Annotated in this window: 50 protein-coding genes and 1 pseudogene (2 of these 51 cut by a window edge); 25 read left to right on the top strand and 26 right to left on the bottom strand. The window is 73.3% G+C overall.

Annotated elements, in window-relative coordinates:
• The 4 genes from DB32_RS00945 to DB32_RS00930 form a co-directional block, all read right to left on the bottom strand.
• Positions 1 to 62, bottom strand: the beginning of a protein-coding gene (locus DB32_RS00945; RefSeq protein ID WP_157068566.1) for a sensor histidine kinase. Its footprint begins 1,375 nt before the window's first position; the window shows 62 of its 1,437 coding nt (coding positions 1-62); its start codon is at positions 60 to 62; its stop codon lies beyond the left edge, outside the window.
• Positions 59 to 745, bottom strand: a complete 687-nt coding sequence (locus DB32_RS00940; protein WP_053230521.1) for a response regulator transcription factor — start codon at positions 743 to 745, stop codon at positions 59 to 61. The genes DB32_RS00945 and DB32_RS00940 overlap by 4 nt, the downstream gene beginning before the upstream one ends.
• A 12-nt stretch (positions 746 to 757) precedes the next feature.
• The gene (locus DB32_RS00935; RefSeq protein ID WP_053230520.1) at positions 758 to 1,555 is read right to left on the bottom strand and encodes a class I SAM-dependent methyltransferase; all 798 of its coding nucleotides are present in this window, start codon (positions 1,553 to 1,555) and stop codon (positions 758 to 760) included.
• 221 nt (positions 1,556 to 1,776) lie between these two features.
• Entirely contained in the window at positions 1,777 to 2,337 is a 561-nt protein-coding gene (locus tag DB32_RS00930) for a hypothetical protein (RefSeq protein WP_053230519.1), read from the bottom strand.
• Positions 2,338 to 2,451: 114 nt separating this feature from the next.
• Here DB32_RS00930 and DB32_RS00925 point away from each other — a divergent pair, with 114 nt between their 5' ends.
• A complete protein-coding gene (locus DB32_RS00925; protein WP_157068565.1) occupies positions 2,452 to 5,112 on the top strand; it encodes a hypothetical protein in 2,661 nt (886 codons plus the stop codon).
• 5 nt (positions 5,113 to 5,117) lie between these two features.
• Positions 5,118 to 7,241: a hypothetical protein gene (locus tag DB32_RS00920; RefSeq protein ID WP_053230517.1), complete on the top strand. Its 2,124-nt coding sequence runs from the start codon at positions 5,118 to 5,120 to the stop codon at positions 7,239 to 7,241.
• On the opposite strand, the gene DB32_RS00915 is transcribed toward DB32_RS00920, so the two are convergent.
• Positions 7,242 to 7,904, bottom strand: coding sequence for an HAD family hydrolase (locus tag DB32_RS00915; protein ID WP_053230516.1), 663 nt, complete (start codon positions 7,902 to 7,904; stop codon positions 7,242 to 7,244).
• 144 nt (positions 7,905 to 8,048) lie between these two features.
• Between DB32_RS00915 and DB32_RS00910 the strand changes: the two genes are divergently transcribed.
• The 6 genes from DB32_RS00910 (at position 8,049) to DB32_RS00885 (ending at position 15,348) form a co-directional block, all read left to right on the top strand.
• The gene (locus DB32_RS00910) at positions 8,049 to 9,260 is read left to right on the top strand and encodes a hypothetical protein (RefSeq protein ID WP_157068564.1); all 1,212 of its coding nucleotides are present in this window, start codon (positions 8,049 to 8,051) and stop codon (positions 9,258 to 9,260) included.
• 106 nt (positions 9,261 to 9,366) lie between these two features.
• Complete coding sequence (locus DB32_RS00905) at positions 9,367 to 10,161, top strand: hypothetical protein (protein ID WP_053230514.1); 795 nt, start codon at positions 9,367 to 9,369, stop codon at positions 10,159 to 10,161.
• Positions 10,155 to 11,780, top strand: coding sequence for a serine/threonine-protein kinase (locus DB32_RS00900; protein WP_157068563.1), 1,626 nt, complete (start codon positions 10,155 to 10,157; stop codon positions 11,778 to 11,780). The genes DB32_RS00905 and DB32_RS00900 overlap by 7 nt, the downstream gene beginning before the upstream one ends.
• A 46-nt stretch (positions 11,781 to 11,826) precedes the next feature.
• On the top strand, positions 11,827 to 12,549 hold the full coding sequence (locus DB32_RS00895) for a hypothetical protein (RefSeq protein ID WP_053230512.1): 723 nt from the start codon (positions 11,827 to 11,829) through the stop codon (positions 12,547 to 12,549).
• Between the two features lie 102 nt (positions 12,550 to 12,651).
• On the top strand, positions 12,652 to 14,001 hold the full coding sequence (locus DB32_RS00890; protein WP_053230511.1) for a helix-turn-helix transcriptional regulator: 1,350 nt from the start codon (positions 12,652 to 12,654) through the stop codon (positions 13,999 to 14,001).
• 537 nt (positions 14,002 to 14,538) lie between these two features.
• On the top strand, positions 14,539 to 15,348 hold the full coding sequence (locus DB32_RS00885; RefSeq protein WP_053230510.1) for a hypothetical protein: 810 nt from the start codon (positions 14,539 to 14,541) through the stop codon (positions 15,346 to 15,348).
• Between the two features lie 90 nt (positions 15,349 to 15,438).
• Here DB32_RS00885 and DB32_RS00880 read toward each other — a convergent pair whose 3' ends face one another.
• Positions 15,439 to 18,996 (bottom strand): DUF4962 domain-containing protein, encoded by a 3,558-nt coding sequence (locus DB32_RS00880; RefSeq protein WP_053230509.1) that lies wholly within the window; start codon positions 18,994 to 18,996, stop codon positions 15,439 to 15,441.
• 77 nt (positions 18,997 to 19,073) lie between these two features.
• On the opposite strand from DB32_RS00880, the gene DB32_RS00875 reads away from it, so the two are divergent.
• A complete protein-coding gene (locus DB32_RS00875; RefSeq protein WP_053230508.1) occupies positions 19,074 to 19,466 on the top strand; it encodes a hypothetical protein in 393 nt (130 codons plus the stop codon).
• On the opposite strand, the gene DB32_RS00870 is transcribed toward DB32_RS00875, so the two are convergent.
• The 3 genes from DB32_RS00870 to DB32_RS00860 form a co-directional block, all read right to left on the bottom strand.
• On the bottom strand, positions 19,467 to 20,219 hold the full coding sequence (locus DB32_RS00870; RefSeq protein ID WP_053230507.1) for an alpha/beta fold hydrolase: 753 nt from the start codon (positions 20,217 to 20,219) through the stop codon (positions 19,467 to 19,469). It abuts the gene before it with no gap.
• Positions 20,216 to 20,962 carry a methyltransferase family protein gene (locus tag DB32_RS00865; protein ID WP_053230506.1) on the bottom strand — a complete coding sequence of 249 codons (747 nt, stop codon included), beginning with the start codon at positions 20,960 to 20,962 and terminating at the stop codon, positions 20,216 to 20,218. The genes DB32_RS00870 and DB32_RS00865 overlap by 4 nt, the downstream gene beginning before the upstream one ends.
• 69 nt (positions 20,963 to 21,031) lie before the next feature.
• Positions 21,032 to 22,720 (bottom strand): alpha/beta fold hydrolase, encoded by a 1,689-nt coding sequence (locus DB32_RS00860; protein WP_075097420.1) that lies wholly within the window; start codon positions 22,718 to 22,720, stop codon positions 21,032 to 21,034.
• 56 nt (positions 22,721 to 22,776) lie between these two features.
• Here DB32_RS00860 and DB32_RS44880 point away from each other — a divergent pair, with 56 nt between their 5' ends.
• The 3 genes from DB32_RS44880 to DB32_RS00845 all read left to right on the top strand — a co-directional run bounded on the left by DB32_RS44880 (position 22,777) and on the right by DB32_RS00845 (position 28,629).
• Positions 22,777 to 25,302, top strand: coding sequence for a mechanosensitive ion channel domain-containing protein (locus DB32_RS44880; RefSeq protein WP_157068562.1), 2,526 nt, complete (start codon positions 22,777 to 22,779; stop codon positions 25,300 to 25,302).
• A gap of 127 nt (positions 25,303 to 25,429) precedes the next feature.
• The gene (locus DB32_RS00850; RefSeq protein ID WP_075097783.1) at positions 25,430 to 26,926 is read left to right on the top strand and encodes a sensor histidine kinase; all 1,497 of its coding nucleotides are present in this window, start codon (positions 25,430 to 25,432) and stop codon (positions 26,924 to 26,926) included.
• A 203-nt stretch (positions 26,927 to 27,129) separates the two neighbouring features.
• The gene (locus DB32_RS00845) at positions 27,130 to 28,629 is read left to right on the top strand and encodes a right-handed parallel beta-helix repeat-containing protein (protein WP_053230503.1); all 1,500 of its coding nucleotides are present in this window, start codon (positions 27,130 to 27,132) and stop codon (positions 28,627 to 28,629) included.
• On the opposite strand, the gene DB32_RS00840 is transcribed toward DB32_RS00845, so the two are convergent.
• On the bottom strand, positions 28,598 to 28,996 hold the full coding sequence (locus DB32_RS00840) for a DUF1622 domain-containing protein (RefSeq protein ID WP_053230502.1): 399 nt from the start codon (positions 28,994 to 28,996) through the stop codon (positions 28,598 to 28,600). The two genes, DB32_RS00845 and DB32_RS00840, sit on opposite strands and share 32 nt — an antisense overlap.
• Positions 28,997 to 29,310: 314 nt before the next feature.
• On the opposite strand from DB32_RS00840, the gene DB32_RS00830 reads away from it, so the two are divergent.
• From DB32_RS00830 to DB32_RS00820, 3 genes are all read left to right on the top strand, one after another.
• Positions 29,311 to 29,724 (top strand): BON domain-containing protein, encoded by a 414-nt coding sequence (locus DB32_RS00830; protein WP_053230500.1) that lies wholly within the window; start codon positions 29,311 to 29,313, stop codon positions 29,722 to 29,724.
• A gap of 63 nt (positions 29,725 to 29,787) precedes the next feature.
• Positions 29,788 to 31,011 carry a pectin acetylesterase-family hydrolase gene (locus DB32_RS00825; RefSeq protein WP_053230499.1) on the top strand — a complete coding sequence of 408 codons (1,224 nt, stop codon included), beginning with the start codon at positions 29,788 to 29,790 and terminating at the stop codon, positions 31,009 to 31,011.
• Positions 31,012 to 31,179: 168 nt separating this feature from the next.
• Complete coding sequence (locus DB32_RS00820; protein WP_053230498.1) at positions 31,180 to 31,620, top strand: DoxX family protein; 441 nt, start codon at positions 31,180 to 31,182, stop codon at positions 31,618 to 31,620.
• 16 nt (positions 31,621 to 31,636) lie between these two features.
• On the opposite strand, the gene DB32_RS00815 is transcribed toward DB32_RS00820, so the two are convergent.
• Positions 31,637 to 32,959, bottom strand: coding sequence for a cation:proton antiporter (locus tag DB32_RS00815; RefSeq protein WP_053230497.1), 1,323 nt, complete (start codon positions 32,957 to 32,959; stop codon positions 31,637 to 31,639).
• Between the two features lie 33 nt (positions 32,960 to 32,992).
• Between DB32_RS00815 and DB32_RS50195 the strand changes: the two are divergent.
• Positions 32,993 to 34,242, top strand: a pseudogene (locus DB32_RS50195) (chloride channel protein); the annotation flags it as partial.
• Positions 34,234 to 34,863: a CBS domain-containing protein gene (locus DB32_RS50190; protein WP_420820934.1), complete on the top strand. Its 630-nt coding sequence runs from the start codon at positions 34,234 to 34,236 to the stop codon at positions 34,861 to 34,863. The pseudogene DB32_RS50195 and the gene DB32_RS50190, both read left to right, overlap by 9 nt.
• Here DB32_RS50190 and DB32_RS00800 read toward each other — a convergent pair.
• Together DB32_RS00800 and DB32_RS00795 are read right to left on the bottom strand one after the other, a co-directional pair.
• Positions 34,842 to 35,555, bottom strand: a complete 714-nt coding sequence (locus DB32_RS00800; RefSeq protein ID WP_053230494.1) for a C-type lectin domain-containing protein — start codon at positions 35,553 to 35,555, stop codon at positions 34,842 to 34,844. The genes DB32_RS50190 and DB32_RS00800 overlap by 22 nt on opposite strands.
• A gap of 49 nt (positions 35,556 to 35,604) precedes the next feature.
• Positions 35,605 to 37,632 carry a tetratricopeptide repeat protein gene (locus DB32_RS00795; RefSeq protein ID WP_053230493.1) on the bottom strand — a complete coding sequence of 676 codons (2,028 nt, stop codon included), beginning with the start codon at positions 37,630 to 37,632 and terminating at the stop codon, positions 35,605 to 35,607.
• Between the two features lie 90 nt (positions 37,633 to 37,722).
• Here DB32_RS00795 and DB32_RS00790 point away from each other — a divergent pair, with 90 nt between their 5' ends.
• Both DB32_RS00790 and DB32_RS00785 read left to right on the top strand, forming a co-directional pair.
• A complete protein-coding gene (locus tag DB32_RS00790) occupies positions 37,723 to 38,637 on the top strand; it encodes a hypothetical protein (protein ID WP_157068561.1) in 915 nt (304 codons plus the stop codon).
• A 211-nt stretch (positions 38,638 to 38,848) separates the two neighbouring features.
• Entirely contained in the window at positions 38,849 to 39,256 is a 408-nt protein-coding gene (locus DB32_RS00785; protein ID WP_053230491.1) for a hypothetical protein, read from the top strand.
• A gap of 165 nt (positions 39,257 to 39,421) precedes the next feature.
• Here DB32_RS00785 and DB32_RS00780 read toward each other — a convergent pair whose 3' ends face one another.
• From DB32_RS00780 to DB32_RS00765, 4 genes are all read right to left on the bottom strand, one after another.
• On the bottom strand, positions 39,422 to 39,913 hold the full coding sequence (locus DB32_RS00780) for an FKBP-type peptidyl-prolyl cis-trans isomerase (protein ID WP_205627014.1): 492 nt from the start codon (positions 39,911 to 39,913) through the stop codon (positions 39,422 to 39,424).
• Between the two features lie 55 nt (positions 39,914 to 39,968).
• Entirely contained in the window at positions 39,969 to 41,162 is a 1,194-nt protein-coding gene (locus DB32_RS00775; protein WP_169791283.1) for a lactonase family protein, read from the bottom strand.
• 5 nt (positions 41,163 to 41,167) lie between these two features.
• Entirely contained in the window at positions 41,168 to 41,965 is a 798-nt protein-coding gene (locus DB32_RS00770) for a CAP domain-containing protein (RefSeq protein WP_053230489.1), read from the bottom strand.
• A gap of 113 nt (positions 41,966 to 42,078) precedes the next feature.
• Positions 42,079 to 42,447 carry a response regulator gene (locus tag DB32_RS00765; RefSeq protein WP_053230488.1) on the bottom strand — a complete coding sequence of 123 codons (369 nt, stop codon included), beginning with the start codon at positions 42,445 to 42,447 and terminating at the stop codon, positions 42,079 to 42,081.
• A 92-nt stretch (positions 42,448 to 42,539) separates the two neighbouring features.
• On the opposite strand from DB32_RS00765, the gene DB32_RS00760 reads away from it, so the two are divergent.
• The gene (locus DB32_RS00760; RefSeq protein WP_053230487.1) at positions 42,540 to 43,952 is read left to right on the top strand and encodes a hypothetical protein; all 1,413 of its coding nucleotides are present in this window, start codon (positions 42,540 to 42,542) and stop codon (positions 43,950 to 43,952) included.
• Positions 43,953 to 44,037: 85 nt separating this feature from the next.
• On the top strand, positions 44,038 to 45,060 hold the full coding sequence (locus DB32_RS00755; RefSeq protein ID WP_053230486.1) for a hypothetical protein: 1,023 nt from the start codon (positions 44,038 to 44,040) through the stop codon (positions 45,058 to 45,060).
• A 59-nt stretch (positions 45,061 to 45,119) separates the two neighbouring features.
• Here the strand turns inward: DB32_RS00755 and DB32_RS00750 are convergent, their stop codons facing one another.
• A complete protein-coding gene (locus DB32_RS00750) occupies positions 45,120 to 46,046 on the bottom strand; it encodes a hypothetical protein (RefSeq protein WP_053230485.1) in 927 nt (308 codons plus the stop codon).
• 59 nt (positions 46,047 to 46,105) lie between these two features.
• On the opposite strand from DB32_RS00750, the gene DB32_RS00745 reads away from it, so the two are divergent.
• Genes DB32_RS00745 through DB32_RS00730 form a run of 4 tightly spaced genes read left to right on the top strand, consistent with a single transcriptional unit; the run spans position 46,106 to position 49,257 of the window.
• Complete coding sequence (locus DB32_RS00745) at positions 46,106 to 47,317, top strand: tetratricopeptide repeat protein (protein ID WP_053230484.1); 1,212 nt, start codon at positions 46,106 to 46,108, stop codon at positions 47,315 to 47,317.
• Between the two features lie 25 nt (positions 47,318 to 47,342).
• A complete protein-coding gene (locus DB32_RS00740) occupies positions 47,343 to 47,972 on the top strand; it encodes a YncE family protein (RefSeq protein ID WP_053230483.1) in 630 nt (209 codons plus the stop codon).
• 56 nt (positions 47,973 to 48,028) lie between these two features.
• On the top strand, positions 48,029 to 48,862 hold the full coding sequence (locus tag DB32_RS00735) for a helix-turn-helix transcriptional regulator (protein WP_053230482.1): 834 nt from the start codon (positions 48,029 to 48,031) through the stop codon (positions 48,860 to 48,862).
• A 35-nt stretch (positions 48,863 to 48,897) separates the two neighbouring features.
• The gene (locus DB32_RS00730) at positions 48,898 to 49,257 is read left to right on the top strand and encodes a VOC family protein (protein ID WP_053230481.1); all 360 of its coding nucleotides are present in this window, start codon (positions 48,898 to 48,900) and stop codon (positions 49,255 to 49,257) included.
• A 28-nt stretch (positions 49,258 to 49,285) separates the two neighbouring features.
• Here the strand turns inward: DB32_RS00730 and DB32_RS00725 are convergent, their stop codons facing one another.
• The 8 genes from DB32_RS00725 to ltrA all read right to left on the bottom strand — a co-directional run.
• Positions 49,286 to 49,681: an SRPBCC family protein gene (locus DB32_RS00725; RefSeq protein ID WP_053230480.1), complete on the bottom strand. Its 396-nt coding sequence runs from the start codon at positions 49,679 to 49,681 to the stop codon at positions 49,286 to 49,288.
• 59 nt (positions 49,682 to 49,740) lie between these two features.
• Entirely contained in the window at positions 49,741 to 51,372 is a 1,632-nt protein-coding gene (locus DB32_RS00720; protein ID WP_053230479.1) for a hypothetical protein, read from the bottom strand.
• Positions 51,372 to 53,093, bottom strand: a complete 1,722-nt coding sequence (locus tag DB32_RS00715; RefSeq protein WP_053230478.1) for a S1C family serine protease — start codon at positions 53,091 to 53,093, stop codon at positions 51,372 to 51,374. Before DB32_RS00715 ends, DB32_RS00720 begins: the two co-directional genes overlap by 1 nt.
• Complete coding sequence (locus DB32_RS47835) at positions 53,093 to 54,109, bottom strand: hypothetical protein (RefSeq protein WP_169791282.1); 1,017 nt, start codon at positions 54,107 to 54,109, stop codon at positions 53,093 to 53,095. The genes DB32_RS00715 and DB32_RS47835 overlap by 1 nt, the downstream gene beginning before the upstream one ends.
• The gene (locus tag DB32_RS46200) at positions 54,106 to 54,468 is read right to left on the bottom strand and encodes a hypothetical protein (protein ID WP_157068558.1); all 363 of its coding nucleotides are present in this window, start codon (positions 54,466 to 54,468) and stop codon (positions 54,106 to 54,108) included. The genes DB32_RS47835 and DB32_RS46200 overlap by 4 nt, the downstream gene beginning before the upstream one ends.
• Before the next feature lie 51 nt (positions 54,469 to 54,519).
• The gene (locus tag DB32_RS00700) at positions 54,520 to 55,788 is read right to left on the bottom strand and encodes a hypothetical protein (RefSeq protein ID WP_157068557.1); all 1,269 of its coding nucleotides are present in this window, start codon (positions 55,786 to 55,788) and stop codon (positions 54,520 to 54,522) included.
• A 74-nt stretch (positions 55,789 to 55,862) separates the two neighbouring features.
• Entirely contained in the window at positions 55,863 to 57,245 is a 1,383-nt protein-coding gene (locus tag DB32_RS00695) for an alpha/beta hydrolase family protein (RefSeq protein ID WP_053230474.1), read from the bottom strand.
• Between the two features lie 114 nt (positions 57,246 to 57,359).
• Positions 57,360 to 57,406, bottom strand: the 3' portion of a protein-coding gene (gene ltrA / locus DB32_RS00690) for a group II intron reverse transcriptase/maturase (protein WP_205627013.1). 1,405 nt of this gene lie beyond the right edge of the window; only the last 47 of its 1,452 coding nucleotides appear in the window; its start codon lies off the right edge, out of view — the gene reads right to left on this strand; it ends in the stop codon at positions 57,360 to 57,362.

Here is a 57,406-nt window from a genome sequence, read left to right as displayed (position 1 = left end):
AGCAGCACGCCCGCGGTGAGCACGCGCTCGCTCAGCGAGCGGCGCCCGCGCGCGCCGGTCACGCGCGCCATCGGTAGCCGGCGCCGGTCACGGTCTCGATGCGATCGAACGCGGGCTCGATGGCCTCCAGCTTGCGGCGCATCCGCCGCACGTAGGTGTCGATCAGCCGATCGTCGACCACGGAGTCGTCGCCGCGCACGTGCTCGAGCAGCCGCGCGCGCGACAGCACGATCCCGGGCCGCTCGACCATCGCCTCGATCAGGCGCAGCTCGCTGAGCGTCGTGGTGACGAGCGTCCCGCGATAGCGCAGCTCGAGGCGCTCGCGATCGAGCGAGACGTGCCCCGCCACGAGCACCGCGCCCGGCTCGCTCTCCGCGCGACGCTGCTCGCGCCGCAGGAGCGCGGCGATGCGCGCGAGCAGGACGCGCACGCGCATCGGCTTCGTCATGTAGTCGTCGGCGCCGAGCTCGAGCCCGAGCGCCTCGTCGATCTCGGAGTCGCGCGACGTGAGCAGCAGGATCGGCGTGGTGACCCCGCGATCGCGCCACCGCTTCACCAGCGTGAACCCGTCGATCCCCGGCAGGTTCACGTCGCACACCACGAGCTCGGCGTTCCCCTCGGCGAGCCGGCGATCGGCCTCGCGCCCGTCGCGCGCGGTGTCGATCGCGTGGCCCGCGTCGGAGAGCGCCATCGCGAGCACGTCGAGCAGCTCGCGATCGTCGTCGACGAGGAGGATGCGCGCCATCGGCGCGAGACGTTATCGCGGGGCGCGACGGAGCTCCATCCGCCGCATCTCGCACTCGACGATCAGGCCCTCGTCGTCCTCGGCGATCGCGCGGAGGCGCGCCGCGATGTCCGCGACCTCGCGCGCCTCGCACGCGCCACGCGCGATCTCCGCCTCGCCCCACGTCGCGAGGTTGAGCGCGTGCAGCATCGCCATGCGCGACGCGGGCAGCGCGATCGTCGCGGTCTCGGAGCGCACCGTCGTCCACCGCGTCGCGCCCGCGGCCGCGTCGAGCAGTCGCCCGACCTGCAGCGACTGGCGATGGTGCGCCTGCATCGCCGCGACGATCTCGTAGTAGCGGCGCAGCATCGGATCGGTCGCGCGCAGCTCCTCGACCTCTTCGACGAGCAGCGCGCCGCCGTCGCGCGCGGCGTCGTACCAGACGTCGAGCGCGGCGCGCGGATCGCCGAGGTGCGTGAGGAGGAAGCGGCAGTAGAGGAGGTCGGCATCGCGCTCCGGCAGCGCCGTCGTCACGTCGTGCACCTCGAAGCGCGCGGGCTCGGGCATCGCCTCGCGCGCGGCGCGCACGTAGCGCGGCGACGCGTCGAGCCCCAGCAGCGACGCGGGCGCCAGCACGTCGCCGAGCATCCGCGTGGTGTGCCCGGGGCCGCACCCGAGATCGATCACGCGCGCGTCGCGCAGATCGCCGGCGCGCGCCGTGATCCACGCGCGCGAGCTCGGCTCGTACACCGCGGCGAGCAGGCGCAGTCGGTGCGCGGCGACGTCGGTGTCGCCGAAGGTGTAGCGGTCTCTCGTTGCGTTCTGGCTCATGTCGTCGGCCCTCGAGCCGGGCTGCGACACGTGTCGATCACGCGAGGCCGCCCGCCGAGGGCGCCTCCTTGTCACGTGGGGTGTCTGCGTGATCGGGCGCCCGCTCAGCTCGAGCGCCACCACGCGCGCGTCGCGCACGTGTCGGTCTCGATCGCCGAGCGGTCGCTCTGCATGACGTCGCGAGCCTGTGAGCGTCTCGCGGGTCCGTCAACTCGCGCGCGTCACCCCGAGCGCGCCCACTGCGCGGCGTCGTGGTCCTCGAGCCTCCGCTCGGCCTCGCGGTAGAGCCGCACGTACGACGCGGCGTCGTCGGGCGCGCCGATCGCGCGCGCATGCGGCAGCATCCACGTGATCGCGTCGCTCATGCGCGCGAACTGCGCCATCGACGCGCGCGGCCGCGCGAGCGCCCACACCGTCCGGACGAGCGCGCGCGTGGCGACCGCGAGCATTCCGTCGAACTCGACGACGACGGCGTTCGCGACGAGCACGCGATCGACCGCGCGCAGCGTCTCCGCGAGCTCGCGCGCGTTCGCGTCGAACCCGGGCTCGATCGGATGTCCGCGCGAGAGCCGGAGCACGCTCAGCAACACGCAGCCGCGAGGATGCGCGCTCGCGGCGCGCTCGATCGCACGGCCCGCTTCGACGAGGCGCGCGCGGCGCAGCGGCGAGCGGCGGATCGAGACCAGCGCACTGCCGAGCTGGACCAGAGATCCCTCGGACCGATCGACCAGCACGACGGGCTGCGCGAGATCCGGCGAGGAGCTGCGTTCGTTCGAGGGCACGGGTCTGCGCCGATGTTCGGCGGAGCCGTGCGTTCCGTCCACCCCCGGCTCGCCCGGGCGGACAATTCCACGTCCTTCTTCGGTAGACTCGCCTCGCCGAGCGCAGAGGAGTCGATGCGAGCACGGAGGCCGTTCGTTCCATCGGGGTGGTCGTGGATGTGCGCGTGGACGCTCTTCGTCGTCCTCGCGATCACCGGGCCAGGATGTGGTGGTGAGGGCCCGCGCGGCGGGAGCGACGACGCGTCGGTCCCGCTGGTCGCGACGGGCGTCGAGACGGTCGCGCCGGAGCGCGTGATCGCGGGGCAGATGCTCGCGATCACGTGCGTGCTGGTCGACGCGGCGGGCGAGACGTTCTCGCTGCCCGAAGGCACCACGGCCGGCCTGCGGTTCGTGCCCGAGGGCTCCGTCGCGCGGCAGGACGACGGCTCGTGGATCGCGACGCGCGCCGGCGCGCTCGAGGTCGCGTGCAGCGTGCCCTCGCTCGGCGTGATCGACGACGTGCCCGCGATCGTCGAGGTCGTGCCGGGCGCGCCCGCGAGCACCGTCGCGCGCGTCACGCCCGACTCGATCACCGCGGGCGAGTCCTTCGAGACGCGCTGCGACGTCTTCGATGCGTACGGGAACCTCGTGGTCGACGCGACGCCCACGCTGCGCGCCGATCCCGCGAGCGAGGCGAACACGTTCGAGGGCACGACCGGCACCTTCCAGCGCGCCGGCCGCTTCGACGTGCACTGCGATCTCGACGGCGCGACGAGCCGCGGCGCGGAGCTCGAGGTCGTGCCCGCGCTGCCCGCGTCGCTGCTGATCTCGCGGGTGCCCGAGCAGCCCGTGTACGCGATCGGCCAGGTGATCGCGATCGAGCGGCTCGTCGCCGATCGCTTCGGCAACACGATCACCGACGCGCGCGTGCCGACGGTCAGCGCGCCCGAGGGACAGACGCTCGGCGACGCGCGCTTCCGCTACCTCGCCGACGGCCGCTACACCGTGACCGCGACCGTCGAGCCGCCGACCCAGGACGACGCGCCGCTCACCGCGACGACGGAGATCGTCGTCGACGGCAACGGCCCCGCGATCGGCTGCGACGCGCCGCTCGACGGCGCGATCCTCGACATCGCGCCGGGCTCGCCGATCACGTTCCGCGGATCGGTCAGCGATCTCACCGGCGTGACCGAGCTGCGCGTCGGCGGCACCGTCGTGCCGGTCGAGGCCGACGGCACGTTCACGACCGAGATCACGACGCGCTACGGCATCAACTTCGTCGACGTCGCCGCGGTCGACGGCAACGCGCGCGAGGCGAGCCGCACCTGCGCGTTCCTCGTCGCGAACGCGTGGGCGCCCGACACCGACACGCTGTCGGACACGATCGCGCTGCGCCTGGCGCAGGAGGCGTTCGACGACGGCTCGCGCAGCGACGGGCTCGACTCGCTCGCCGACATCCTGCACACGGTGCTCAACAGCCAGGGCCTGCGCGACACGCTGCACAGCTCGCTGCTCGCCGCGAACCCGCTCAAGCCGCGCTCGTGCGATCAGCGCATCCTCCGCGTGTGCGTGCTGACCACCGAGGTCACGTACCTCGACAGCGAGATCAACGGGCCGAACACCGCGTCGCTCACGCTCGTCGACGGAGGGCTGCGCGCGAACGTGCACATCGAGAACCTTCGCGCGCGGGTGCGCATCCAGGGCACGCTCGACTCGACGGGGTGGGTCACCTTCCGCTCCGCCGACGTGTCGCTGATCTTCGACACGACGCTCGCGAGCGGGCGCCCGCGCGTCACGGTCCGACCGGGCTCGGTGAATGTCACGATGGGCTCGATCTCGACCGACTTCAGCGGGCTCTCGGGCGCGATCATCGACATCGTCGCGGGCCTGTTCAACGGCACGGTGCGCAACCTGATCTCGGGCGTGCTGCGCGACTGGGTCACCAACAACTTCGACGGGATCCTCGATGGAGTGCTCGGCGGCCTCGACATCTCGTCGCTCGGCACGTCGTTCTCGGTGCCGCGCCTCGACGGCTCCGGCGCGATCCCGCTCTCGTTCGGCGTCGGCTTCTCGAGCCTCGGCAGCGCGCCCGCGCGCATGCTCTTCGGGATCGGAACGCGCTTCAGCGCGCCTGCCGCGCACGCGCGCCCGACGCTCGGCGCGCCGGTGCAGCAGGGCGCGCGCATCCTCGACGCGTCGGGCTCGAGCGCGGCGTCGGTCGCGGTGCACGAGGCCGTGCTCACGCAGGCGCTGCACGCGCTGTGGCGCGGCGGGTTCTTCGACGCGACGCTCGGCGCGGGGACGCTCGGCGGTCTGCCCGAGGGCGTGAGCGCGACGATGTCGACCGCGCTGCCGCCGGTGCTGGTGCTGCGCAGTGACGGTCGCGCGGAGCTGCAGCTCGGCGCGATCACGATGGAGCTGACCTATCCCGAGCTCTTCTCGGAGCCGGTGACGATCACGCTCGGCGCGCGCGCGTCGATGGCCGTCGCGCTCGCGGGCGAGGACCTCGCGTTCTCCGACTTCCGCATCGACGAGCTCTTCTTCAGCACCGAGCTGACGAGCCTCGACGCAGGCACGCGCGACACGATCGAGCGCTTCCTCGGTCGCCTGCTCCAGCGCGTCGTGAGCTCCGCGCTCACCGACGCGCTGCCCGCGATCCCGATCCCGACCTTCACGCTGCCGGCGTCGCTCGGCGTCTACGGTCTCCCCGCGGGCGCGCAGCTCGGCATCACCTCGCCCACCCTCGCAACCCAGCCCCCGCACTTCGTGCTCCGCGGCGGCTTCGCGGTCCGGTGATATCGATGACGTCGATTGATACGAGATCGAAATCGATCGCGATCGCGCTCCTCGCGCTCGCGCTCGGCGGGTGCGGCGACGGGCCTCCGGCGCGCGTGCCCGCGACCATCACGGTGCGCGCCGAGCCCGCGCGCCTCTGGTTCCACAGCGACCAGGAGGTCGTCGTCGCCGCGACGGTGACCGACGCGACGGGCGAGGAGCTCGAAGCGCCGACGCTGGTGTGGACCGCCGAGCCTGCGAGCTCGGTCACCGCGGGCGCGCCCGATGCGGACCCGCGCCGCGCGCGCTTCACGCTGACCACGCCCGGCGCGACCACGGTCACCGGCTGCGTCGCGCCCGCGCGCGAGGGCGACGAGCCGACGCTCTGTTCGTCGATCGTGCTGCGCGTCGACGACGGCATGCCCTCCCTCGAGCTCGAGACGCCGGCGCCGGGCGCGGAGCTCGACGATCCGAGCGGCATCGTGGTGCGCGGTTCGGTCGCCGACCGCGGCGTCGTGCGCGTGTACGTGAACGGCGTGGGCGTGACCCCCGACGACGTGGGCGCGTTCGAGACGACGGTGCCCGCGACGTTCGGCGTGACGCACCTCGCGGTCGACGCATCGGATGGGCTGACCGAGGTCTCGCACGTCGAGATGGACGTGCTCTGGGCGCCCGCGTTCCTGCCCGCGACGAGCGAGGACGGGCTCCCCGCGCTCACGCTCACCGACGGCCTCGCGCTGCGTCTCGGGAGCGCGTTCTTCGACGACGGGCTCGCGCTCGACGCGACCACCTCGCCGATCCTCACCCGCGATCTCGCGGACCTGCTCGAGCTCGTCGTCACGCGGCTCGACGTGTCCTCGCTCGTGCCCGATCCGGTGATCGACTCGCCGCCCACCTTCACGCTGCGCGTCACCGACGTCACGCTCGGCGATCCGCGCGCCGAGCTCGCGATCACCGACGAGGGCGTCGATCTCTTCCTGCGCATCGGCGCGATCGAGGCGAGCACCAGCGGCGCGCTCACGTTCGAGGGCGAGTCGCTCCCGCTCGACGGCGTGCTGCGCGCGAGCGCCGTCGCGCACGCGCGGCTCACGGTGCGCAAGGAGAGCGAGGACGCGGAGATCGTCGTCGAGATGGGCGAGCTCGAGGTCGCGATCGAGAGCGCGACCGGCGACTTCACGAGCGACGAGACCGACGCGGTGTTCCTGCTCGCCGAGGGCGTCCTCCGGCGCACGCTCGAGGACACGCTGGGCGACGCGGTGCACGAGACCGTCGCGTCGAGCGTCCCCGCGGTGCTGCGCGACGCGCTCTCCGCGATCGACGGCGCGCTCGCGGGGCAGAGCTTCTCGCTCGACAGCGCGCCCTTCCCGCCGATCACGATCTCGATCGACGGCGGCATGCGCGCGCTCGACACGACCTTCGAGCGCGAGATGCTCGCGACGCTGCGCACGTCGATCGGCACGAACGTCGCGAGCGTCCACCCCGAGACCCGCGGCGTCGCGCAGCTCGACGCGAGCGCGATGACGCCCGCGTTCTTCCGCGACGGATCGATCGCGCTCGGCGTGCGCCTCGAGCTGCTCAACGGCTTGCTCCACGGCCTCTGGAGCTCGGGGCTGCTCGATCTCGACGTGACGCCGCTGCTGCCCGAGGCGGTGACGACCCTGGTGAGCGAGGCGCACCTCGAGGGACGCCTGCCTCCGGTGCTGCGCCCGCCGGCGTCCGACGAGGGCGACGATCTCGTGCTCGGCGTCGGTCAGCTCGAGCTCGCGCTCGTGTTCCAGGGCGAGCCGGCGCGCTTCGCGGTGCGCATCGACGCGGGCGTGCGCGTCGACGTGATCGACAACCGCATCGCGATCGACGTCGCGGAGACGCCGGAGATCACGGTGTGGACGCTGGTGCCGCCGTCGAACCCGCGCCTGCTCACGCCGGACATCGTGCGCAACCTGCTGCTCGATCTCTGGCCCGACCTGCGCGCGTCGCTGACGTCCGGGCTCGCGCTCGAGCTGCCGCTGCCCGCGGTGGGCGACCTCGGTGGGCTCGCGCCGGACCTCGCGGCGCTCACGCTGGAGCTCGAGATGAACGGACGCCTGCGCCCGCGCGGCGGCGTGCTGGTGCTCGACGCGCAGCTCGTCGGGACGCTGCCGGTGGAGTGATCAGCGCGCGAGCGGCGAGCGCTCGTAGCCCGCGAGCAGGTCCGCGGGGTCGTCGTAGATCGCGATCGCGCCGGCGAGCGAGGCATCGTCCCAGCCGCCGCAGCGCAGCGCGATCATCGCGACCCCGGCGCGCGCGGCGGCCTCGAGGTCGTAGGGCGTGTCGCCGATCAGGATCGCCTCGCTGGGCGCGAGCTTCGCGCGGCGCAGCGCCGCCTGCACGATGTCGGGGTCGGGCTTCGACTCGTCGGCGTCGTCCGACGAGGTCCGCCGCGCGAGCAGATCGGCGACCCCGGCCGCCTCGAGCAGCGCATCGGCCTCCTTCGCGCGCGACGACGTCGCGACCACGAGGGCGAGCCCCTGGCGACGCAGGCGCTCGACGAGCGCGCGCACACCGGGGAACGGACGCAGCGAAGGCAGGTAGTGCTCGAGGAAGCGCTCGGCGCGGCGCTCGGAGATCGCGTGATAGCGCTCGCTCTCGGGGTCGATGCCGGTGAGCTCGGGCACCAGCTTGTCGCCGCCCTTGCCGATCAGCCGGCGCACGCGCTCGAACGCGACGTCGAACCCCTCGCTGCGCAGCACGTCGACCCACGATCGTGCGTGCGCGTCGTTGCTGTCGAGCAAGGTGCCGTCGACGTCGAGCAACACACCGCGGAGCGCGCTCATGGGCGACGGGCGATGCAGCGTCGGTGCCGCTCCGATCGCGCGCGCCCCGCGCAGACGAGTGTCGCGCCCGCGCCCGACGCGAGGCGCACGGTCACACCGCCGACCCGCGCGACGAGTGTCATTGACAAGGCGACGGGCGTGTCGTTGTCATGGCCCATCGTGCTCGCCGTGCGCCGCGTCGTCACGCTCTCGCTGTCGTGTGTGCTCGTGGGAGCGTGCGCGAGCGGCGAGTACACGATCGAGCTCGACGTCGTGAGCGACACGACGCGCGACGCGACCGAGGCGATCGAGCTCGCGCTGCTCGAGGGTGGCTGCGACGACGTGCTGCGCGGCGCGCCCGCCGAGGGTGCGGCCCAGACGCGCGTGCTGCGCCGCGACGGCGACCGCTCGTCGTTCTCGCCGACGCGCGGAGGGCGCTACGGCGTGTACGCGGTCGCGCGTGATCCCCAGTGCGTGCCGCTCGCGGCCGGGTGCACCGAGGCTGAGCTCGAGGCGGGCGGGCGCGGCACGATCGTGGTGCGCCTCGAGGACGTGTCGGCGATGGCGTGCACCGCGTGCGACGACGGCGCGTGCCTCGGCGAGGTCGACGCGGGCGCGCCCGACGCCGGCGTGCTCGACGCGGGTCACGACGGAGGCGCGATCGACGCGGGCACCGACGACGCGGGCACCGACGACGCGGGCCCGATCGACGGTGGCCCGAGCGACGCAGGCCCGCCCGACACCGTCTGCGACGAGCTCGAGGACGTCATCTTCTGTCATGGCTTCGAGACGTCGGATCGCATGTCGTGGACGGGCACGCGCCTCGACGGCGCCGGCAGCGCGATGACGATCGTGAGCGACGACGCGAACCTCGGAGCGCGCTCCGCGCGCGGCGTCACCACCGAGCCCGGCGGGCAAGCGGCGTACGTCTTCCAGTTCGCGCCGGTCGACTCGGGCGAGCTCTGGTTCCGCGGCCACTACATCGTCGAGGGCGGCGACCTCTCGGCGATCGCGCTGCTCTATCTCGACGGTGTCGCCGGCGAGGGCACCGCGCTGCAGGTGCAGTCGGGAGGGCGCGCGGTCATCGCGTTCCAGACACCGGAGGACGACGAGTACCTCGCGATACCGGGGCCGACGATCCCGCTCGACGACTGGGTGTGCATCGAGGCGCGCATCGTCGTCGACGACGACGCGGGTGGCGTCGAGATCTGGGCAGACGGCACGCGCATCGGTGCGCACACCGGATACGACACGCGCCCCAGCGGCGGCATCGACGAGATGCAGGTCGGCAACGCGCGCTCGGGCAGCTCCCAGGACGCGATCACGGTGCGCGTCGACGACGTCGCGCTCGCCCGCACGCGCCTGGGCTGCCCCTGAGCTGGTGGCGGACCTGCGCGCGCCGCGTGCGTTGCTCGTGCGGGCCCTGGTATCCTGGCGCGTCGTGTCGCAGCGCCGCGCAGATCGGGGAACGTGTCGATCCCCCGTGCTCGGCGCGTCGCTCGTGGCGCTCGTGGTGCTCGTCGTCGCATCGAGCGCGGCGGCGCAGGGCGCGAGCGCGGGACGCGACGCCTATCTCGCCGCCGACTTCCCGGGCGCGGCGCGCGCGTTCGAGCAGGTCCTCGCGCGCGAGAGCGTCCCACGCGCCGACGCGCTCGAGGCGCACCGTCACCTCGCCACGCTGCGCTTCGTGCTCGGCGATGCCGCGGCCGCCGAGGGTCACGCGCGCGCCGCGATCGCCCTCGCGCCCGACGCGCTGCCGGTCGAAGGAAGCCCGATCGAGATCTCCACGCTGTTCGACGCCGCGCGCGCCCAGCTCGGTGGCCGCGACGCGCTGCGGCTCGAGCACGCGGAGCACGACGACGGAACGCGCAGCATCGACGCGACGCTCGCGCCGTGGCCCTCCGCGCTGTCGGCGACGCTCTCGCTCGCGTGCTCGGCCGCGACCCGCGAAGGGACCTGGCGCACCCGCGCGCGGCCCCCGCGCGTCGACCTCGCGCTGCCCGCGCTGCGCGACGACGTGACGTGCCGCGCGGAGCTCGCGCCCGCGGCGGGCGGCGACGCGTGGATCACCACCGAGCTGCTCGTGCCCGGCATCGCGCTCGCGCCCCCTGCGCGCGCGCCCGAGGACGAAGGGAACGACGACGCGCTGATCGCGGGCCTCGTCGGCGGCGGCGCCGCGATCGTCGTCGCCGCGGTGATCGTCGCGATCGTGCTCGCGGTCGATGCGGGCTCGCAGGACGCGCGCTTCGGCGGCACGGTCTCGGTGCCCGGGTGGTAGCCCCGCAGCCGCAGTCCGCGGTCGACCCGCTCGAGGGTCGGATGCTCGGTCGTTATCGCCTCGTGCAGCGCCTCGCGCAGGGCGGCATGGCGACGGTCTATCTCGCGCGCCAGGAGGGCCCCGGCGGCTTCGAGCGTCCGGTCGCGATCAAAGTCGTGCACGCGCACCTCGCGCGCGAGCCTCGCTTCGCGACGATGTTCCTCGACGAGGCGCGCCTCACCGGGCGCCTGCACCATCCGAACGTCTGCGCGGTCGTCGACTTCGGCGAGGACGCCGCGCAGCTCTACCTCGCGATGGAGTACCTGCACGGCGAGACCTTCGCCTCGGTGATCCGTCGCGGCGCGCGCGACGGCGGCGCGCTCCCGCCCGCGATCGTCGCGCGCATCCTCGCCGACGCCGCGCGCGGCCTGCACGCGGCGCACGAGCTGCGCGACGCCGAGGGCCATCCGCTCGAGATCGTGCACCGCGACGTCTCGCCGCAGAACCTGATCGTGCTCTACGACGGGCACACCAAGCTCACCGACTTCGGCATCGCGCGCGCGCGCGGCCGCCTCACCGACACCACGACCGGTGAGCTCAAGGGCAAGATCTCGTTCATGTCGCCGGAGCAGCTGCAGAGCGCGCCGATCGACCGGCGCACCGACGTCTGGGCGCTCGGCGTGGTCGCGTGGGAAGCGCTCTGCGGGCGACGGCTCTTCCGCGCCGACAGCGAGGGCGCGACCGCGCTCAACGTGATCGCGCAGGAGATCGCGCGACCGAGCAGCGTCGCGCCCGACGTGCCCGAGGCGCTCGACGCGATCGTGCTGCGCGCGCTCGAGCGCGACGTCTCGCGCCGCACGCCGACCGCGGCGCAGCTCGCCGACGAGCTCGAGGAGTACCTCTACGCGCGCGGCCGCCCGCTCGGCGCGCCCGAGATCGCGTCGTGGATGGAGGCGCACTTCGAGGACCGCATCCGCAAGCGCGCCGGCGCGCTGCAGGGACGGCGCTCCGCGATGCCGCTCGATCGGCTCTCCGCCGAGTCGCTCGATCGCGCCTCCGACGACGACGCGAAGACGACCCCGCACGACGCAGCGCCGCCGATCGAGCCGACCGTCGCGCAGGAAGCGAGCGAGGTCCGCCTCACCGGCTTCGTGACGACGTGGTGGCGCCGATCACGATGGCGCGTCGCGCTCGCGCTGATCGCGATCGGCGCGGTGATGGGCGTGTCGATCGCGCTGGTCCTGCCGCCGCGCGAGAGCCCCGCGCCGCCGCGCACCATCCCCGCGGAGGCGCGTCCCGCCAGCGTCCCGCCGCCGATGCCGAGCACGCCGCCGCCCGCGCCGCCGAGCACGCCGATCGTCGCCGCGCCGACCGAGGAGACACCGCCGCGACGCGCCACGCGCGAGCGCGCGCGGGACACCGCGCCTCGCGCGACCGGGCGCATCAACCTGCTCGCGATCCCGCAGGCCGAGGTGTTCCTGCGCGGTCGCTCGCTCGGGCGCACCCCGCTCGTCGAGCGCGAGCTCCCCGCGGGCGCGCACACGCTCGAGCTGCGCGAGGTCGGCGGCGCGCGTCGCGAGCGCGTCCGCGTCGAGATCCGGCCGGGAGAGCGCACCGATCGATCCGTGCGCTTCGAGTGATCGTGGCACGTCGACTGCTGTCCTCCGCGCGCGAGGAGGAGAAGCCATGTCGAAGAGGAGCAGCGTGCTGGGCGTCCTGTGTCTGCTCGCCACGGCGTGCGGAGGCGGAGGCGGAGACGAGGGCGCGACGTCACGGGCCGCGACGACCGGCAGCGAGCGCGCGGTCGTGATCGACGAGGAGACCGGCGAGCCCGTCGCGATGATCGAGGAGAGCGGCGAGGAGATCGAGTACCGCGAGGCCGAGGACGACGAGACGCTCGGCGCGCTCTCGCGCACCGGCACCGGCATCGTGCACGACGAGGACGACGCGTCGTGGCGCACGCCGCTCCCCGCGACCGCCGATCCGCTCGACGAGCCCGAGCGCTCGATGCGCGTGTCGACGCGCGAGATCTGCCCGGCCGACGTGCAGGGCCTCGTCGCGAGCTTCGAGGCGCTGCCGCGCGGCGGCGCGATGGTGCTCACCGCCGACGAGGGCGACGTCGACGAGCTGCGCGCGCGCGTCTCGCGGTTCGCGCACCTGCAGCAGCTGGCGCGCGACGCCGACGTCCGTGACGACGACGATCGCCCGGGCATGGTCGTGTTCCGCGACGAGGACTCGGAGCTGCTCGAGGCGACGTCGGTGCGCGTCGTGGACATCGAGCGCGGCGCGCGGCTCGAGCTGGAGACGAACATCACCGGCGACGTCGCCGAGCTGCGCAGCGAGGTGCGCGACAGCGCCGAGGCGCTTCGTCAGGGACGGTGTCCGCTCTCGCTGCAGATCCGCGCCTGATGTCGGCGCGCGCGCGATCTGCGCGACGAACGTTGCAGGGTCGCGCGCGCGCTCGTGGCAAGATGCGGGCGCGGTGAGCACGACGGCGCGCGAGGGAGCTCCGTGAGCGCGATCGAGGTGATGCGCCTCGCGCTCGCGCGGTGGGACGACGCGGCGCTCGCGCGTGCTGCGCGTCTCGCCGAGGGCACGCGGGGCGGCATCGAGACGCGGCTCGCGGCGCTCTGGGTCGCGTGGCTGCGCGGTGAGCCGTGCCGCGAGGAGGACGCCGCCGCGATCGAGGCCGACGCGGGCCGCGCGCGCGCCGCGGATCTCGTGATCGACGGCGCGAGCACGCGCGCCCTCGCGCTGCTCGAGCACGATCGGATCGAGGAGGCGATCGGTGTCGCGCGTCGCGCCTCGCGCATGGCGAGCACCGAGGGGCTGCGCGGGCCGCGCGCGCTCGCGGGGCTGATCCTCGCGCGGGTGCGCGCGGTCGCGGGGCAGTCGGTGCACGCGACGCGCATCCTCGAGTCGCTCGGTGGTTGGCTGCCGCCTGCGTGGTCGGGCTGGCTCGCGTGCGAGCGACTGCTCGCGTCGGGGATCGAGACCGCGCGGATCGCGACCGACGACGACTGTCCCGCGACCCGCGCCGCGAGCGCGCTCGCAGCCACGCTCGACGCCGCGCTGCGCGGTGATCGCGCGGCGTTCGACGCGAGCGCGGCGCACCTGCGCGCGACGACGTCGGCGCTCGGCCCGATCGCGCGGCGTGCGCGCGCCGCGATCGGGCTGCTCGATCCCGCGCTCGACGCCGACACGCTCGACGAGGAGATCGCCGAGTTCGTGCGCGGTGAAGGCGCGCGCCTCCCGCTCGGGCTCGGTGGGCTCGGCGCGAGCGGGGCCCACGACGACGCGACCGCGTGGATCCTGCGCACGCCGGCCCGCGCCGGTCGTCGGGTCGCGCGCGCCGGGCTCGCGCTCGCGGGCGCATCGGCGATCGCAGCGACCCAGCGGCGCACCGGCCGCGAGGACGTCGCGCTCGCGATGCTCGCGCTCGCGGGCGACGAGGGCGTCGAGCTCGAGCGCTTGCACCGCCGCGTGTACCGCACGCCCTACGAGCCCGAGACCCACGACGCGACGCTGCGCGTGCTCGCGCACCGGATCGGCGCGCGCCTCGGGAGCGTGGGGCGCGTCCACGCGAGCGCGGGGCGCGTCGCGCTGGTCGTGGGCGAGGCGATCGTGGTGCCCGACCCGCGATGCGCGTTGTCGATCGAGGACCGCGTGCTGCACGCGCTGGCGCGCCGCGGGCGCTCGACGGCGCGCGACGTGGCGAGCGAGCTCGAGGTCCCGCTGCGCAGCGTGCAGCAGGCGATCCGCGAGCTCGTCGAGGACGGAGCGTGCCGCGAGGAGCCCCAGGGCAGAACGGTGGAGTACGTCGTGGAGGACACGACGTACACCGAGCCTACCGACGCGTGACGTCCTCCTCACCGCCACGTGCTCGTGCTCGCGTCGGATCGAGCACGCGCAGGCGGCACGAGGACGAGCACGCGTCACGCGCACGTGCACGAGCACGGGTCTCGTCCGCCGCCCTGATCGAGGGTCGGAGGCGCGCACGACGGGCGCCGGTCGCGCCCCGGTGATGCGCGCTCGTCGTGCCTCGAGGGCGACGAGGTCGAATCACGAGCACACCGAGGTCGACTGCCGAAGGCGAGATCGTCGACTCTCGAAGGCGAGATCGTCGACTCTCGAAGGCGAGATCGTCGACTCGGGGATACGAGATCTCCGTATCCGATCGCGGACGCGCGTGAACCACCTGAAATCACTGTGGAATCGGCCAGCGACGCGCGCGGATCGTCGCGATTCGTGCGCCGCCGAGCACGTGGACGACGCGATCCCACCGTCGAGACGACGTCTCTGCTGCGATCTCCGCGGCCCTCGGTGGTCCTCTGCGGTGAATTTCGCTCGCCCCTCACGACGCGGAATCATCGACGCGGGTCGCGCGTCCCGCCGCGCATGAGCGACACCCCCAGCGAGCCGTCGTCCGTCGGCGGGCTCCACGTGATCGCCGTCGTCGCGATCGTGATCGGGGTGCTCGCCTCGGTGCCGGCCGCGTTCCTCGTGTCGTTCGCGTCGCCGGTCCCACCGACGCCGACGCAAGCCGCGCTCGCGGGTTGGCTCGTGTGGGTCGTTCCCATCGCCGCGCTGGTGCTCGATGCGCTCACGCGCGGGCGCGCGTTGTGGCGCGTGCTCGCGATCGGCGGCGGCTCGGCGGTCGTGTGGTGCGCGGTCGCGCTCGTGCTCTTCGGTCGATATCCGAGCGGCGGGCCGCACGAAGCGGTCGCGCTCGGGATCTTCGTGCTCACGGTCGTCACCGCCGTCGTGCTCGGCGCACGCGCGCTGCGCGATCGCATCTCGCCACGGCGGGGCATGGCGGTCGCGGTGCTCGTCGTCGTGCTCGCGGGCGTCGGTGGCACTGCCGCGACGCGCCTGTTCGCGAACGAGCTGGCGTGGACGCTGCCCGTCACCGCGTATCCGGTGCGCCAGCACCACTACGTCGACTTCGTCGGCGTCGACATCGAGTACGCATCGGCGCCGATCGACCGCGCGAGCTTCGACGCGCTGGTGCGCGAGCGAGAGCTCGTCCGCGGCGCACCGCCCGACGCCCCGACGTACGACGCGTTCGCTCCGTCGTGGTTCCACATCGACGAGCGCGCCGAGGTCTACGTCGACCCCACGGCACGCTCGTCCGATCACTCGTGGTGCTGGTCGATCGCCGCCTGGAACGGCGCCGACGTGATGCTCACGCACGGCTGCGCGTGGTGAGCCACGCGAGCACCGACCGTGCTCGTGCACGTGCGCGTCCCGCGTGCTCGTCCACGTGCCACCTGCGCGTGCTCGATCGTGTCCGCGAGCTCACCGCAGCGGGGCGATCTCGCGCACCGTGAACGCGCGCAGCTCGAAGCGCTGCAGGTCCGCGCGCAACACCGCGATCGGGCCCGCCCAGTCGACGATCTGATCGCGCTCGTACGAGAGCGGCGCCGCGTCGCAGCCGTCCTCTTGGGGATCGCCGTTCCAGCCGCCGCGATCGTCGTGGAAGGTCGCGCGCTCCCAGTGCCCGTCGGCCTCGCGGTCGACCCAGATCTCCATGTGCACGCCGTCGCCGTCGTTCTGCAGCACGAATTTGAAGCCGACCCACTCGCCTCGCGGCAGGCCGTCGGCGAACACCGTCTCCTCGCCCGCGGCGTTCGTGTAGCCGCCGGTGTGGCTGATCTCCTTCTTGAAGAACGCGCTGCCGTCGACCGCGAGGCTGCCCTTGTACGCGCTGCCGAGGCACGGCTGCGGCACCGCGCGCGAGAACGGATAGCCCGGCCACGTCACGGTGCCGGGCGGTGCCTCGACGCCCTCGTTGATCTCCGACATCGAGACCATGCCGTCGCTGTGGCGCTCGCCGCGCGCGTAGAACGTGAACTCCTCGCCCGCGTCGCCCTCGAGCCAGCGCAGGTAGACGGTCATCTCGACGTTGCGCCACCACGCGTCGCCCTCGAGCGACGTCACGCTGTGGCGCGGCGATCCGTCGCTCAGCAGCGTGCCGGGCTCGCTGCCCGCGCCGACCGCGTCGTCGTGGGGATCCCACGCGCCGCTCGGGCGCGTCGGATCCGACGGAAGGCACCACTCGCGACCGCCGGCGATCGTCGGATAGATGTTGCGCGTGCCGAAGCAGTCGACGTCGTCGCTCGTCGCGGCGTCGCCGGGATCGACGTCGCCGGCGTCGCGCTCGTCGTCGCTGCCTGCGTCGGTGTCGACCGCGACCGACGCATCGTCGTCGTCGTCGCCGCGTGCGTCGATCGCGCTCGCGTCGCGCGTCGTCGCACCTCCGTCGAGGCGCTCGCGCGGCTCGTCTCCGTCGCCGCCGGCGCAGCCGATCGCGAGCGCGGCGACGGCCGCGAGCGCCCACTTCCGCCGCGACGCGACGCACATCGCGAGCACGCCGAGCGCCGCCATCGCGACGCCGCCGCGCGATGCCGGCGCGCCCGCGACGCCGCACGCGCAGCCGCCGCCGAGCGACTCGCGGCCCGGTGTCGTCGGAGCGCCCGCGTCCGCGCCCACTCCGCCGTCGCTCTCCTGCGCGATCCCGCCGTCGTTCTGCATGCCCCCGTCCTCCTCCGGCTCGGCGCCGGCGCCGACCACCACGTGATCTCCGTCGCGCTCGTGCGCGACCTCGACGCCCTCGCGCGTGACCCGCGTCGCGTCGGGCGCGTACACCCGGACCGTCGCGCGATCGCCGCTGAGATCGATCGCGCCCGCGCGCGTCTCGACCTCGACGCTCGCGGGCGCACCGTCGAGCACCTCGATGCGCGCGATGCCGTCGACGACGAGCGAGCTGCCCGCGAGGATCGCGGCGCGCGCCGGGCCCACGACCGCCGCGACGCCGTCGTGCTCGATGCGGTCGGCGCTCTCGAACACCACGCGCGTGTCGCCGAAGCGCGCGCCGCGATCGCCGTCGATCGTGTCGATCGTCGGGCGCGACGACCACGCCGCGGTGCGCACCGGCACCAGCGCGTGCAGGAACGTGTGCGCGCTCGCGTCGCTCGCGGGGCGCACCATCACCGCGGTGAGCTGCCCGTCCGCGTCGAAGCGCTGCACGTTGCGCGCGGTCTGGACCTCGGTCGTGGTCTCGAACGACGCCGGCGCGAGCACGCGCACGCCGAGCGCGCGGCCGTTCTTCGCTTCGAGGCGCAGCCAGGATCCGTCGCGCGCCGCGGCGTCGATCGCGTGCCACACGACCTCGTAGCGGTGCGACACGCTCGAGCGCACGCGATCGCGCACCAGCACGACCTCGCGATCGGCGTGCACCAGCACGCGCTCGACGAGCTCCATGCCGCGCGACGCGGGATAGAGCGCGGTGCCGTCGGCGCGCGCGAACGCGTGGTGCGCGGTGCCGCCGTGCGACGGGATCGTGCCGATGCGATCCCAGAACCACGCGCGCGCGTCGTCGGCGGCCGAGCTCCCGCGGCGCACGCCCTCGCCGAGCTGGCCGAGCCCGTCGATCAGGATCGAGCTCGCGAAGCGCGTGCGGTTCGCCTCGGGGTCACCGTTCGCGCGTCCGATCCAGTAGCCGGGCACGGGCACCGTGAGCCACTCGCCGTCGCCGAACATCTGCACGCCGAGGTCGTCGGCGTGATCGTGCCCGTAGTTGATCGTGCCCTCGGCCTCGCCGCCGTCGCGCACGCGCGCGAAGTTGCCGTGCCCGCCGAAGGGCCCGTTCTTGAGCACCACGACGGCGTCGTCCTCGTCCCATCCGCTGCGCGTCGTGAAGAGCGAGAGGTCCGCTGCGAAGTGATCGAGCGCGCGCGGCGCCTCGGGCGCGATCGACGCGTCCCAGAGGATCGCCGCCATGATCGGACCGCGCTGCGAGGGCGGCCAGGTCGTGATCCCGGTGCGCCCACCGCCGCCGCCCTCGAGGAAGCGGCGCGCGTACCACGCCGCGAGGCGATCGCCGCCGAAGCGCATGCGGTGCGCCGCGAGCGCGATCGTCGAGTCGTTCGTGAAGCCCGAGAAGTCGCCCCACAGCGGGAACTCGCGGCGATGCGCCAGCGCGGGCGGCATCGTCATCGCGCGCATCGACGGAAGATCGCGTAGCAGCGCGGCGTCGGCGTAGTCGGTGCCGTCGGCGCGACGCGATGCGACGCCGTGGATCACGAGCGCCTCGAGCCCGTAGCTCGCGTAGCCACATCCTTCGTGCCACGCGCCGCCTTCGACGAGGTCCATCGCGCGCTGCGCGTTCGCGAGCGCCGAGTCCGCCGCGCGACGCCACGCCGCGGTGTCGGCGTCGATCTCGCCGTGCATCGCGATCGCCGCGATGCCGAGCCCCGCGTGGTTGATCCAGTGGTGGTTCTGGATGCGGTCCTCGACCCACCACGCGCCGCCGATCGCGGCCTCGTACATCTTGCGGCCCTCGCGCGCGATCGCGGTGCGGCACGTCGCGCGCTCGGCGTCGGACAGGCGCGCGTGGAGCCAGTCGTACGCGACCGCGACGTCCATCAGGAAGTGCGCGGAGTAGAGGTCGGGCGCGGGGCCGTCCTGGCGGGACGCGAACACCCAGTCGCCGTAGCCGCAGATCCCGACGAGGTACGCGCGCGCGAGCTCCACCGCGCGGCGTGCTCGCTCGTCGCCGTCGTCGCCCCACACCAGCGCGGCGAACGCGAACGCGAAGAGGGAGTCGCCGATCGCGCGCGGATCGCTGAAGTACTCCCAGCTCGCGTCGGGCGTGCGCGGGAACGAGCCTTCGTACGCCGCGTCGATGCCGCGGGTGATCGCGGTCGCGACCGGCGCGAGATCACCCTCGAGCGCGTCGCGCACGCGCGGCAGCTCGTCGCGCGAGAGGAGCACGCGCGGCCGGTCCTGGGCCTGCGCGCTCGCCGCGACGACGAACATCACGACGACGCAGGCGCAGGTGCGGACGAGGCCCATGAGGCCGATGTACCGACACCGCGAGGGAGCGTCGCTTACGCTCGTTGCGCGCGTCTCGACGGCGTAGACTCGCGCTCGTGATCGCACGCGTGATCGTCGGGCTCGTCCTCCTCGTCGCGTCGGTCCCGCTGACGATCCTCGGGCTCGACGCGGGGGTGCCCGGCATGGGCGTGCCCGCGGCGTACGAGCCCTTCGCGATCCTCGGGCCGCTCGGCATCGGGATCGGGATCGCGATGGTCTCGGCGTCGAAGGCGCCGCCCGGTCGGTTCGTGGCGCGCGTCGCCGGGCACTTCCTCGTCGTGGCGGGCGTGGTGACCGGCGCGGTCGCGATCTTCGCGATGGGCGCGTACTACGGCGGGCCCTGCGTCTCGATCATGCTCGCGCCGGTCGCGATCGCGCTGCTCTGGGCGGGGATGACGATCACGCGCGCGACGTGGAAGGGCGTCGCGCGCCCGACCGATCGCAAGTGATCACGCGCCCGCGAGGAACGTGACCACCGCGTCGAGCGCGTCGGGCGCGCGTGACGCACCGAAGTGCTCGGCGCCCGCCGCGATCACCACGCGCGCGTCGATCACGCCCGCGCCGCGCTCGACGTCGGCGCGCATGGGATCGTGCTCGCCGACCCACACCAGCGCGGGCCCGCGCCATCGCGCGACCGCGGTGGAGACGTCCTCGCGATCCCGCGCCGCGGCGGAGAGCACGGCGCCGTCGTTCGCGCGCAAGCGCGCCGCGCACGTCGGATCGAGCGCGCCCGCGCGCGCCGCGATCACCGCGAGCCACGCGTCGCCGCCGCGCTCCACGACGTGACGGATCGCGCGCATGTCCTGGGCGAACGGGTGCGCGCCGCCGATCCCCAGCGACGCGACGCGCTCGGGCGCGCGCGCGGCGAGCTCGAGCGCGGTGCGCCCGCCGAGCGAGTAGCCGACGACGTGCGCGCGCTCGATCTCCAGCGCGTCGAGCGTCGCGAGGACGTCCTGCACGAGCAGGTCCGCGCCGTACGCGCGCGGATCGCGCGGGCGGGTGCTCCCGCCGTGGCCGCGTGCGTCGAGCGCGACGACGCGATGATGCGCCGCGAGCCGCTGCGCGAGGCCGCACTCCCACCACGTCGGGCTCGCGTCACCGAGGCCGTGCAGGAGCACGACGGTGCTGCGCACGTCGCGCGCGCCGATCACGCGGGCGCGCAGCGCGACGTCCCCGCACATCACGACCAGCTCGCGCGTCACGCTCCACCTCCGATCCGCGGGAAGAACCGCCCGACGCGCGCCTGGTACGCGCGATAGCGATCGCCGAGCGCGCGCACGAGGTCGCGCTCCTCGAGCGCGGTGCCGATCACGACGTACGCGGTCATCCCGATGGCATAGACCAAGTGGTCCAAGCTCATCGACGGCGTGACCCACGAGACGAGGAGCAGGCTCGCCTGCAGCGGATGGCGCACCCACCGATACGCGCCGCGCTCCACGAATTCGTCGCGCGAGGGGCGCATCCAGCCGAGCGGCGCGAGCGCCTGGCGCAGCCCGAAGAGCTCGAAGTGATCGAGCGCGAACGACGACGCGAGCACCAGCAGCGACGCGAGCGCGAAGGCGACGTGCATCACCACGCGCGGCGCGCCGCGCAGATCCCACACCATCACGTCGATCGGCTGCCACAGCACGACGAGCGCGCCGAGCGCGATCGACGACGCGAGCACGTACACGCTGCGCTCGCTGCGCGGCGGGACGATGCGCGTCCACGCGCGCTTGAACGCGGGCCGCGCCATCACGCTGTGCTGCAGCCCGAAGACGAGCAGCAGCACGACGTCGGCGACGATCGCCGGCAGCGCGGCGGTGGGCGGCATCGCGCGCCACCCCGCGAGGAACACGAGCGACGCGGTGAAACAGATCGAGAATGCGCCGTAGGACGCGAGCGCGAAGAGCGCGGCACCGAAGCGGCGGTCGCGCTCCGGTGCGAGCTCGGACGTGATCTCCATGTCGGACCTCCGAGCGCGCAGCCTTCGCCCGGCAGGCCGCGAGGTCCTGATGGAGCTCTTCGCCCGTCCTTAGGTTTCGCCGCGCGCGCACACGAGGCGCTCGTCGCCGCCGTCGATCGCGACGAACGTGACCGCGGCGTCGTGCACCAGCGCGCCGACGAGCGCGGTGCAGCGCGTCGTGCCCTCGGCAGCAGCGCGCGCGATCACCGCAGCGCGGTCGCGGGCCGGTCCGCGCGCGATCGTGCCCTCCTGCTCGATCTCGCTCGCGTCGATCCCGCACGCGATCGTCACCCCGCGCGCGGCGCACGTGGCGTGGAGCGCCGCCGCCGCGCGCAGCGCCGTGCCCGCGGCCTCGAAGCACGCCCACACCTCGTCGTCGTCGTCGCGCGCGGCGACGCGCGGCGCGAGCGCCGCGAGCGAGGCCCGTGCGAGCGCGCGCAGATCGGCGGGCACCCGCGCGTGCACCACCGTCGCGAGGAAGCGCCGCGCCGCCGGCGCCGGCGCGCGCCTCACCGCGTCGTCGATCGCGGCGAGCAGGCGATCGGTCGCGTGGTGCGCGAACGCGTGATCTTCGCCGGGCACCTCGATGAGCGTCGCGCCGGGGATCGCGCGCGCGAGGGCGCGCCCGTTCGCGGCGTCGATCACACGATCGTCGGTCTGGTGCAGCACCGTGGTCGGCACGTGCACCCACCCGAGCACGCCGCGGGCGTCGATCGCCTCGTTCATCGCGAGCAGGTCGAGCGCCGCGCCCGGGCTCGCGCCGAGCCGCTCCGCGCTCTCGCTCCACGCGCGCACGTCGTCGCCCGTGGCGTGCTCGGGCGCGAAGATCTGACGCGCGGTCACGCCCGCGCCCCACCCGCTCGCGACGTACTCGCGCAGCGCGCGCAGCCGCTGCGCGCTCCATCCCGCGGGGTGATCGCTCGACGCGGTGAAGCGCGCGAACGCACCGACGAGCACGAGCCCGGCGACGCGCTCGGGGTGCGTCGCCGCGAGGAGGATCGCGATCGGCGCGCCCTCCGACAGGCCGAGCACGACCGCGCGACGAGAGCCCGCGGCGTCGAGCACGCAGAGCAGGTCCTGCATGCGCTCGTCGAGCGTCGCGCAGCGCACGCGATCCGAGAGCCCCACGCCTCGCTTGTCGAAGAGGATCACGCGCGCCGAGCGCGTCATCGCCGCGAAGCTCGCCGCGAGGCGCGGATGCTCGAGGCACGCGCTCATCGGCAGGCACCAGCCGTTCACGACGACGACGTCGACGTCGCGGGCCGCGCCGGGCGCGGGCTCGAGCGCCTGCCACGCGACGTGCACGTCGCCGGCGCGCGACCAGCGCACCGTGCTCCTCGCGGTCTCGCGCGCGGTCTCGGGCGGAGGCGTGCTGCGCGCGTCGATCGTCGCGACGAAGCGATAGCCGAAGCGCGGCAGCGTGCGGATGACGTCGCCGTTCGTGTCGCCGACCGCGGCGCGCGCGAGGCTCACGGTGCGCTGCAGGGAGCCCTCGGTGACGACGACGTCGGGCCACAGCGCGTCGAGCAGCTCGCGCTTCGCGACCGCACGATCACGATGGGCCACGAGGTACGCCAGCAGCTCCAGCACCTTCGGCTCGACGTGCACGACCGCGCCGTCGCGACGCAGCTCGCGACGATCGAGGTCGAGCTCGTGCCCTCCGAACCGGAAGCTCATGCGCAGCCGCGCCGGGATGCTGACACGCGCGCCCGCGCCGAGGCACGCGGCATGGACCGACAGCGACGCACGCGCGCCCACGTTCCAGCGGTGGACGTCTCACGCGCGCTATGCTCGCGCGCCAGCTCGGAATCCGCATGGGAGCACACACGGTCATCTCGTCGCGCGGCATCACGCTGCTCGCGCTCGTCCTCTCGATGTCCGCGGCGCGCGTGGTCGCGCAGGACGCCGGCGTCCCGGAGGTCGCCGATGCGGGCACCGCCGGCCCGAGCGAAGCGCCTCCCGACGATCCCGCGATCGCAGCGGACGAGCCCGAGGCCGATCGCCCCGATCCCGCGGAAGAAGCGCGCGAGGTGCTGCGCGGCGCGCACCTCGGCGAGCTCGCGACGCGCACTCGCACCGCGCTCCAGGCCGCGCGCCCGCTGCTGCGCGCGACCGACTCGATCACCGACATCCAGCGTCGCCTGCCGCGCACCGAGGCCGATCTCGAGCGGCTCGGACATCCGTCGCGGCTCGCGCGCATCTCGCAGCTCTCGCAGCGCGAGCTCGCCGACCTGCGCCAGGAGTGGCGTCGCTACGGCACGATGCTCGAGGAGTGGCAGTCGACGCTCGTCGAGCGCGCGGGCGAGCTCGAGCAGGCGCGCGGCGAGCTCGTGGAGCTGCGCCGCCAGTGGGCGACGCTGCGTCGTGCGTCGGAGGCCGCGGGGCGCCCCGAAGGACGCCACGAGCGGATCGTCACGTCGCTCGAGCAGTCGCGCGGCGCCGCGACCGAGCTCGATCAGCAGCGCGAGCTCGTGCTCGGCCTGCAGGATCGCGTCTCCGAGCTCGCGATCGTCGTCGAGGACGTGACCGAGCAGCTGCGCGCCGCGAGCGCGGCCTATCGCGATCGGCTCTTCGTGCGCGACGCGCCGCCGCTCTGGCAGGGCCTGCGCGGCGCGGCGACGTCGGGCGAGGAGCGCTCGCTCGCGGCCCAGGCGCGCGAGAGCTTCCTGTCGAGCAACGAGTCGCCCGAGGAGCTCGCGGCCGCGCTCGCGCCCGGCGTGGTGCGTCAGCTCTTCGTGTTCGCGCTGCTCGCGGGGCTCGTGCTGATCATCCAGCGGCGCAGCCGCGCCTGGCCCGAGGGCGACGAGACGCTCGCGATCGCGCGCGCGATCGTCGCGCGGCCGTTCTCGACCGCGCTGCTCGTCACGCTGCTCGCGACGCCCGCGCTGGTGCGCCACGCGCCGGTCGCGCTCTACGACGTCGTGTTCTTCCTGCTGCTCGTGCCGCTCGCGCGCGTGCTGCCCCCGCTCGCACCGCCGCACGTGCGCCCGATCCTCTACTTCCTCGTCGGGTTCCTGTTCGTGAACCGGATCGAGTCGACGATGCCCGAGGGGACCGAGCTGCGGCGCCTCGTGCTGCTCCTCGAGTGCGTGATCGCGATCGCCGCGCTCGCGCTCTGGGCGCAGCGCACGAAACAGAACGATCGCCTCACCGCGGTGCTGCGCGGCGTCGCGGTGACCGCCGCGATCATGCTCGCGCTCGGGCTCGTCGCGAACGCGCTCGGCTATTTCTTCCTCGCCGAGATGATCGGCGTCGGCACCGGGTTCAGCGTCTACACCGGGCTCACGCTCGTCGCCGCGGTGGTGGTCGCGCAGGCGCTGCTCGATCTCGCGATCCGCAGCGACGCGGGGCGGCTCTCGCACGCGTTCCGCGAGCACGGCACGCTCATCCACCGGCGCGTGCTCGGCGCGCTCTCGTTCGCCGCGTTCGTGCTCTGGGCCTTCGGGACGCTCGACGGCTACGGCGTGGGCGCGTCGCTCTGGAAGTGGGCGGCCGAGACCCTCGAGAACCAGTGGGACGTCGGCAACCTGCACCTCTCGCTCGGGGCGATCGTCGCGGCGATCGGGATCGTCGTGGTCACGCACTATGCCGCGCGCTGCATCCGCTTCCTGCTCGAGATCGACGTGCTGCCGCGCATGAGGCTCGAGCCCGGCGTCGACGGCGCGATCTCGGGCATCACGCGCTACGTGATCTACGGCGGCGGCCTGCTCCTCGCGCTCGCGGCGCTGGGGATCGACGCGAGCCAGATCGCGCTCGTCGCCGGCGCGCTCGGCGTCGGCATCGGCTTCGGTCTGCAGAACATCGTCGCGAACTTCTTCGCGGGCCTGATCCTCATGCTCGAGCGGCCGGTGCGCATCGGCGACTTCATCGAGATCAGCCCGCTGGTCGGCACCGTCTCGCGCATCGGTCTGCGCTCGAGCACCGTGCGCGCGCCCGACGGCGCCGAGGTGATCGTGCCGAACGAGAAGCTCATCAGCCGCGAGGTCGTGAACTGGACGCTCTCGGATCGGAAGCGCCGCGTCGAGGTGAGGGTCGGCGTCGCGTACGGCACCGATCCCCATCGCGTCCTCGAGATCCTGCGGCGCGTCGCGCAGGAGCACGCCGAGGTCACGAAGGACGGAGTCCCGCCGAGCGCGTCGTTCGTCGCGTTCGGCGAGAGCTCGCTCGACTTCGCGCTGCAGTTCTGGACGAGCGACTTCGGCGAGGCGGGGCGCATCCGCAGCGAGGTCGGCCTGCGCGTGCACGACGCGCTCACCGAGGCCGGGATCGAGATCCCGTTCCCCCAGCGCGACCTCCACGTGAAGAGCCTGCCCGAGGGTTTCGTCGCGAAGAAGGCCTGATCCGTGGCACTCTCGTGATCGGGAGCCGACCGGACGAAGGGACCGCCTTCGTGCGCGCGCGATCGAACGTTTGAGCGAGCCGCAAGATCGAACGTTTCGCGCGCAGGACGTGGTCGACGTCCTGCCGATGCCCGCCCTCGTCACCTGCGGCTCCGCATGCGCGGCGGTGAACGAGGCGTACCTCACGATGCTCGGCGTCGAGGCGCACGAGGTGGTGGGTCGCTCGATCGAGTCGTTGATCCTCGAGCGCGTCGCCGGGCCCGATCGCAGCGTGGTCGAGCGCGCGCACGAGCAGTCGCGCACCCCGCAGCCGGCCGGGCACCTCTGGTGCCGGCTGCGCGACGTCGGTGGCCGCGAGCACGCGGTGCGCGTCGTGTGGCGGAGGCTGTGCGTGCCCGCCGCGCGGCTCGTCGTGTTCTTCGACGCCGAGCCCGAGGCCTTCGGCCGCGAGTCGACCGACGTGCTCGCGCGTGCCGCGGGATCGCTCGGCACCTGCGCGACCGAGCACGACGTGCTCGAGCGCGCCGCGGAGGCGCTCTCGGAGCGCGGGCTCACCTCGACGGTGCTCTTGATCGACGAGGGCGATCCGCTGCTGCGCTACGGGCCGACGCGCTCGCCGGGGAGCGGCCCCGGACGGCGCGCGTTCGAGCGCGCGCGCCCGCCGCGCACGATCCTCGAGGCGTTCAACCCCGCGTTCTCCGAGCGGCGTGCCGCGTTCTTCCAGAACGGCGTGCGCCTCGTGCGCGACGCGTACCCCGAGCCCGTCGCGAGCGATCTCGCCGCGCGGCTGCCGTCGGAGCGCATGGTGCAAGCGCCGCTCTTCGTCGACGGCCGGCCGTACGGCGCGCTGGTGGTCACCGGCGAGCTCCTCACACCGCTGCTCGCGGTGTCGATCGAGCTCTTCGCGGAGCTCGTCGCGCGCGCGGTCGAGAACGTGCGGCTCCGCGTGGAGCGCGTGGAGCGCGAGCGGCTCGCCGCGCTGGGCGAGGCCGCCGCGGTGATGGCGCACGAGGTGCGGAACCCCGTCGCCGCGCTGCGCAACGCGGTGTCGCTGCTGCAGCGCCCGGATCTCGACGCGGTCGGGCGCCACGAGATGTTGCGCGTCGTGAGCGAGGAGGCGGCGCGCCTCGAGCGAATGGTCGAAGATCTCCTGACGCTCGGTCGCCCGTTGGTGCCGCGCCCGCGCGCGGTCGCGCTCGAGTCGCTCGTCGAGGCGGCGGTCGGCCTGCTCGCGCGCCGCAACGAGCTCGACGCGGTGACGCTCGAGGTCAGCGCCCCCGAGCGCCCGATGATCGCGCTCGTCGACGAAGACCTCCTGCAGCTCGCGGTGAACAACGTGCTCCGCAACGCGGCGCAGTCGTCGCCCGCGCGCGGGCGGGTGCGCGTGTCGTTCGAGTCGCGCGAGCGGGAGCGCGCGGTGGTGGTCGAGGACGAAGGGCCGGGCTTCACCGACGAGGTGATGCGGCGGCTGTGCGAGCCGTTCCTCACGACGCGCGCGACCGGGACCGGCATGGGGCTCGCGGTGGTGCGTCGCGTGCTCGACGCGAGCGGCGGGCGGATCGAAGCGGGGCGCGGAGCGGCGGGCGGGGCGCGCGTCGCGCTGTGGATGCCGGCGGAGGAGTGAGCCCTCGCCGGAGTGCTCGTAGCGCAGGTCCCGGACGGGAGCGCGCGACGCGCGCGGACGGTAGGGAACGGCGGGCGAGCCGATTCTTTGCCGGAGTGCTCGTCCCGCAGGTCCCGGACGGGAGCGCGCGACGCGCGCGGACGGTAGGGAACGGCGGGCGAGCCGGTTTTTCGGCAGTCTCCGACCCGTCGTACTCTCGGGCGATGACGTGCCGTCTCGCCTTCCTCGTCGTCGCGCTCTCGCTCCTCGCTCCATCTGCTCGCGCCCAGGAGTGCGACTGCGATCACACGCTCGCGCTCGACGTGACCACCGCCGACGGCGAGGCGCTCGGGATCGGGCCCGGAGATCGGGTGTGCGTCGCGGCGGGCGAGCGTCCGTTCCTGCGGCTCTCGCGCTTCGTCGGCAGCGCGGAAGCGCCCATCACCGTGATCAACTGCGGAGGTCGCGTCGTCATCCGCAACGCCGATCGCGCCTATGCGCTGGTCGTCGAGGGCGCATCGCGCTTCGTGCGCGTGACCGGCACCGGCGATCCCGAGATCGAGCACGGCTTCGACGTGAGCGCGCCCGATCGCGAGCCCTACGCGGGCGTCGGCGTGTGGATCCAGGGCCGCGCGAGCGACGTCGAGATCGATCACATGGAGGTGCACGACACCGGGTTCGCCGGCGTCATGGCCAAGACCGATCCCGCCTGCGCCGATCGACCCTTCTGGGACGACTTCGTCATGCGCGACGTCCATCTGCACCACCTCTGGGTGCACGACACCGGCGGCGAGGGTTTCTACGTCGGAAGCACGCAGACCTCGGGCTACGTGCGCGACTGCGACGGAACCTCGGTGACGATCCCGGCGCACTTCCTCGAGGGCGTCGAGATCGACCACGTGCTCGTCGAGGACACCGAGTGGGACGGCGCGCAGGTCGGCTTCGCGCGCAGCGGATGCAGCGTGCACGACAACGTGATCCGGCGCGTCGGATCCGCGGGCGAGATGTTCCAGCAGCAGGGCCTGCAGCTCGGCGCGTACTCGACGTGCGACGTGCGGCGCAACGTGCTGAGCGACGGGCCCGCGCAGGGGATCATCGTGCTCGACACCGGCGACACGACGATCGCGGACAACGTGATCGCGCGCTTCGGCGCGAACGGCGTCTACGTGAACCTCCGCGGTCTCGTGGAGCGCGCGAGCCATCGCTTCGTGCACAACACGATCAGCGGGTTCGGCGAGGACGCGATCCAGGTGTTCGGCGGCGGGATCGAGAATTCCGTGGCGTGGAACAACTTCGTCATCGGCGGTGACGCGACGTCGATCGCGGCGGGCGGCGACGTCGGGATCGAGATCGACGACAACGTGTTCGTGGCGTCGATCGCGGAAGCGGGCGTCACCGGCGAGGACGACTTCCACCTCGAGGCGGGCTCGCCGGCGCGCGGCGCCGGACGCGACGTGCGCGACATGGGCTTCGCGCTCGATCTCGACGGCCGCGCGCGCGCGATGCCGCCCTCGGCCGGCGCCTACGAGCACGACGACGACGCGCCGGAGATCGACGCGGGCACGGCCGTCGACGCCAGCACGACGCGCGGCGATGGATCGACCAGCGAGACGCCCTCGAGCAGCGGCTGCGGCTGTCGTGTCGCGCGCGGCGACGGTGGCCCGGCGGCGCTCGCGCTCGTCGCGCTCGCGATCACGATCGCGCTGCGGCGTCGCCGGCGCTGACCCATCCCGGCGCGCTGTGCTGCTCGGCGCGGCCGCGCCGCTGCCACGGCCACCGACCTTCGGTCTCGAGCTCCAGCGCCCAGCTCAAGAACGTCCGGATCACGACGAGGATCGCGAGCACGCCGAGGCTCTCGAACGTCGGCTCGAGCGCGACCGTCGAGACGATGTCGGCGGCGACCAGCAGCTCGAGGCCGAGCAGGAGGGAGCGACCGAGCGCGCGCCGGAGCTCGCCGTACGCGTCGGGGCGATGCGCCACGACGTGCTGCGCGAACTGCGCGCACGCGATCACGATCCCCACCACGATGATCGCGACGCCCGCGACCTCGATCGCGCGGCTCACGATCGCGAAGACGGGTCCCTCGTGCATGCGCGCGCTTCCGGTGCACCCGGCGCGCCACGTCGTTCCTCGTGCGGCGCGTCGCGCCGATCGCGCTGCGGGGCGCGCGCGATCGCGCTGGTGGGCACGCAGCCCTGCTCGCCGCTGCAGCACTCGGCTTGGTTCACGCCGCGCATCGGGCACTCGCCGCGCCCGCACGCCGCGTGACCGTGCACGTAGATCATCTCGCTCCCGCAGAACGCACAGCACAGCATCCCCGCGAGCGTACTCGACTGTCGCGATGGACCACGCCTCGCGACGGCCTCGCGATTGCTCGCACCGAGCGCGAGAGGAGGCCTTTCGCCATGAGGTTCGGTCTCGGACGACGACATCCCTCGGGACCGCGCGGGTTCCGCCGCTCCGACGAGCGCATCCACGACGAGGTCTGCACGCGGCTCGCGATGGACCCGTGGATCGACGCCTCGGAGCTCGAGGTGCACGTGCGCGGAGGCGAGGTGCTCCTCGAGGGCGAGGTCGACACGCGCGAGCAGCGCTGGCACGCCGAAGACCTCGCGTGGTCGGTGCTCGGCGTGGAGGACGTGCTCACGCGCGTGCGGGTGCGCGGCCTCGTGCCCGGTCGTCCTCCCGTCGCGCCCCGCGCGCACGACGAGCCGCTGCGCGAGCCGGTGATGACCGAGCCCGCGTATCCCTCGCGCCTCAGCTCGTTCCGCACCGGGCTCGAGTGGAGCGGCGTCGGGCGTCGCCCTCGCGATTGGTGAGCCTCCTGCGGGCCCCGCGCGAACGCGTGTATCGTCGCGGGGTCTTCACGCAGGAGATCGACCGTGCGCACGACTTCGGTTCCGATCCTCGTCGCGCTCGCCGGGCTCGCGCTCGGCGCGTGCGAGGCCGAGCAGCCACCGCTCTACGTCGCGTACGTGCCGGACGAAGGCACGCCCGAGCGCATCGCGTACGACCGCGGCCTCACGCGCCACCTCGGCACCGCGCGTCCGGTCGAGACGACGAGCGACGGAGACTCGACGACCTTCACGTTCGATCCCGCCGACGGCCCGATGTGCATGCGCGGGCGCGAGTTCCGCGCGTCGGTGCGCGAGACCGAGAGCGAGGATCTGCTGATCTTCCTCCAGGGCGGCGGCGCGTGCTGGAGCGCGTTCTGTCTCGCGGTCACCACCGCGCCCGCGGGCATCCCGGGCACCGATCTGCTGCGCGACGAAGAGCGCAATCCGCTCGCCGGATGGGACGTGCTCTACGTGCCGTACTGCGATGGATCGCTGTTCGCCGGCGACAACGAGATCGACGAGGACGGAGACGGCGCGCCCGATCGCTTCCACCACGGCCTCGCGAACCTCTCGGCCGCGCTCACGATGGGCCACCAGCGCTTCCCGTCGCCGCGTCGCGTCGTGCTCGCGGGCAGCTCGGGCGGCGGGTACGGGACGATCCTCGCCGCGTTCCTCGTGCGCTACGTGTATCCCGACGTGCCGATCTTCGTGATCGACGACGCCGGGCTCGGCGTCGCGCGCGCCGGAGACACCGCGTTCCTCGACACGCTGATCGACGAGTTCGGTGCGCGCGACTTCCTCCCTCCCGACTGCGCCGAGTGCACGAGCGACGGCCACATCATCGGGCTCGTCCGCTATCTGCTCGATCGCGATCCGAACCTGCACGTCGCGGCGATCTCGTCCTGGTACGACTTCGTGATCAGCGAGGTCTTCCTGATGTCGACGCCCGCCGCGTTCAGCGCGGCGATCGAAGAGGAGACCGGCGCGCTCCACGAGGCGCACCCCGATCGCTATCGACGCTTCCTCTACGACGGCCGCGCGCACACTGCGCTGCTCGGCGACGTGACCGGCATCGTCGGTCGCGATCTCGGATCGGTCGAGCTCCCCGAGGGCGGCCTCAGCCAGCTCTCGCGCATCGAGATCATGAGCATGCACGACGTGTCGGTGGAGGACGTCGTCCTCGCGGACTGGGTCGGCGCGATGGTCGACGGCGACGCCGAGCGATGGCGCGATCTCGTCGCGCAGCGCGGGGAGCTCCCGAGCGAATAGCGCGCCGATCCGCGCGGAGCAGAACGCGCGTCGCTCCGGACGGCGCGCGTGGCGCGCCGTGTTTCCCGTATTTTTCGGAGGATCTGCGCGGGATCACACGGGGCACGAGCGTTGCTGATGTCGCGCTGCACGGCACGATCACGACGCACGTGCCGCGCTGGAGGCACTATGCAGATCGGCGACCTGTTCACCGAAACTTCGCCATGGATGGTCGACACCGCGCTCCTCGTGGGGCGCGTGTTCATCGGTGTGTGCTTCGTCGTCCACGCGCTCGGAAAGCTCGGCGTCGTCGGCAAGGGCAACATGGAGCAGTTCGCGAGCTGGCTCGCGAGCCTCGGCGTGCCGTTCGCGCCGCTGCAGGCGCGGATCGCGATGCTCTCGGAGCTGGTCGGCGGCGCGCTGCTCGCTGCGGGCCTGATGACGCGCGGCGCGTGCGTCGTGCTGTTCTTCACGATGGTGGTCGCGGGCGTGCTCGGGCATCGCGGCGCGGGCTACCTGATCACCAACGATCCGCCGGGCGCCGAGTACACGATCAACCTCGCGGTGATCTGCGTGATGTTCGCGCTGATCGGGCCGGGCTCGTACTCGCTCGACGCGGCGCTCTTCTGACCCGAAGCGCGCGTCGTCACGCGAGCGCCGGCTCGGGCTCGTCGGGGAAGGCCTCGCCGCTCCGCACGAGCGCGAGCCGGAACAGCGCGGGCGTGAGCACCGCGTTGAGCGCGACGATGCCGAGCAGCAGCGCGCTCATTCCGTCGCCGTAGCCCGGGAACGTGCGCGCGACGAGGATCGCGAGCGCGTTCGCGAGCCCGGCCTGCGGGAGGAGCCCGAACCCGGCCCACTTCTCGACCGCGGTGGGCGCATCGGCGAGGCGCGCCGCGATGCGCGTGCCGCCGAGCAGGCCGGCCGCGCGCACGCCGACGAGGATCGCCGCGGGCACGACCACCACCGGCAGCACGTCGAGCCGGATCGACGCGCCGACGACGGTGAAGAAGAGGACGAACACCGGCAGCGACGCGTCCTCGTAGGTGTGCCGCAGCTCCTCGCCCTCGCCCGCGACGTTCTCCACGAACATCCCCGCGGTGAGCATCAGGAGCAGCGGATCGAGGTGGATCCGGCGGCCGACCTCGGCCGCGACGAGGCACGTCGTCATCGCGAACATGCCCGCGCCGCCGCTGCGCTTGAGCAGACGCATGCCGACCGCGAGCAGCACGCCGGTGACGAGGCCGATCGTCATCGAGCCGAAGAGCTCCCACGCGAGCGCGCGCAGCGTCGTGTCCTGGTCCGCGTCGCCGAGCGCGATCGCGCGCGCGACCGACGACGCGATCGCGAAGAGCAGGATCACGATGAGATCCGCGATCACCACGACGCCCAGGACCGTGCGCGCGGTCGGCCCGTCGGCGCGCGTCTCGGCGCGGATCGCGACCACGACCGCCGGCGAGCCCGACGCGACGACGATGCCGATGACCGCCGCGAGCGCCATCCGCTCGTGCTCCGGCACGCCCTCGAAGAACGGGAGCTCGGGGCTGATCGCATACGCGACCAACGAGAGCACCACCGCGGTGCCGATCACCGCGACGAAGCTGATCCAGCCGATCGAGCGCATCAGCGAGCGCATCGCGCGCACGTTGATCTCGCTGCCCGCGGTGAGCGCGATCAGCGCCACCGCGACGCCGTTCACCTGGCTCAGCCCGCGCACGACCTCGTGGTCGAGGTACCCGAGCACGAAGGGCCCCGCCGTGATCCCGGCCGCCATGTAGCCCGTCAGCTTGGGCAGGCGAAGCTGCTCGACGATGCGGCTCAGCGCCCACGAGACGATCAGGACGAACCCCACTCCGAGCAGGATCGCGGAGCCGCTCGCGCGCGGATCGCCGGGCGCTGCGGTGCGTCTTGCGGCCTCCATCAGGCCGCACACCGCGACGGCGAGCAGGGCGTGCACGAACGTTCGCATTTCCCGACCGTACACGAGTATCGCGCTTCGACGATGGACGAATCGTTTGAGCTCCAACGATTCTTGGATCGCGCCCGCGAGCGCGTGGTCGCGACGACCCTGCGCTTCGCGCCGAGCGAGCCGCAGCGCGTGTTCGCGCTCACGATCGCGATCGGCGCGATGTGCGGTCTCGCGGCGGTCGCGTTCCACGAGGCGATCCAGCTCGCGCAGGAGCTCCTCATCGAGCGTGTGCTGCGCAGCCGCGCGACGACCGCGTGGTGGTGGGTCGCGGTCGCGATCACCCCGGCGATCGGCGGGCTGATCGCGGGGCTGCTGCTGCACTACGTCGTGCCGAGCGCGGCCGGCAGCGGCGTGCCCCAGGTGAAGGCCGCGTACTCGATCGACTCGGGCAAGGGCGTCCGACTGCGCGACGCGATCGGCAAGCTCTTCGTGTGCACGATCCAGATCGGCACCGGGGCATCGCTCGGCCGCGAGGGGCCCACCGTCCAGATCTGCGCGGGGATCGCCGCGAGCCTCGGGCGCTGGCTCGCGCTCTCGCCGGCGAACCTGCGCAACCTGATCCCGGTGGGCTCGGCCGCGGGATCGCGGCGGCGTTCAACGCGCCGATCGCCGCGGTGACGTTCACCATCGAAGAGGTCGTCGGGACGCTCGATCAGACCGTGCTCTCGGGCGTGGTCGTCGCTGCGGCGCTCGCCGCGGTGGTCGAGCACTCGATGCTCGGAGAGAGCCCGGTGCTGCACGCACCGCTGGCTGCCGGGCTGCACCACGCGTCGTCGCTCCCGTTCTATGCGTTGCTCGGGGTCGGCGCGGGGCTCGTCGCGATCGTGTTCGGGGATCTGCTGCTGCTCGAGCGCGAGCGCGCGAAGCGCGCGCGTGTCCCCGCGCCGCTGAAGCCTGCGATCGGCGGGCTGCTGACCGGCGCGCTCGTCGTGGTCGCGATGCTCGCGGTCTCGGAGAGCGGCGTCGCGGGCGGCGGCTACGCGACGCTCTCGCGCGCGCTCGCGGGCGCGCTCCCGCTGCACGCGCTCGCGATCCTGGTCGTGCTCAAGATCGCCGCGACCGTCTCGTCGTACTCGAGCGGCGGCGCGGGCGGCATCTTCGCGCCCTCGCTCTTCGTCGGCGCGATGCTCGGTGGGCTCGTCGGGAGCCTCGACGTGCTCGCGCTCGGTCACGTCCCCTCGCAGGAGCTCACGTCGTTCGCGCTGGTCGGCATGGGCGCCCTGTTCGCGGGGCTGATCCGCGCGCCGATCACGTCGGTGCTGATCATCTTCGAGATGACGCACGGCTACGGGCTGGTGCTGCCGCTGATGATCTCGAACAGCGTCGCGTACCTGATCGCGCGCCGGTTCCGTCCGACGCCGATCTACGAAGCGCTGCTCGCGCAGGACGGGATCAAGCTCCCGCACGGAGCGACGTCGCGCGGCTCCCTCGCGTCGCTCGTCGTGTCGGGCGCGATGACCCGCGACATCGTCACGATCCCCGCGGGCACGAGCGCGCGCGACGCAGCGCAGATCACCGCGCGCCACGGGCACGGGACGTACCCGGTGCTCGACGACGACGGACGCTTCGTCGGTCTGCTCAGCGAGGCGCGGCTGCAGCGATCGCTCGCGGAGAAGGAGGACGCGCGACCAGTGCGCGACATCGCGAAGCACCGCGACTACTGCGTGGCCGACGAGACGCTCCTGCGCGCCGTGACGCGCATGACGCGGCTCGGAGTGCGGCAGCTCCCGGTGCTCGAGCGCGGGACCCACCGGCTCGTCGGCATGCTGGCGATGAGCGACGTCATGCGCGCCCAGATGCGCGCCGAGGGCGAGCACGGCGGCGCATCGAGCTCGACGGATCGCCTGACGCTCGAGGCCCTACCGCCGGTGCCGCGTCGGGATCACAGCGCTTCGCAGACGTAGGGGACCGCCATCGTGCAGTCCTCGTCGATCCACACCGAGCTCGCCACGATCATCGCGCAGTTCTCGCGGCGCGCGCCGTTGGGCTCCGCCGCGCCCCAGCGCACGTAGGCATCGCCGATCGGCTGGCCGCCGGCCGTCGTGTCGCGGAAGAAGAGCGTGCCGTCGTTCCAGGTCCAGTCGCCCTCGCGCACCTCGTCGGTCGCGCCGATCCACACGCGATCCGCCGCGCGCACGCCCGCGACGAAGTCCTGCTCCGCCGCGTCGTCGATGCGCACGAGGCGCATGCCGAGATCGGCGCAGCGCATCGAGGCGTCGTTGCGCGACCGCGCGTCCTCGCACGAGAGATAGCGGCGCCCGAGGTGCCACGCCGCGAAGCACCCCGGCGGTGCGGGCCCGCCGTCGGGACGAGGGCCGGCGTCGCGCCCCGCGTCGGGCTCGATCGACGGCGTCGCATCGATCGGGGGCGTCGCGTCTTCGGCGGGCGCCGCGTCGAGGACGTGAGGCTCGGTCGCGTCGAGCACGAAGGCCGCGTCGAGCTCGCCGTGGCTCGCCGAGTCGCCCGGTCGCGCCGCGTCCTCGACCGCCGCGTCGAAGCCATCGAGCGCCTGCGGGTCGTACCCGAGGCGACCGCAGCCGACCGCAGCAGTCAGGGCGGAGAAGAACAGAATGCTTTCGCGCGCAAGCGATCGCACGCGCGGAGGATACAGCCGTGTCAAGCGTCCGACGTCGGGAGGTGCCCCGTCAGCGCGCTCCGAGGCGCTCGCACGCCTCGGCGTACCCCGCGGTGCACGCGCGCTGGTAGTGCGGTCGCGCGCGCGAGGCGGACGCAGTGCCGCCGATCAGGCCGCTCTCGTAGGCGCGCCCGAGGTTGAAGCAGCCGCGCGGCTCGCGTCCCTCGCAGGCGCGTCCCCACAGCTCGACGGCGCGGCGCACGTCGCGCGGCACGCCGCTCCCGAGCTCGTGGAGCGAGCCGAGGTTGCTGCACGCGAGCATGTGCCCGGCGTCGCACGCGCGCTGGAAGAGCGCCGCCGCCGCCCCGGGATCGCGGCTGATCGCGAGCGTGCCGAGGCTCGTGCACCCGTTCGGGATGCCGCCCTCGCACGCGCGCGAGTAGAGCTCTCCGGCGCGCGCCGCGTCCGCCGCGATGCCGAGCCCGCGCTCGAGGAAGTAGCCGAGCGCGTTGCACCCGCGCAGCTCGCCGCCGTCGCACGCGCGCGTGACCAGCTCGAGCGCGCGCCCGTCGTCCTGCGCGACGCCGGTGCCCGCGCGGAACGCGAGGCCGAGGCGCGTGCACCCGTAGAGCTCGCCGCCGTCGCACGCTTGCGTGTAGAGCACGACCGCGCGCGCGGGATCGGCCGGCGCGCCCAGGCCCTGCTCGATCATCGCGCCGAGGCTCGCGCACCCGAGCAGCTCACCGCCGTCGCACGCCTGCGTGTAGAGCGCGGCGGCGCGCGCGGGATCCGCGGGCACACCACGACCGCGCTCGTACATGAGCCCGAGGTTCGCGCAGCCGTAGAGATCGTCCTGCTGCTCGCACGCGCGGCGGAAGAGGCGCAGCGACTCCGCGAGATCACGGGTCACGCCGCGCCCTTCGTCGAGCAGTCGCCCGAGGTGGATGCAGCCCAGCGAGTCCGCCTGATCGCACGCCTGACGATAGAGCCGCGCCGCCGCCGCGACGTCGCGCGTGATGCCGCGTCCGTCTTCCGTCGCGAGCCCGAGCGACACGCACGAGCCGGGCTCGCCGCCGTCGCATCCCTGGCGGAACAAGCGCACGCCGGCCTCGAGGTCGACCGCGACGCCGATGCCCTCCTGGTACGCGCGCCCCAGGTTCCCGCAGCCGATCGGCTCTCCGTCCTCGCACGCGAGCCGATAGAATTCCGCGGCGCGCGCCGCGACCCGACCGCCCTGCTCCTCGAAGATCAGCCCGAGCTCGTTGCACGCCGGGCCACGGCCCGAGCGACACGCTCGCTCGAGCAGTCGCTCGGTGCGGCGCTGCTCCGCCGCGGCGATGCCTCCGTCGCGCAAGATCACGCTGAGCCGCTCGCACGAGAGCACGTCGTCGCCCGCGCATCCGCTCTCGAAGAGCCGCAGCGCCTGCGTGGTGTCCGCGGCGACGCCGCGCCCGCTCACGTAGCGCTCCGCGAGCGTGCGACACGCCTCGGCGATGCCGGCGCGACAGCTGCGATCGAGCAGCGACGTCGCGAGCGTCGCGTCCTCGGGCGCGGCGCTGTCGTTGATCAACGTCGCGACGCGCCAGCACGCCTGCGCGAAGCCGAGCTGACACGAGCGGTCGTAGCGCTCTCGGGCGCGCGTCGTGTCGACGGGCGTGCCCTCGCCCTGCTCGTGCATCTCGGCGTGCTGGAAGCACGCCTCGGCGTCGCCCTGATCGCACGCGGTGCGGAACAAGATCAGCGCTTGATCGGAGTCGCGCGTCACGCCGACGCCGGTGCGCGTCATCGCGCCGAGACGACGACAGCCCTCGGCGTGACGCGTCGCGCACGCGCGTCGATAGAGCGCGCCTGCGCGCGCGACGTCGGTGGTCACGCCCTCGCCGCGCTCGAACGCGAGCCCGGCGACGACGCACTGCGCCGGCTGCGCGGGCACACAACGCGCGGCCATCCGATCCTCGGGCGAGAGGCAGCATCCGCGCGCGTCGCGCTCGCGGCGTGGGCACGCGTGCGAGCACTCCTGCGCGCTCGCGACCGAGCGCATCGAGGAGAGTGGGACGATCAAGAGGAGCGAGCAGAAGACGGCACGAAGCGAGGTCATGAGCGGAGAGCGTACCGCGACCCGGGGATCCTCCGCGCCGGGGGCCCCGCACGGGCACGCGATCTGCTCCGTCGCGGCGCGATGCTCCGATTGTCGCAATCCGTGCCACTGCTCGCGATCTCGAGCGCGGTCCTCTCCGGCTGTTATCTCGGCCACGGAGCCGACGGGCCGTTGCCGCGCGACGGTGGAGGCCAAGACGCGCGGACCACGCCGATCGTGCCCGACGCGTCGATCCCGGTGGACGCCGGGCAGGTGCGCGACGCGGGCCTGACGTGCGCGCCGACGCGCGCCGACTTCGCGTGCCTCGAGTCGTTCGCCGTGCCGGCCGGGCGCGACTTCACGCTGCCGCTCGCGTTCGACACGTGCGGGTGCTGCGCGCAGACGGAGTGCGCGGTGGTCGACGTGACGCGCGACAGCCAGACGCTGCGCCTCGTCACCGCGCTCTGCCCCGACCCGTGCGACTGCGACGCGTGCAACACGCCGATCGCGCAGTGCGAGATCCCCGCGCTGCCGCCGGGCGAGTGGCTCGTCGAGGTGAACGGCGCGCCCGCGATGCGGCTGCCCGTGGTCGACGAAGAGCTGCCGTTGCCGCCCGGCGGATGCATCGACTTCGCGGAGGACGACGCGTGCACGCGCGGCCCCGGGGTCTTCGAGGGACGCGCGATGCGCCCCTCGCGCGCCTGCGTGCGCCGCGGCATCGGCGGCACGTCGCACGACGAGCTCGATCTGACCGAGGAGTGCGGCACGTGCGATCGCGAGAGCACGTGCGAGGTCCGCGTCATGACGCGCCTCACCACCGATCTCCCGCCGGGCAGCGATCTACACGTCACCGCGGGTCGCTACGTCGGCGGTTGTGACGGCATCTGCCCGCCGGTGTGCATCGAGAACACGCGCACGTGCGCGCTGCCCTCGCTGCCGCCCGGCGACGTGAACCGCATCTTCGTGGACGGGTCGCCGATCCTCACGTTCACCTCGGGCGAGACCGACGTCGTGTGTAGCGACTGACCTCCTCCGAGCGTGCCAATCGCGACTGGCACCTACCGCTCCGACGATTCTCACGTTCTCGCCGAGGTCCGAGCTCCCCGGCGAGCGCTCCGTGCTCCGCGCGCGGAGCGCGCGCTGCGCCGACTCCGACGCTTCGACGCAAACGCAGCAATTCGAGCACGGCGCACGGCGTGCACTGCGAGCCACGCCCTTTCGGGTGGGAGGTGGACTCGTGAGGATTCGAATCGAGACGGTCTTCGGAGCGATGCTCGTGCTCGCGCCGGTCATCACGCTGATCGCGTGCTCGACCGAGCCATCGCCGCCGGTGTACCGCAGTGCGCTGACGGGCGAGGAGTGCGTGCCCGACCCCGGAACGATGATCCCGCCCGAGCGCGGCTCGGGGCACGGACGCGGCGGCCACAACAGCCCGACCGGGATTCCCGGCGACAACATCGACGATCCGCACAGCGGAAAGGTCGACTGCCTCTACGACGGCAACAGCGGCCAGGGCAACGATCGCGACGGCTGCTTCCCGCGTCCCGGCTGCGACGCCGAGGGCTGCTGCGAGGTGCCCGATCCCGATCCGACGCCCGACGCGGGCGCGCCGGTCGACGACGTCGACGCCGGCGATCTCATCTGATCTGATCTGATCTGATCTGATCGAAGGAAGGACGCGCCGCGAAGGGAGCCGCGCCGCGTCCTTCGTTCTCTCAGGTCGAAAATCGGCTCGCCCGCCGGGCCCTACCCTCCGCGCGGTTCGCGCGCTCCCGTCCGGGACCGGCGGGACGAGCACTCCGGCAGAGACTCAGTGATCGTGGTGGCCGCCCGGCCCGTGCGCGTGACCGTGCGCCTTCTCTTCCTCGGTCGCGTCGCGCACGTCGCGGATCGTCACGTCGAACACGAGCGTGACCCCGGCGAGCGGGTGCTCCGAGGTCACGTAGATCGTGCGGCCCTGCACCTTCGTCACCCAGATCGGCATCGGGCGCCCGTTCGGCCCTTCCGCGACGAACTGCGCGCCCTTCACGACGTTCGCCTCCGCGGGGAAGCGCGAGCGCAGGACCTCCTGCGGCTTCACGTTGCGCTTCGGTCCGTAGCCCTTGTCGGGCGGAACGCGCGCCTCGACGCGATCGCCCACCGACTTGCCCGCGAGCGCCTCCTCGAGGCCGGGCACGATCCCGCGCGCACCGTGCAGGTACACGAGCGGCGCGCTCTCGCTCGAGCGATCGAGCTCCTTGCCGCTCTCGTCGCGAAGGACGTAGTCGATGCTCACCACCTTGCCGTCGGCCACGATGCTCACGGTGCGATTCTCCTCCGAAGAGCGCGGATGGTAGCGAGCCGATCGAGTCTGTCGATCACTCCGTCGGGATCGCGAACGCGCCCACGTACCACGCGTTCGCGTCGGCCGTGATGCCCATGCGATGGGTGAGCGCGCCGCTCGTCGGGTCCACGGCGAACACCTGCACGTCGCGCGAGTCCTGGTTCGCGACGATCAGCAGTCGCGCGTCGGGCGTGAGCGTCATGCTGCGCGGCGTGCGACCGCGCGTGCTCTCGTGTCCCTCGAGCGCGAGGAGGCCGTCGCTCCCGATGCGGAAGCGCACCACGTCGTCGTCGCCGCGGTTCGAGCCGTAGAGGAAGCGCCCGCTCGGGTGCACCAGGATCTCCGCGGTCGTGTTCCCGCCGCTCGCGCCCTCTTCGCGCGTCGAGATGCGCTGGAGCTCGGGCCCGAGCGTCGCGTCGGCGGCGCGCGCGTGCACCGTGATCGTCGAGTCGAGCTCGTGGATCACGTACGCGAAGCGCTCGTCGGGCGAGAGCGCGAGGTGACGCGAGCCCGCGCCGGGGCGCATCGCGCGGCTCGGCGGCGTGAGCGGCGCGAGACCGCTCGCGGACACCGCGTACTGCGCGACCAGCGCATCTTCTTTGCTCACGGCATACAGATGCGTGCCGCCCGCATCGAACACGACCTGGTGGGCCTGCCCGCCGGGACGCTCGAGGTCGAGGCGATCGCCGATCATCCCGCCCGCTTCGATCGGGAAGATCGGGACCGAGCCGCCGCCGTAGTTCGCAGCGGCGACGAATCGCCCGTCGGGGCTCACCGCGACGTGGGTCGGACCGCCGCCCTCGGTGGCCGCGCGATCGATGACGCGCACCGCGCCGGTGCCGGGCGTGACCTCGAGCGCCGCGAGCTCGGCCGCGCCCTCGTGCACGACGTAGAGGAATCGTCCGTCGGGCGACGGCGCGAGGAACGACGGGAAGTCGCCGGTGCGCGTGCGGCTGCGCTCGGTGAGCGCGCCGCTCGACGCGTCGAGCGCGTACACGACGAGATCGCCGCTCGTCAGCCCGACGTAGACGAACGTCTCACGCATCGGGCCACCCCCGTCCGGTGTGCCCGCGTCGCTCGGCGACGCAGCGTCCTCGCGCACGTCCGCGTCGATCTCCGGCGCGTCGCTCGCGTCGATGCCCGGGGTGCTCGCGTCGCGTGGATCGCTCGCGTCGTCGTCTCCGCCGCACGCCGCGCACATGAGCGCGGCGAGCAGCGGCCCCAACACGCGCGTCAGTTCGCGAAGTCCTGCGTCCAGTACGGCCTGCCGCCGCACTCCACGTACCCGATCCCGATGCGCCCGAACGCGCCGTTCAGGATGTTCCGTCGATGACCGTCGCTGTTCATCCATCCCGTGTGCACCGCCTCCGGCGTGGTGTAGCCATGCGCGATGTTCTCGCCGACCGTCCGCCACGACACGCCTTGTTCGTCGATGCGATCCACGAACGAGCGGCCGTCGAGCGAGTCGTGCATGAAGTAGTTCTGATTGCACATGTCCTGCGAGTGCAGGCGTGCCGCGCGCGCGAGCCCTTCGTCGCACACCAGATCGGAGAGGCCCGCCTCGCGCCGTGCCGCGTTGGTGAGCGCGAGCTCCGCCGCTTCGATCGCGCTCGCACATCCGGTCGGTGGCGGAGGAGGCGGCGGCAGGCAGCGACTGCGTCCCTCGACGACGCCACATCCGTCGCTGCACGACTGCTCGCGGATCGCACCGTCCTCGCACCAGCGCGCGACGTCTCCGTCGCAGCGACCCGCGAGCGTGAGGCCTCCGCAGGGATCGCTCGGTCCCGCGTCGATCGCGGGCGGCGTCGCGGCGTCGATCGCGGGCGGCGGCATCGAGGTGCCCGCGTCGTCGAGCGGAGGCGGCGTGGTCGCGTCGACCTCTTCGATCGGTGCGCCGCCGTCGCGGGGATCGCGTGGGACCTCGCGCCCTCCATCGCGTCGGGACGACGCCTGCGTGCCTCCCGAGTCGAGCACACCGACGCAGCCCGTCGACACGGTGAGCGCGATCGCGAGGAGAGCTCGTGAGGTCACGAGACCCGCGGTCGCACGGCGCGTACCGCGTCCGAAAGATCAACGATCTCGCGCGCCCAGCGGAACATCCGGAGCGCCGCGCGGAGCCCGGAGCGCTCCGCGCTCCGCGCGCATCATGGAGCGCGCCCCTGCACGAGCGCGCGCAGCACTTCGACGTCGATCGGCTTCTCGAGCACCCGCACCCCGGGCAGCGCGAGCGCGCGACGCACGAGTGGGTGCGACCGCGCATGCCCGGTGAGGAACACGATCTCGCCCGCGAAGCGGTGCTCGCGGAGCCACTCGTACGCGTCGACGCCGCTCGGCGCCGCGGGCCCGAGGTTCACGTCGAGGATCGCGACGTCGCAGGAGAGCGCGTCGTTCGCGGCCGCGCGCAGCTGCTCGAACGACGCGGCGCAGGTGCAGCGCTCCGCGCCGACGCTCTCGGCGAACACACAGAGCAGCTCGCGCAGATCGTCGTCGTCGTCGAGCACGAGGAGGCGCACTGCGCCCGATGTAGACCCCGCGCGCGCGCACCCCACGTCGAGCGTGACCCGATCTCGTCGCGTCGCCGCACTCGAAGCCGCGGAGGTCTCGAATGAGCGTGTCCCGACTCGTGACGATCGTTCCGGCGCTGCTGCTCGCGCTCCAAGCCTGCTCCGCGGTGTCGCCCGACGACACGAGCGACGGCGGCAGCGCGCCGCGGCGCGACGGGGCGACGCCGATCGACGAGCGTGACGGAGGAGGCGGGCCGATCGACGGCGACGGAGGCACCGCGTCCGACCGCGACGGAGGCTCGTCGGGCACGACGGACGGCGGCGCGCCCGCGAGCTGCGCGCCCGCGTGCGGCAGCGGGACGGTGTGCGTCGACGGCGAGTGCGTCGAGCGCGTGAGCGGCGTGCCGGGGATCGACTCGGTGCTGCTCGGCGATCCCACGCGCTTCGACGAGGAAGTGCTCATCTCGCAGAACCCGGACCTCAGCTGGCGCCCGTCGCGCATCTACAAGTGGCGCGACTTCGTGCAGGCGGTGACGACGATGCACACGCGCGGCATCGGCGACATGCGGCTCTGGCTCGGCGAGCCCGGCGATCCCGAGCCCGCGCGCAGCCGCTATGCGCTCGTGAACCTCGCGGCGTTCCTCGCGCAGAGCATGAAGGAGACGATTCGCTACGACGCGTGCGACGAGAACAACTGGGACATGACCAACGGATATGCGATCTCGAACGCATGTGGTCAGTTGGGACAGGACTACGCGGGCGCGGGATACGACTGCGAGATGGCCTGTCCGCGCGATCCGTCGATGCGGATGACGGCAGTCACGCACGCGCAGTGGTACGGCGCGCCGGGGCCGCTCTTCTGCGCGCCGAACGCGACGCTCGCATCGGTGAGCGGTCGCAGCGACGGGCGCACCGGGCGCTGGAACTACGGGTTCGACTGCTATCCGTACCCCGCGTCGCAGCCGGGCTTCGTCGCGCCGGGCGGTGACGCGTGGACGCGCCCGCAGTGCGAGGTCTACGAAGGCCAGCGCGCCGGACGGTACGAGTGGGACGGCTCGGGCGGGTCGGTGGAGGGCTGTTGTTGGTGGGGCCGCGGCGTCATCCAGACGACGGGTCGCTGCAACTTCGGGATGCTCAACCACTACCTCGGCGCGGGCCACCTCGACCCGGCGCGCTTCCCGCGACCCGCGGGCGCGCTCTACCCCGACGTGAACTTCTGCCGCGACCCCGAGGCGATCTGCGCGAGCACCGAGCACCCCGAGCTGAAGTGGATCGCGGGCCTCTTCTATTGGATGAGCTCGGTCGAGCCGTACTCGCGGGACGGATGGGTCTACAAGGATCGGCTGCGCGCGTTCGTCGACGGCGGGATGACCGACGGCACGTTCATCGACGGCGTCTCGGGCATCGTGAACCGCGGCTGCCACAACCCGCCGTGCGGCACCGGACCGCTCGACGGAGCCGCCGATCGGCGCGCGAACTTCGAGCTCGTGCTGACCACGATGGGCCTGCGCTGAGCGCGCCGGGTGCCGCGATGTAGGGGCGCTTTTCCCGCAGAATTCGTACTTGCGTATCACGAGAGATGCTCTACATCGGCGGCCGATGTTTTCTCGTGAACGAGCCCACTGGGCGGGATCTCTTCTTCTCTCGCTCGCCGCGCTGGGGAGCACGGCGAGCGCGAGCGCGCTGACCTACGAGGATCCCGACGACGCCCCTTACGACCTCGGCACCCCGCCGAGCGAGCTGGAGATCGAGTGGCCCGCGCCGCCCGAGATCGAGCGCGAGGTGAACGCGCGCACGATCGCGGAGGCGAACGCGGCAGCGGCGACGCCCGGCACGCGCGTGCACGTCGCCGGCGCGCTCGACGGTGACGTGAAGGTCACCGCGTCGGACGTGGAGATCGAGTTCGCGCCGAACGCGAGCGCGGGCTCGGTGCAGATCGCGAAGGGCCTCGAGCGCATCGCGGTGCGCGGCGGCGAGGTCGATCACGTCGAGATGGAGCTGCCCGCCGTGTTCGAGGGCCAGCTGCAGTATCGCGAAGACCTGATGACCACCGACGTGCTGCTCGACGCCGTCGAGGCGAACGCCGAGGACACTGCGTTCCTCATGCGCGCGGGCAAGCGCATCGCGATCACCAACAGCCGCGCGACCGCGGGTCGTTATTCGGTGTGGTTCGGCGACTCCGGTGATTTCGAGAGCGAGGACGTGATCCTCGCGGGCAACGAGCTCAGCTCGGAGGGCCCCGAAGCGACGGTGCGTCTGGTGCACGTGGTGCGCAGCGCGACGGTCGACAATCGGCTCGAGAACGGCGCGAAGCACAACTACCGCACGCACGGCCGCGCCGACATGAACTGGGCGTCGGGCAACGTGCTCATCAACTCCGGCATCATGCTCGGGACGATGGCGGACGACTCGATCGGCAAGCAGTGGTTCGAGAACAACACGTTCTATCACCGCATGCCGAGCCTCATCGAGATCCTCCTCGACGAGTCGCCGAGCGTCACGCTGCGTCGCAACACGATCTACAGCGACGTGTGGAGCTGTTTCCTCTGTCGCGAGGTCCCGTCGGGCTGGGTCGAAGAGGGGAATCGGATGTTCCCCTATCGCGCGCCGCCGGCGAAGTGACGGAATGAAGAAGAGCGCCCGATCCGCGCGGATCGGGCGCTCTTTCTCTTTTTTCCGGCTCAGATCAGGTCCGTGGGGGCGCAGGTCGAGACACCCGCGCCGACGATGCGATAGCCGATGTCGGTGCGCACCGTCTCGACGTTCGTGCTGCCGGGCGTGACTCGATAGATGCCAGTCGAGTCGTCGAATGCGCCCTGATAGAAGATGTAATAACGGCCACCCCAGAACGCGAAGGCCCACGCCGCCGGCGTGGGGATGATCGACGGGTCGATGCTCGAGACGTCGATCTCGGTGATCGTGGCCGCGGTGGTCTTGTCGAGCTGGCGCACCGCCATCGGATCTCCATCGGGGAAGAAGCCCCAGAGCTCCGCGGTGCCCGTCCCGGTGAGCTCGGGCGAGCCGTCGACGTTGCCGATGCGCGAGACCGTCCACGAGCCCACGTCGATGCGGCCGAGCACCGACCGGCCGCTGCCGATGCCCTCTTCGGGCCCGCCCGAGATGAAGAGCGTCTCGTTGGCGCTGCCCGACGCGTCGGCGACGAACCCCATGCCGAAGAGCTCGAAGCCCATCTGATCGGGCGCGAACGTCGTCGCGGTGCACGACGCGTCGGTGGTGCTCACGCGGTAGATGCGGTGGTCGTTGTGGAGCACGTACGCGGTCGCGTTGCGATCGACGGCCATCGAGAACGGCGTTCCGGAAGACGGGCACGCGAGCGTGCCGATCGAGGTGAGCGAGCCGCTGTCGGGCTCGTACCGGAGCAGCGCGTTCGCGCTGTCGACGAGGTAGATCCAGCGCGCCTGCGCGACGCACGACGACGCGGTGCTGCCGTCGGGCCGCGGCGTGATCGGCGTGCCCCCGCCGTCGCTCTGCGAGCCGCCGTCGGACAGCGTGCCCGGGCGGAATGGGTCGCCCGAGCGCTCCGAGCAGCCGGGGAGCGCGAGCGCGGTGATCGCGACGAGGAGAGCGGTGCGACGTGCGGTGGGCATGTCGGAGAGCGTAGTCGATCGCGGGCCGTCGAGCCCTCGCGCGTGACATCCTCGCGGCGATGATCGACGGAGCGCTCGGTGAGGCGGCGCGCGCGCTCGCGCGCGGCGATGCGCTGCACGCGCTCGGGATCGCGGGGCGCGACGAGAGCGCGCTCGGGCTCACGCTGCGCGGCATCGCGTATGCGCAGCTCGGCGATCTCGAGCTCGCGCGCGGGGCGCTCGAGGACGCGTCGGAGCGTTCGACGGATGCGCACACGACCTCGCGCGCGCGCGCCGCGCTGGCCGAGATCGCGCTCGCGAGCGGCGACCCGGCGCGCGCCGCGCGCGAGGCGATCGCATGCGCGAGCGCGCTCGAGGCGCTCGGAGATCCGCGCAACGCGGCGATGCAGCGGCTCGTGCTCGCGCGCGCCGAGGTGCTGCGCGGTCGGCTCCCCGAAGCGCGAGGCGTCGTGGAGGACGTGCTCTCGCGAGAGCAGCCCGCCGATCTGCGCGCGGTCGCGTCGCTCGCGCAGGCCGAGATCGCGATGCGCGCGCTCGCCGCGTCGGAGTCGCGCGATGCGCTGGGACGCGCGCGCGCGGCGCTCGACGTCGCGCCCCACGAGCTGCTGTCTCGCGCGCTGGTCTCGCTCGAGCGCGAGCTCTCGGCGCCGGTCGCGCGGGTCGTGCGCGACGGTGTCTCGAGCGACGCGGATCTCTTCGCGATCGAGGAGCTCTCGCGCGGCGAGGTGTTGCTGATCGACGGGTGCCGGCGCGTCGCGATCGGCGCGCGGCTGATCGTGCGGCTCGGGCGTCGGCCCGTGCTCTTCGCGCTCTTGCTCGAGCTCGCGCGCGCATGGCCCGGTGGGATCGGGCGCGACGAGCTCGCGGCGCGTGCGTTCGACGTGCGGCGCGTGAACCCCTCGCACCGCGCGCGGCTGCGCGTCGAGGTCGGGCGGCTGCGCAAGGCGATGCTCGGTCTCGCCGCGGAGCCCGTCGCGACGAAGGAAGGCTACGCGCTCGTGTCGCAGCGCGAGGTCGTCGTGCTCTCGCCGCACGACGACGGCGAGGGCGCGCGGATCGCGCTGCTGCTGGGCGACGGCGCGTCGTGGTCGGCGCGCGAGGTCGCGACGCACACCAGGCTCTCGATCCGCACGGTGCAGCGCGCGCTCGCATCGCTCGTCGAGAGCGGGCGTGCGATCCGCACGGGGCGCGGCGCGCGCGTGCGGTACGCGCGGCCGGGCACGCCCATCGCGTCGCGGATGTTACTCCTCGGTCTGCTGCCCGCGTCGTAGATCGCTCTTCGTAGGAGGTGACGCGATGATGCAGAGCGAAGCAGAGGTGGTGCGCGAGGTGGTGCCGGTCGCCGACGGAGGGCGCATGCACGGCGTGACGATCGACCACGCGCTCGTGTGGTTCGCGCGCGACGGAGAGCTGGTCGCGTTCGATCCCGCGCGCGACGAGGTGGTGCGCCGTCTGCCGGTGGGCGCGGCGGACGCGGGCACCGCGTTCGACGGAGAGCATCTCTACCAGCTCGCGAAGGGCACGATCCTGGTGCTCGATCCGCGCGATGGTCGGGTGGTGCGCACGATGCCCGCGCCGGGCAAGGGCGACGACACCGGCATGGCGTGGGCCGACGGGCACCTGTGGATCGGGCAGGGCCGCGGCGCGCGCATCCACAAGGTCGACGCGAAGACCGGCGAGGTGGTGCGCACGCTGACGTCGGATCGATTCGTGACCGGCGTGTCGGTGATCGACGGAGCGCTGTGGCACGGGACGATGAAGGACGGGGAGCCGTGCGAGCTGCGGCGGCTCGGCGAGGACGGCACGGTCGAGGAGGCGATGCGCGTGCCGGTCCCGCGCGTCGCCGGCATCGAGGGCACGCGCGACGGCGGCTTCTGGTGCGCTGGCGAGAACGGCCGGCTCCGGCTGGTGCGCCGCAAGCGCTGACGATCGCAACTTTCGCCAAGCCGCTCCGGACCCGCTGCGGGAGGTAGGATCGCGCGATGCCGGCGCGAGCCCTCATGCAGTGCGCGATGCTCTCGGTGATCGACTACCGATGCACCGTCGGGCTCGGCAGCGTGCCGTTCCCCGAGCAGCATCGCGCGCACACGCTCGCGTACGTCCGCAAGGGCACGTTCGGATATCGCACGCGCGGCGTGCGGCACGAGCTGGTCCCGGGCTCGGTGCTCGTCGGCCGTCCCGGCGACGAGTACGTGTGCAGCCACGAGCACGCGTGCGGGGACGAGTGCCTGTCGTTCCAGCTCTCGCCCGCGCTCGTCGGCGCGTTCGGTGATGCGTTCACGCGCGTCGCGGCGCTGCCGCCCCTGCCCGAGATCGTCGTGCTCGGCGAGCTCGCGCAGGCGGCGGCGTCGGGCGCGAGCGACGTGGGGCTCGACGAGATCGGGCTCGCGCTGGCGCATCGCTTCGTCGCGCTCGCGCTCGGCCGCACGCCCACACCGACGAAGGCGGGCGCGCGCGATCGCCGGCGCGCGATCGACGCCGCGCTCTTCCTCGATGCGTGCTCGCGCGAGGAGATCGATCTCGAGCGCACCGCGCGCGAGGTCGATCTGAGCCCGTTCCACTTCCTGCGCGTGTTCTCGAGCGTCGTCGGCGTCACGCCGCACCAGTACCTCGTGCGCGCGCGCATCCGCCGCGCGGCGCACGCGCTCTCGGAGGGCGATCGCGCGATCGCGGAGATCGCGTTCGACGTGGGCTTCGGCGATCTCAGCAACTTCGTGCGCACGTTCCGGCGCGCGGCCGGGCTCACGCCGCGTGCGTATCGCGACGTCGCGCGCGGGCGCCGCAAGATCTGCCAAGAGGCGCGCAACGCGATCTGACACACGAGCCTCTCTCGAAACCACGGAGGGCTCTCGTGATCGATCACGTCGGACTGAAGGTGAAGGATCTCGCGCGCAGCGTGCGCTTCTACGAAGCGGCGCTCGCGCCGCTCGGATATGTGCTCTGCGCACACGATTCGACGAGCGCGGGCTTCGGCCCGAAGGACGCGCCCGCGCTGTGGCTGTATGCGAGCGACACGGTGACCACGACGGCGCACCTCGCGCTGCGCGCGAGCGATCGACGCGCGGTCGATCGCTTCCACGCGGCCGGCGTCGACACGGGCGGGCGTGACCACGGCGCGCCCGGCGTGCGCGCCGACTACGCGCCGAATTACTACGCGGCGTTCCTGCTCGACCCCGACGGGCACAACGTCGAGGCGGTCTGCATGGAGTGACGCGCGCGGGCGCGCCGCGATGGAGACGTCACGCGCTCTCGAGCGTCTTCTTCATCGCGGCGCAGCCCTGGTCCATCATCGCCGCGATCGGGCCCGCCATCTCGTTCGGCAGCACGTCGGCGACCCAGATCACGCGCGTGCGCGCGTCGCCCTCGGCGATCACCTCGAACGAGGCGTGGTGGTGCGCGATGCGCTCGGCGCGCGCGGAGTACGCGATGCGGCGGCGCGCGTCGTCGACGTCGACGAGCAGCTCGCGCGCGACGAAGCCGTTCGCGAACGTGACCACGCGCGCGCCGTCCTCGAGGCGGCAGTCGGTGACGAAGCCCCTCGCGAGCTTCGTGTGCACCGCGCCCACGTCACGGAACGCGCCCCACACACGATCGGCAGGCGCGTCGATCGAGATCTCTCGTCGGATGGATGCCATCCGTTCGAGCTATCGCGCGCGGCGCGCCGGGACCAGGAGGATCTTGCTGCGCGCGCTCGTCACCACTGCACGGGGTACGGCGTGTCGCGATCCTCCCGGAACATGCCGTCCGCGAGCTCGCCGTTGTAGTCGTTGCCCCAGCAGCGCAGGTCGGTGCCGCCGAAGTGCACGCAGCACGTCGACATCCCGCACACGAGACGCTGCGCGCCGGCCGTGGACGGGATCGGCTGCGGCGTGGGCGTCTCGCGGTCGCCGAACGGACCGGTGAGCTCGTCGTAGCCCGAGCCCCAGCAGTACACGCGACCGCTCGCGCCGCGCGCGCAGGTCGTGCTGGTCGCGAGCGCGATCTCGACCACCGTCTCGCCGACCGGGACGGTCGTCGGCGCGACCCACGCCGTCGAGGAGACCGCGCCGTTGCCGATCTGTCCGTAGCGGTTGCGCCCGGTGCACGACACCGAGCCCGCGACGATCGCGCACGCGTGCTCGCTGCCGACCGCGACCTGCGACGCGCCGTGCCACGCCGGGACCTCGCGCGGCCACGATCCCTCGCTGCCGAACGCGCTGCAGTGCACGGCGCCGCTCGCGCGCCGCACGCAGACCTCGCCGCCGACGTCGACGTCGATCACGTCGTCGAACGTGCTCCACTGCACCGGCGTCGAGATCGCGCCGGCGCCCGGCGACGCGGCGAGCCCCTCTTGCTCGTCGCCCCAGCACCAGACGGTTCCGTCGACGCCGCGCACGCACGTCGTGCGGTAGCCCGCGTCGATCTCCGCCACGCCCGCGGTGAAGATGCGGAGCGCGCTGCGGTACGCGAACTCGGTGTTGCCGACGCCGAGCTGTCCGTCCTCGTTCCATCCCCAGCAGTACGCTTCGCCGCCGACGCGCGCGCAGGTGTGGCCCTGCCCCGCCGTGATCTGGCTGATGCGATCGAGCGGATACACGCGCTCGGGGCGCTCGCCGCGGGTGGAGCACGTGCCGTCGCCGAGCTGGCAGTAGACGTTGTAGCCCCACGTCCACGGCACCTCGTCGCTCATCAGGACCACGACGTGCGAGCCGCCGATCGCGACCTCGCGCACCGAGAGACACGCGCCGCCGTCGCACTCGATCGTGCACCCGCTGCCGCACGCGCCGCAGTGGCGCGGGTCGGTCGCGCCGTCGACGCACGCGCCGTCGCACGCGAGCGCGAGCGCGCCGGGGCACGCGCACGCGCCGCTCGCGCAGCGCGCGGTCTCGGGGCACGCGGTGCCGCATGCGCCGCAGTGCGCGACGTCGGTCGTGAGATCGACGCACGCGCCGTCGCAGGTGTCGGGCGCGGACGGCGGGCACACGCACGCGCCCCCTTCGCACGACGCGCCGGCCGGACACGGCTCGCCGCACGCGCCGCAGCTCGACGGGTCGCGCGCGAGATCGACGCACGCGTTGCCGCAGTCCGTCAGGCCCGCAGCGCAGACGCAGACGCCGTCGACGCACGCCTCGCCGGCGCCGCACGGCGTGCGGCACACGCCCGGCGGGGGCGCGCACTCGCCGCGCTCGCAGGTCCACGGCGTCGGGCACGCGCGCCCACACGCGCCGCAGTCGGTCGGCGTGCTCGCGAGGTCGACGCATCGATCGCCGCAGAGGCTCTGTCCCGGCCCGCACACGCACGACGCGAGGGCCCACGCGAGCGCGATCGACGACAGCCGTGCGCGCATCACCAGCCGAGCTCCACGTACGCCTCGAGCGCGTGGAACGCGGGGGCGCGATCGAGCTGCATCCCGCGCCATCCGAGGCCGACGGTCGCGACGTCGAGCTGCACGCCCGCGAACGCGCGCCAACCCGCGACGGTGAGCCCGCTCGCCTGCCCGCTCCACAGCCCGCCCGGCGTCCACGCGGCGCCGATCGCCGCGCCGTAGCGCTCGCCGAGCCGCACCGTCGCGCCGACGTCGAAGTGCGCGGAGAAGAGCCCCTCGCCGCTCCAGCTTCCGCCGGTGAACGTGCCGCCGATGCGCGCGTCGAGCGCGAGCAGCCCGAGGCGCAGCGTGGCGGGCGACCATGCGACGCCGAACGACGCGGCGCCGACGTCGAGCGCGAAGCCGCCGCTCGGCGCGGTCAGCGCCGCGATGCCGAACCGGTAGAGCACGCGCGGATCGCGATACGGCGAGGGCGGTCGCGCGGGCGTGATCGCCGGCGGCGCGGGCACGTCGACGGTCGTGTCGGGCGTCACCGCGACGACCGGCGTGATGACCTGCGGCGCCTCGTCGTGCGGCTCCGCGTCGAAGTAGTAGACGACGCGCGCGACGAACGGCGCGCGACGCGGCAACAGCGGATCGAGCTGCGCCGCGCGATGGCAGAGCGCGACCGAGCGACGCAGGAGCTCGATCACGAGCGTGCGCTCCGGACCTTCGGGGAGCTGCGACGCGCGCATCGCACCGCCGGCGCGCTCGAGCACGACCGCCGCGGCGTCCCAGAAGTACGCGGCGGTGAGCGCGAGCACCTCGGGGTCCTGCGTCGACTCCGAGAGCCGGCGCAGCCGATCGAGGATCTCGCTGTGGCGCCCGTCGTCGAGCACCGCGATCACGTCGCGGATGAGCTCGTGCGCGCCGACGCGCACCAGCAGCGCGACGAGATCCGCGATCTCCGTGGAGCGCGCGCCGTCCGTGAGCCGCGCGCGCGCCGTCTCGAGCGCGCTCGAGCCCGTCACGTGGGCGCGGAGGAGCTCGATCACCGGACCGACCGGCTGCGCGAACCCGATGCTCTGCACGCCGGCCTCGGGGTTCCCGCGCGCGACGACGAAGCCGACGATGCGCTCGTCCGCGTCGATCAGCGGACCGCCCGAATTGCCCGGGTTGAGCGCCATGTCGAGCTGCAGGAAGCCCTCGGGCAGCACGCCGGACACGATGCCGCGGCTCGACTGCGGATCGGTGCGGCGCGGATCGAGCGGATAGCCGATCGCGTGCACCTCTTGTCGCACGTGGAGCGCCGGTCGCTCCTCGAGCGCGACGAAGGACTCGAACGTCGCGCCGACCGCGAGGAACGCGATGTCGCGCTCGGTGTCGCGATGGATCACGGCAGCGGGGAACGCGCGGTCGTGCCCCGGGACCCACACCGCGAGCAGCGCTGCGTCGGACACGACGTGCGCGGCGGTGACCACGATGCCGCTCGGATCGACGAGGACGCCGCTGCCGTGGCCGGCGTCGGGTGTCGCGAGCATGCGCGCTCGGCCCGACTGGCTGTCGATGCGCATCGCGTCGACGCCGCGCACCGCGAACACGCGCACGGTCGCGCGATCGATCGTCGAGTACCCGAGCGGATCGCTCGGCGGCGCGACTGCCGCGGCGGGCGCGTCGGTCGGTGGCACGGCGTCCTGCGCGGACGCGATGCGCGCGCCGAGCAGCAGCGTGATCAGGAGCGACCAGCACGTGGAGCGGCGCATCAGAGACAGACTCCGTAGGAGACGCCCGCGAGCACGACCTCGGGGTCGAGCGGCCAGCAGGAGTGCGACGTCGACGGGCAGTCGGCGGCGCTGCGGCACCAGTGCGCGCAGCGGAGCCCCACGTCGGTGCGGATGCAGACGTGCTCGGGCGCGCAGCTCGCGTCCGTCTCGCAGGGCTCGCCCTGTCGCGCGGTGCCGTACCCGCTCACGCACTGCGTCCAGGTGAGCGTCGACGTCCCGAGCACCACGCAGGCCATGTCGTTCCAGCAGCTGCCGTGATCGTGAGGGCGGCAATTCGATCCGCATCGACCGACACGCTCCGAGACCCCGGGGACGCCGGTCGTCGCGCACACGCGGCTCGCGCAGTCCGAGTGCTCCGAGCAGAGCGCGACGCAGCGGACGTCCGGGCGATCGAGGTCGATCGACCAGTCGGCGCACGCGAGGCCGGGACGGCAGTCGTTGACCGTCGCGCACGGCGCGCCTTCCTCGAGGAAGCCCGCGGGCAGGCACGCGGCGCCGTCGTCGCCGAGGTAGCAGCCCTCGGTGTCGGCACATCCACACTGCGGCTCGACGACGCCGCACGGCGTTCGCGCGCACGCGAACGCGCAGCCCGACACGCCTTCGCCGGTGCAGCGACCGCCCGAGCAGCGCGTGTCGTCGGGCACCGCCTCGCACGTTCCCGAGGGCTCGGCGCAGCGATCACGCGTGCACATCACGCCGTCGTCGCAGACCACGGGCTCGCCCGCCCGACACGTCGCGACCCCACCGACGAAGCCGACGCAACCCTCGCGACCATTGCACGCGAGCCCGTCGTCGCAGTCGGCGATCGAGTCGCACCGGCGCCCCGGCAGGCACGCGCCGTCGACGCACGCCGTCGAGCACGTGAAGCCGCAGCCGCCGCAGCTCTCGAGATCGCTGTGCAGATCGACGCAGCGACCCTCGCAGAGCGTCTCGCCCGGACCGCAGATGCACCCCGCGAGCGCGATCGCGGCGAGGACCGAGAGCGCGGCCCTCACGCGCCCGAGCCCGGGTGCTGCGGCGGCGCGGGCCACCACTCCTGCGTGGGCTCACCGCCGCGCGGCGGAAGCGCTGCGCCGGGACGGCAGACGCGATCCTCGGCGCAGTGCGTGCCCGGTCCGCACCCCGGGTTGCAGAGCGGGATGCAGCTGCCGTTCGAGCTCGCCCAGCCCGGCTCGCACGCCGGCGTGCACACGGGAATGCACGCGCCGGGCGGGACGCACGCGAAGCCGGGAGAGCACGGTGGGCTGCAAGCGACGCTCGCCGCTGCGAGTGGGCGTGTCTGGGAACGACGGCACACGGGCGCGAGCACGAGCAACGCGACGCACGCCAGCGCTGGGAACAGCGTCCGGAGCATGCGGCGCATTCCCCACGAACCAGGACGCGCCGTGAACCGAAATATCCGTCGTCACGGCGCCGCGAACCAGCGCGACGCGTCGGACGCCGGATCGTGGTGGAACGGGCCCTCGGCGTTCCCGTCGGCGAACGTGCGGCGGCAGTTCTCGACGCCGTCGGTGCGCCGGGTGTACGCGCCGTACTGCGCGCAGAACGAGTCGCGCATCAGCGCCCGGCACTGCGCGGGCGTCCGCGGCGTGCGCGCGGCGTGCGCGCGGGCGGCCTCCCACGCGATCGACTGGAGCGACGCGGCGAGCGCGGGCTCGATCCCCGGCGGCACCGGCGCGCCGACCGGCGAGCGCTCGAGCACCACCGCCGAGGTGACGAGCGCGACGAAGTACACGCCGAGCGGGGTCATGTGCACGTCGTCGTGGAAGATGCGCTGCGTGATCGCGCGCGCGTTCGCGCCGCGCAGGCCGTCGACGCGCCCCGCGACCGCACGCTCGACCAGCAGCGCGAGCGCGGCGTTGGTCGGGATCGAGCGCACGTGCGACGGGCGACGCTCGTCGCGCAGCGAGAGCTCGACGCGATCCGCGACGCAGTCCCACACCGGCTGCGCGGCGCGCTCGTACGCGATCCAGTCGCGCGGATCGGCGAGGTCGCGCACGCCCAGCCACGACTCGTAGAGGTACGTCGTCGCCTGCGGGTTCCCGGCCGTGAGGCGATCGTGGAAGTGGCGCAGGTGGCGCACCGTGTTCTCCCACATCAGCACGTCGACGAGGTCGTGGCGCTCGGTGATGATCAGCGCGTCGTAGCGGCCCTCGATGGTGCGCGGCGCGCGCAGCTCCGCGATCACGTCGAGGCCCTCGGTGCCGCCGCGGTTCTTGCCGGTGCGGTAGCCCGCCCAGAGCCCGGGGCGATCGTCCATGCCGCGGGTGCGCAGGCGGATCGGCGAGCCGATGCCGATCTGCTCGTTGTACTGCGCGCTCACACCGAGGCCGCGCGCGATGTCGACGATGCGATCGGCGAGCGGGTCGTCGGTGAGGCTGTGACCGCTGACGAAGAACGCGAAGCGATCACGCGACGGCGGTGTCGTCGTCTGCACCGGCGTGGGCTCGGGCTGCGCGACGGGCTCGGGCTCCGGCGTCGTCGCGGGCTCGGGCTGCGCGATCGGCTCGGGCTGCGCGACGGGTGCGGGCGCGTCGTCGTCCGGTGTGACGAGCGGCTCGGTGCTGTGCGCCGACGGGCCGCGCTCGGTCGGGGACTGGCTGGTGCCGCTCCCACACGCGCCCATCAGCGCACCGATCGCGATCACACACGCCACCCGCCGCAGTCGCTCCATCGCCGATCCTCCGCGCGCCGCATCGCGCAGCACGCGCGGACAGCGTAGGCGCGGACGCGCCGAGGGCCAGGCGATCAGGGCGTCGGCAGGCCATCGTCGAGCGCGGCGCGCAGCGTCGCGCCGTCGTAGGTCGTGCCGTACACCGCGTTCACCGCGGTCGCGAGCAAGTCGGCGCCGAGCACGAACGTCTCGCTCGCCACGTCCCACGCGCGCACCCGCGGCGCGGCGAGCTCGCGCAGGCGCGGCAGCGCCTCGATCGGATCGCCTCCTGCGAGCTGCTCGTCGCGCACCGTGCCGAGGAACGCCTCGAGCCCCGCGCTCGCGCCGACGGTCACCACGAGCGGCGCGCTCGGGCCCGCGAGCTCGCTCGCGAGCCAGGTGATCGCGAACGTCGTCCAGCTCGCGAAGCCGGGCTCCTGCGTGAGCGGACCGTGATCGAGGCCGACGCGCGCGTAGTCGATCGTCGCGCCCTGGCGATGCCAGATCAGCGGCTCGACGCGATCGCCGCAGGTCGACTCGAGCGTGGTGGTCTGCGCGAAGGGCACGAGCACGTCCCACTCGTCGTGCGGCACGAGCGCGCGGCCGCGCAGCCCCGCGCAGAGCGCGTCGGCGCGATAGGGCGCGAAGTCGCCCTCGCCGGGCGCACCGCCGGTCGCAGCGGCGATGCGCCGCCGGTACGGCGAGTAGAACGCGCGCGCCGCGTCGGGCTGCGGGAACACGCCGGGCAGCGCGTCGGTGTGCGCCCAGAGATCGGCGAAGTCGCTCGGCGGCGCGAGCGCGACGACCGCGACGGGCGCGGCGCCCTCGGGGGCGCGCGACGCGCCGTAGAGCGCCATCATCCCGCCCCACGATCCGCCGAACGCGCCGATGCGCGCGACGTCGAGCGAGCCGTCGCCGGCGCGCGAGAGCGCGAAGTGATAGGGCGCGGCGGCGTCGAGCACGTCGTCCTCGAGCGAGCCGCCGCCGTAGAAGCGCGCGTACGCGTGCACGACGGCGAAGCCGTTGACGAGCCACGCGATCGCGCCGTCGACCGCCTGCTGCACCGTCTGCTCCTGGTACGCGATCACGTCGTCGCCGTCGTACCCGGCCGCGTCGACGTCGGGATGCACGCCCGCGCCGAGCGCGGCCCAGCGCGCGTCGACGTCCTCGCCGGTCCAGCGGATGCCCGCGTAGGGCTCGTTCATCACGACGAGCGGCGCGCCGGCCGCCGCGGCGGGCACGTAGAGCAGGTAGCTCGACGCGCCGTCGGGCCGCGTCGCGCGCACGAGCTCGACCTGGCGCGGAACCTCGACCGCGGTGATCGTCTGCGTCGCGATCGTCTCGAACGACCACGCGCGCGCCGCGGGCGCGTCGGGCGTCGGTGTCGACGCATCGAGCGGCTCGGCCGGCGCACCGTCGTCGCACGCGCAGAGCGCGAGCAGCATCGAGACCCACAGCGGAGCGCGCAGCGACGTCATTGGTAGATCCTTACCTGCTACCGGCCTGCGCCGGCGGTTGGTCAAGACCCCCGTTCAAACCGTGCGTGCGGATTTCCCGCACACGGCTTACGGGCAGTCTCTCGAGTCGCTGCATTACGCGACCTCCTGGAAGAAGGCTCGCTCGGGGTACTGCACGGTCC

This window comes from Sandaracinus amylolyticus, assembly GCF_000737325.1.
GTDB lineage: Bacteria > Myxococcota_A > Polyangia > Polyangiales > Sandaracinaceae > Sandaracinus > Sandaracinus amylolyticus.
The sequence above is the reverse complement of the archived record's forward strand: the minus strand, read 5'-3'. Positions and strand labels throughout refer to the sequence as shown.

Excerpts from the sequence above, each read along its gene's own strand:
- DB32_RS00895 (WP_053230512.1), top strand. The coding sequence starts at position 11,827 with ATGTCGAAGAGGAGCAGCGTGCTGGGCGTCCTGTGTCTGCTCGCCACG.
- DB32_RS00740 (WP_053230483.1), top strand. The coding sequence starts at position 47,343 with ATGATGCAGAGCGAAGCAGAGGTGGTGCGCGAGGTGGTGCCGGTCGCC.
- DB32_RS00850 (WP_075097783.1), top strand. The coding sequence starts at position 25,430 with ATGCCCGCCCTCGTCACCTGCGGCTCCGCATGCGCGGCGGTGAACGAG.
- DB32_RS00735 (WP_053230482.1), top strand. The coding sequence starts at position 48,029 with ATGCCGGCGCGAGCCCTCATGCAGTGCGCGATGCTCTCGGTGATCGAC.
- DB32_RS44880 (WP_157068562.1), top strand. The coding sequence starts at position 22,777 with ATGGGAGCACACACGGTCATCTCGTCGCGCGGCATCACGCTGCTCGCG.
- DB32_RS00840 (WP_053230502.1), bottom strand. The coding sequence starts at position 28,996 with ATGCACGAGGGACCCGTCTTCGCGATCGTGAGCCGCGCGATCGAGGTC.
- DB32_RS00720 (WP_053230479.1), bottom strand. The coding sequence starts at position 51,372 with ATGCGCGCACGGCTGTCGTCGATCGCGCTCGCGTGGGCCCTCGCGTCG.
- DB32_RS00845 (WP_053230503.1), top strand. The coding sequence starts at position 27,130 with ATGACGTGCCGTCTCGCCTTCCTCGTCGTCGCGCTCTCGCTCCTCGCT.
- DB32_RS00920 (WP_053230517.1), top strand. The coding sequence starts at position 5,118 with ATGACGTCGATTGATACGAGATCGAAATCGATCGCGATCGCGCTCCTC.
- DB32_RS00760 (WP_053230487.1), top strand. The coding sequence starts at position 42,540 with ATGAGCGTGTCCCGACTCGTGACGATCGTTCCGGCGCTGCTGCTCGCG.
- DB32_RS00755 (WP_053230486.1), top strand. The coding sequence starts at position 44,038 with ATGTTTTCTCGTGAACGAGCCCACTGGGCGGGATCTCTTCTTCTCTCG.
- DB32_RS00725 (WP_053230480.1), bottom strand. The coding sequence starts at position 49,681 with ATGGCATCCATCCGACGAGAGATCTCGATCGACGCGCCTGCCGATCGT.
- DB32_RS46200 (WP_157068558.1), bottom strand. The coding sequence starts at position 54,468 with ATGCTCCGGACGCTGTTCCCAGCGCTGGCGTGCGTCGCGTTGCTCGTG.
- DB32_RS00865 (WP_053230506.1), bottom strand. The coding sequence starts at position 20,962 with ATGGAGATCACGTCCGAGCTCGCACCGGAGCGCGACCGCCGCTTCGGT.
- DB32_RS00880 (WP_053230509.1), bottom strand. The coding sequence starts at position 18,996 with ATGGGCCTCGTCCGCACCTGCGCCTGCGTCGTCGTGATGTTCGTCGTC.
- DB32_RS00750 (WP_053230485.1), bottom strand. The coding sequence starts at position 46,046 with ATGCCCACCGCACGTCGCACCGCTCTCCTCGTCGCGATCACCGCGCTC.
- DB32_RS00700 (WP_157068557.1), bottom strand. The coding sequence starts at position 55,788 with ATGGAGCGACTGCGGCGGGTGGCGTGTGTGATCGCGATCGGTGCGCTG.
- DB32_RS00820 (WP_053230498.1), top strand. The coding sequence starts at position 31,180 with ATGCAGATCGGCGACCTGTTCACCGAAACTTCGCCATGGATGGTCGAC.
- DB32_RS00915 (WP_053230516.1), bottom strand. The coding sequence starts at position 7,904 with ATGAGCGCGCTCCGCGGTGTGTTGCTCGACGTCGACGGCACCTTGCTC.
- DB32_RS00815 (WP_053230497.1), bottom strand. The coding sequence starts at position 32,959 with ATGCGAACGTTCGTGCACGCCCTGCTCGCCGTCGCGGTGTGCGGCCTG.
- DB32_RS00830 (WP_053230500.1), top strand. The coding sequence starts at position 29,311 with ATGAGGTTCGGTCTCGGACGACGACATCCCTCGGGACCGCGCGGGTTC.
- DB32_RS00885 (WP_053230510.1), top strand. The coding sequence starts at position 14,539 with ATGAGCGACACCCCCAGCGAGCCGTCGTCCGTCGGCGGGCTCCACGTG.
- DB32_RS00715 (WP_053230478.1), bottom strand. The coding sequence starts at position 53,093 with ATGCGCCGCTCCACGTGCTGGTCGCTCCTGATCACGCTGCTGCTCGGC.
- DB32_RS00795 (WP_053230493.1), bottom strand. The coding sequence starts at position 37,632 with ATGACCTCGCTTCGTGCCGTCTTCTGCTCGCTCCTCTTGATCGTCCCA.
- DB32_RS00935 (WP_053230520.1), bottom strand. The coding sequence starts at position 1,555 with ATGAGCCAGAACGCAACGAGAGACCGCTACACCTTCGGCGACACCGAC.
- DB32_RS00940 (WP_053230521.1), bottom strand. The coding sequence starts at position 745 with ATGGCGCGCATCCTCCTCGTCGACGACGATCGCGAGCTGCTCGACGTG.
- DB32_RS00695 (WP_053230474.1), bottom strand. The coding sequence starts at position 57,245 with ATGACGTCGCTGCGCGCTCCGCTGTGGGTCTCGATGCTGCTCGCGCTC.
- DB32_RS50190 (WP_420820934.1), top strand. The coding sequence starts at position 34,234 with ATGACGCACGGCTACGGGCTGGTGCTGCCGCTGATGATCTCGAACAGC.
- DB32_RS00925 (WP_157068565.1), top strand. The coding sequence starts at position 2,452 with ATGCGAGCACGGAGGCCGTTCGTTCCATCGGGGTGGTCGTGGATGTGC.
- DB32_RS00745 (WP_053230484.1), top strand. The coding sequence starts at position 46,106 with ATGATCGACGGAGCGCTCGGTGAGGCGGCGCGCGCGCTCGCGCGCGGC.